We start from the raw sequence: 57,179 nt of genomic DNA on the forward strand, positions 1-57,179 counted from the left end.
GCCCCGCGGCGAGCACCAGCCCATAGGGCAGCGCGTCGGGCGCTGCGACGACGAGCGCCGCCAGCACGCCGACGCCGAGCAGGCTCTGCGGCCACAAGAGGCGCAGCGCGGTCGCAGCCGGCACGGCGTGGTCGTCGCGCGCCTGGGCGCCCCAACCGACCGCGCGGCCGAACGGCAGGCCGGCGAGGAAGATCGTGTGGGCGAGCCACATCACCGGCACCAGGAGCTGCATGAACGTCATCGCCGCGACCGCACCGATCAGCAGGGCCGGACGACCGCCGTACGGCGCCGCCCCCTGCGGCCGGGTGACGAGGTCGGCGAGCGTCGCGAGCTGCGGCGCAAACCACATCGGCAGCAGGATCCAGAACAGCGCGCGAGCCGCATGAGAATCGACGGCGCCGGCCGGCGAGGCGAGCGCCACCGCGGCGCCCAAAAGCATCAGGCCGATCCAGGCCGGCGAGCCGAAGAACATCAGGATGGCGAAGACGAGCTGATAGCGGCTGACCGGCGCGAGCTTCGGCAGGCCGAGGAAACGCCAGTACTGCATGTTGCCCTGGCACCAGCGCAGATCGCGGCGGACGAACTCGATCAGGGTCGGCGGGTTCTCCTCGAAGCCGAGGTTCTCCTCCGGCAGCACCCGCACCTCGTAGCCGGCGCGCCGCATCAGCACGGCCTCGATCTGGTCGTGGCTGAGCACATGGCCGCCGAGCGGACCGGTGCCGGGCAATGCGGAGAGCTCGCAATGCAGCCGGAACGGTTTCAGCCGCAGCACCGCGTTGTGGCCCCAATAGGGGCCGCAATCGGCCTGCCACCAGGCACTGCCGACCGTGTAGGAGCGCATGCCGAGCCGCATGCTGAACTGGAACAGGCGGGCGAAGGCGCTGGTCGCCGGCATGCCGACGACCAGGCCCTGCAGGATGCCGAGCTTAGGATCGACCTCGACGATCCGCACCATGCGCAGCACCGCCTCGGCCGGCACGATGCTGTCGGCATCGAGCGTGACGGCGTAGTCGTGCTGGTCGCCCCAGCGGTTGCAGAAATCGGCGATGTTGCCGGCCTTGAAGCCGGCGTTCTCGCTGCGCCGCCGATAGGTCAGGGCCAGCCGGTCGCGGAGCTCCTCGCCGAGTGCCGCGAAGCCTGCCTCCTCCGCGCTCGCCATGGCGGGATCATTGGTGTCGCTCAGCACATAGGCGTGGAAGCGCGCCGCGAAACCCGACTCGGCGAGGCCGGCGAGCAGCGGGCGAAGATTGCGGATGACCCGCTCGGGCACCTCGTTGCGCACGCACACCAGGATCGCGGTCGAGCCGGTGATCGCCGCATGCGGCGCGGCGCGCGCGGCGGCCGGCAACACGATGGCGACGGGATCGCGCGCGAAGCGCAGGATCAGAAAGCCGATGACGGCGTTCCAGAAGCCGATCACGGTCCACGGCAGCGTGACGGCGAACAATGCGGTGATGACCAGATCGACGACACCGAAGCCGCCGGGCGCCAGCACGCGCACCATCAGGACGACGAGGCCCGCGACCGTCGCAGCGACCAGCAGTGCGAACAGCCCCCGACGCGCGCCGATCGACAGGCCGCGTCCCGCCTCCGCGGGCCGCGCCACGGTCGCCCCTGCCGACATTCCGGATTCCCCCCTGCCCTTGAACGTCCCGCGCGGGTATATCGATAGGCCGGTCGACCGGTCCAATAACGGATTTGCGAGTGACCCGAGAGATCGTCGCACCTGACTCGGATTCCCCCTCCGCGGCGACGCTGTGGTATGTCGCACCCCACCGCGCCGAGGTTCAACAAGAGTTGATCGAACCGCCGGGACCGAACGATGTCCTGGTGCGGGCACTGTTCGGCGCGATCAGCCGCGGCACCGAGCGGCTGGTGTTCTCGGGCCGGGTGCCGGCGAGCGAGCACACGCGCATGCGCGGTCCCTTCATGGGCGGCGCCTTCCCGTTCCCGGTCAAGTACGGCTACGCCACGGTGGGGCGGGTCGAGACCGGGCCGGAGGCCCTGCGCGGTCGCACCGTGTTCGTGCTGCATCCGCACCAGACCCGCTTCGTCGTGCCGGCCGATGCCGTGGTGCCGGTGCCGGACGGCGTGCCGGCGTCGCGCGCCGTGCTGGCCGCCAACATGGAGACGGCCCTCAACGCCGTGTGGGACTCAGCACCCGGGCCGGCCGACCGCATCGCCGTGGTCGGGGCCGGCGTAGTGGGGCTTCTGGTCGCGCGTCTGTGCGCCGCGCTGCCGGGCGCCGACGTGACCGTGGTCGATGTCGCGCCGGCGCGCGACAAGATCGCGGCCGCGCTCGGCCTTCGTTTCGCCAAGCCAGAGGCAGCGCCGGACGACTGCGACCTCGTCGTGCATGCGAGCGCCAGCGCCGCGGGACTCGCGACCGCACTGCGGCTCGCCGGCGACGAGGCGACCGTGCTGGAGCTGAGCTGGTACGGCGAGACCAGCGTGGCGGCGCCGCTCGGCGGCGCCTTCCACAGCCGGCGCCTGACCCTGAGATCGAGCCAGGTCGGCAAGGTCGCGCCGTCGCACCGTCCGCGCTGGACGCATCGCCGCCGGCTCGAGGCAGCGCTCGCGCTGCTCGCCGACGATCGGCTCGACGCCCTGCTGGCACCGGCGGTCCGGTTCGCGGCCTTGCCTGAAAAGCTCGGCGCCATCCTGGCACCGGACGGCGATGGGCTGTGCCCACTGATCGACTACGGGGCGGAGTAGCGACCTGCGGCGCCGATGCCGGAGCGGCATCGACGCCGTGGACGTTCAGGCCGGCGCGAGCGCCGTGCCCGTCACTGCGGCCGCATCACCGGCGGCGGCGTCGGCAGCGGCGAGCCGACCACCACATAGATGGTTCGGTTGCCGTCGAATTGCGGCTCGTACCAGGTGCCGCCGCACTGCGCGTAGGCCGAGCCGTTGAACTCGATGGTCTCGCACCCGTCCGGCAGCGCGCTGACGATCGAGCCGATCGCGATCGTCGCTCCGACCGCTGCGCCGACCGCCGGGGCGACCCAAGCGCCCGTCCGGTAGTCCGGGTAGTACGGCGCCGGATAATAGCCGGGGTGGTAGCCGTACGGCGGAGGCGGTGGTGGTGGCAGCGGCCTGGGCGGCAGCGGGCCGGGAGGCAGCGGACCAGGAGGCAGCGGATGCGGCCCGGGAGGCAGCGGTCCCGGGGGCAATGGGCCGGGGGGCAATGGGCCGGGGGGCAATGGGCCGGGGGGCAATGGGCCGGGGGGCAATGGTCCCGGCGGGTGCGGGCCTGGGCCAGGACCGGGGCCAGGGCCAGGGCCGGGACCAGGGCCGGGACCAGGATGGGGTCCAGGCTCGGGACCGGGACCAGGATGCGGGCCGGGCTCGGGGCCAGGGCCGGGACGAGGCCCGGGACCGGGCGGCTCCGGTCGCAACTGCGTCGGCTTGACGTCCGGCATCCGGGCCGGCGCGTTGAAATGCGGCCCGAGATTCATGGGCGCGCCGTGGAACGCCCGGTCACCGCGGTCGGGCCGGTCGGCCCGGAAGCCACCGCGGAAATCGCCGCCGCCGCGGTCGAAGTCGCGGGCCATCACGCCTTGCGGCGCCAGCACCAGGCCGAGCACGGAGGCGCCGAGCAGAACAGTGCGGAGGGACCCGCGGCGCGGGACGACGAACATCGCGCCCATGTCACTTGCTCCCCTGGGTCTTGCCGATGCGCAGGATGCCGATCGGCTTCTGGTCCGGCGCCGGCGAGAAGACGAAATCGGCATCGGGGATATCGCTGCGATCCCACCAGACGAACGTCACGGTGTAGCGGGGGTGGGACGGCTGGTCGCGATCGACCAGCGTGAACTTCAGCGGCACCGGCTTGTCGCCGGAGCGGATCCACACCTCCCAGTCGCGGTCCTTGCTGCGGAACGCGTAGTGGTCGGCGGCGACACCGCCAATCGTCGCGGTGCCGACCCGGAACGCGCCGGTCGCGTGCTTCGACGCGGCGGCCGGGGTGCCGAGGTCGAACAGATCGGCGGCCGGAATCTCGATGGCGTGCTCGGCGGCCGCACCGGCGAGCATCTCCCGGATGGTCGGCCGGGCCGCGATGCGGGCGTAGTATTTCTCGTCCGGCGAGGCGATCACCAGGGTCTTGCCGTCGTAGACATAGGTCCGGGCGAACAGGTCGTTCTTCACCGTAGCGACGAGCTTGTCGGGACGGCGGACGAGATAGTGCCCGGTGCCGTCGACCGTGACGGTCTGGCCGTTCTTGGCCACCACGTCGAACGAATACGTCGTCGCCAGCTCGAACGAGCGCAGGCCCGCCACATACTCGCTCATGCGGTCGAAGGCCGCGACGACGGCCGGATCGATCGACGCCACGGGAGGGGGCACGCTCTTGGCGCGCGGCGCGGCATCGAGAGGCGCGACGGCGCCTGCGATCAGCAGGGCTGCGGCCAAAGCCGTGAGCTTGGGAACCAAGCCTCTGATTTTCGGAACCATGAGCTTACGTCCGGACTGAGTGACCTCGGGGGGTGCGGCCATTCAGACTCCGACGCGTGAAGAAATTGCTTATCTCTCGGAAATACTTAGTAACACTGCACCGCAACCTGGGACCGCCGGCCATGGGCGCCGCGCCGGGCGTCGGCGCGGCAGGGCGACGTCGTGCGACGGCACGATGGTCGACGGACGTCGAGCCGACGGCCCGACGGATGCGCGTCCGGGCCGGGCCGGACGCGTCGGCGCGCGAGCCGTCAGGCCGCCTTGATGCGGGCGACGAACTCCTCCACCTGGACCTTCAGAGTGCGGGCCTGCTCCGACAGGCCGGAGGCCGACATCACCACCACCTCGGAGGACGAGCTGGTGTCGTCGGCAGCCTTGAGGAGCTGGCCGAGGCTCGCCGACAGCGACGCGGTCTCGCCTGCCGTCTGGCCGATCGAGCGCGAGATCTCGGCCGTCACGGCGGCCTGCTCCTGCACGGCGGACGCGATGGTCGCGGCGATCTCGTTGATGCGGCCGATGGTGGTATCGACGCTGTGGATGGCGGCGACCGCATGACCGGTGGCGTCGACCACGGCGGTAATGCGGCTGGAGATCTCCTCGGTCGCCTTGGCGGTCTGGCCGGCCAGCGCCTTGACCTCCTGGGCGACGACCGCGAAGCCCTTGCCGGCCTCGCCGGCGCGCGCCGCCTCGATGGTGGCATTGAGGGCCAGCAGGTTGGTCTGCCCGGCGATCGCCTGGATGAGCGACACCACCTTGCCGATCTCGGCGGAGGCATCGGAGAGCGTGCGCACGATGCGGTCGGCCTCGCGGGCCTGCGCCACCGCGTCGCCGGCGATGCGGGCCGACTCGTTGACGTGGCCGCCGATCTCGCCGATGGCGTGGTCGAGCTGGCCAGTGGCGCCGCCGACATCGGTGACGTGATCGGAGGCGACCTTGCTGACCTCGGAGGCGGAGCCCGCCTCGCGCCGCGCCGCCGCCGACACGCCCTGCATCGAGCGGGCCGTGTCGACCAGCTCGCGGGCGGCGCGCTCGACCTGGTCGGCGACCGCATTGACCTTTTCGTCGAGCGACTGGGCGAGCCCGCCCAGAAGCTCGCGGCGCTCGCGCTCGGCGCGCTCCTGTGCCTCGTCCTGCTGGCGCCCGAGCAGCTTCGTGCGCACCGCCTCGCGCACACCGACGACGGCGCGTGCGATGGTCCCGAACTCGTCGCGCCGGTCGGCGCCCGCCACTTCGGCCTCGATGTCGCCGGAGGCGAGGCGGTCGAGCGAGCCGGTGAGCCGCTTGAGCGGACCGACGATCGATCGCGTCACCCAGACCGTGCCGGCGAGCAGCACCAGGCCGACAACGGCGAGCGCGATCAGCACGTTGCGCAGCGTCGCCGCGTGGATCGCCTCGATGTCCTCCATCACCACGCCGGTCGCCACCATCCATTCCCACGGGGCGTAGCCGGACGCGTAGGAGATCTTGTAGGCGCGGTCCTGGCTCTGCGGGAGCTGGTACTGATAGATCACGTGGCCGCCGCCGCGCTTGGCGCTCTCGATGAACTCGCGGACGTAATAGACGCCCTGCGGGTCGCGCTCGCCGATGCGGCTGGTGCCGATCACCTCGGGCTTGAGCGGCTGTACCAGATTGACGCCGCGGAAGTCGTAGACGAACACGTAGTCGTTGTTGCCGTAGCGGATCGCCGTCAGCGCCTTCTTGGCCTCGGCCTGCGCCTGCGCCTGGCTCATCTCGCCGGTCTCGGCTCGCTTCGCATAGCCCTTGACGATGGCGACGGCGCCTTCGACCACGTGCTTGATGTCGGCCTTCTTCTGCTCGAACAGGTTGCTCCGGCTCTCCTGGATGACGAACAGGCCGAACAGACCGAGAGCGACGAGTGCGAGCAGCGACAAAGCGAGAATACGCGTGAAGACGCGGTCGAAAGCTTTGAGCATGGCTGGGTCACCTGTGGACGGCGGGTGACCCAGGCTACGCATATGGGCTTAATACCAGCTTACCGGTTTCGGATCGCGCAGCCGCCCCGACCCCTGATTCGGCAGTTTCAGCCCGCAACTTCCGAGGATCTGATCCGCGCGTCGCGCATCCCGACGCGCATCGCGGCCCGCATCCCGACGCCGGCCCGGGGGATGGCACCGGACAAAAGGCCCTGAACGACAACGGCCGCCCCGAGGCGGCCGCGTCGACAAACGAAACCGGAGCGCCGCCGGCGCGACGCCGATCGGTCAGGTCTTCTGGCGCTCGATCATCAGCTTCTTGAGCTCGGCGATCGCCTTGGCCGGGTTGAGGCTCTTCGGGCACGCCTTCGAGCAGTTCATGATGGTGACGCAGCGATACAGGCGGAACGGATCCTCGAGCAGGTCGAGCCGCTCGCCGGACGCCTCATCGCGCGAGTCGATCACCCAGCGATAGGCGTGCAGCAGCGCGGCCGGGCCGAGATAGCGGTCCGGGTTCCACCAGTATTCGGGGCACGAGGTCGAGCAGCAGGCGCACAGGATGCACTCGTAGAGGCCATCGAGCTTCTCGCGGTCCTCGCGGCTCTGCGTCCACTCCTTCTCGGGCGCCACCGTGTCGGTCTGCAGCCAGGGCTGCACCAGCGCGTGCTGGGCGAAGAAGTTGGTGAGGTCCGGCACCAGATCCTTGACGACCGGCTGGTGCGGCAGCGGATTGACCTTCACCGGCCCCTTGATCTCGCCGAGATCCTTGGTGCAGGCGAGCGTGTTGACGCCGTCGATGTTCATGGCGCAGGAGCCGCAGATGCCCTCGCGGCACGAGCGCCGGAACGTCAGGGTCGGATCGATCTTGTTCTTGATCCACAGCAGCGCGTCGAGAACCATCGGGCCGCAGTCGTCGAGATCGACCGTGAAGGTGTCGACGTGCGGATTCTTGCCGTCGTCCGGGTTCCAGCGATAGACGCGGAACTCTCGCGTATTGGCCGCCCCCACCGGGGCCGGCCACACCTTGCCGTCGGTGACCCGCGAGTTCTTGGGCAGGGTGAATTCGACCATGTTCAGTAAACCCTCGCCTTGGGCTCGATGTACGAGATCTCGTTCGTCATCGTGTAGGTGTGCACCGGCCGGTAGTCGATCGTGACCTTGCGAGTCTCGGGGTCGAGCCACGCCTGCGTGTGCTTCATCCACTGCTTGTCGTCGCGGTCCGGGAAGTCCTCGCGGGCGTGCGCGCCGCGGCTCTCGGTGCGGTTGGCGGCGGAGTTCATGGTCACCACCGCCTGGGCGATGAGATTGTCGAACTCCAACGTCTCGACCAGGTCGGTGTTCCAGATCAGCGAGCGATCCGACACCTTCACGTCGGCGGCGCTGGCCAGAACCTCGTCGATCAGCTTGACGCCCTCGGACAGAACCTCGCCGGTGCGGAACACCGCGCAGTTGTTCTGCATGACCCGCTGCATGTTGGTGCGCAGCTCGGACGTCGGCGTCGAGCCCGAGGCGTTGCGGAAGCGGTCGAGACGCGCCAGCGCGAAGTCGCCGGCGTCCTTCGCCAGGGTCGGCTGGTTGGCGCCAGCCTCGAGAACGTCGGCGCAGCGCAGCGCCGCGGCGCGGCCGAACACCACGAGGTCGATCAGCGAGTTGGAGCCTAGCCGGTTGGCACCGTGCACCGACACGCAGGCCGCCTCGCCGAGCGCCATCAGCCCGGGCACCACGTGGTCGGGGTTGCCATCCTTCTTGACCAGCACCTCGCCGTGATAGTTCGTGGCGATGCCGCCCATGTTGTAGTGGACGGTCGGCAGCACCGGGATCGGCTCCTTGGTGACGTCGACGCCGGCGAAGATCTTGGCGCTCTCCGAGATGCCCGGCAGACGCTCGGCCAGGATCTTGGGATCGAGATGATCGAGGTGCAGGAAGATGTGGTCCTTGCTCTTGCCGACGCCGCGGCCCTCGCGAATCTCGATCGTCATGGCGCGGGAGACGACGTCGCGCGAGGCGAGATCCTTGGCGGACGGCGCATAGCGCTCCATGAAGCGCTCGCCCTCGGAATTGACCAGATAGCCACCCTCGCCGCGCGATCCTTCGGTGATCAAGCAGCCCGAGCCGTAGATGCCGGTCGGGTGGAACTGGACGAACTCCATGTCCTGCAGCGGCAGGCCGGCGCGCAGCACCATGGCGTTGCCGTCGCCCGTCTGGGTGTGGGCGCCCGTGCACGAATAATAGGCACGCCCGTATCCGCCGGTCGCCAGGATGGTCATCTGCGAGCGGAAGCGGTGCAGCGTGCCGTCGTCGAGATTGAGGGCGACGACGCCGCGGCAGGCGCCCTCGCTGTCCATGATCAGGTCGAGCACGAAATACTCGACATAGAACTCGGCCGAGTGCTTCAGCGCCGCCCCGTAGAGCGTGTGCAGCATGGCGTGGCCGGTGCGGTCGGCGGCCGCGCAGGTGCGCTGGGCGATGCCCTGGCCGTAATTCGTCGTCATGCCGCCGAACGGCCGCTGGTAGATCTTGCCTTCCTCGGTGCGCGAGAACGGCACGCCCCAATGCTCGAGCTCGTAGACGGCGGCCGGGGCGTTGCGGCACAGATACTCGATGGCGTCCTGGTCGCCGAGCCAGTCCGACCCCTTGACGGTGTCGTACATGTGCCAGCGCCAGTCGTCCGGGCCCATATTGCCGAGCGCCGCCGAGATACCGCCCTGCGCCGCCACCGTGTGGGAGCGGGTCGGGAACACCTTGGTCAGGCAGACGGTGCGCAGGCCGGCCTCGCTGCAGCCGACGACGGCACGCAGGCCGGCGCCGCCGGCGCCCACCACGACGACGTCGCAGGTGTGGTCTTCGAGCGGATAGGCACGGCCGTTCACCGCCGGCACTGCGCCGTTTCCGGAACCGTTAGCGGCCATCGGTCAGACTCCGAACGAGAGCTTGAGGATCGCGTAGGTGCAGGCGAGCCAGAGCACGATGGTGAGGAACGTGTTGGCGATCAGCAGGGCCGTCTTCATGGCCTTGCCGTGCACATAGTCCTCGATCACCGACTGCAGGCCGAGTCGCATGTGCAGCGTGGTGCTGTAGATGAACAGCAGCATGATGATGGCGACCAGCGGCGATCCGAGGATCTGCGCCACGGCCGCGTGATTGCGGCCGATCAGCGAGATCACGATCACGACAGCGGCGAATGTCAGCGGCACCAGCGCGATCGCGGTGAGCCGCATCTCCCACCAGTGCTCGGTGCCCGACTTGGCCGAGCCGAGACCGCGGACCTTGGCGAGCGGGGTGCGGATGCTGGTCACCTTCATCGCAGGCCTCCCATGACGAAGCCGCCGATGATCCAGGCGAGCAGGGTCAGCGAGATCGACCCGATCAGGGTCGACCGGGCCAGCCATTCGCGCTCGTTCGGCTCGAAGCCCCGGCCGGTGTCCCAGATCAGGTGGCGGACGCCGCCGAGCGAGTGGTGGATCAGCCCCCAGCTAAAGCCGAGCAGCACCAGCCGCCCGATCCAGGTGCTCATGAACCACTGCACCCAGGCATAGGCGTTGGGGCCGGAGGCGGCGGCGAGCAGCCACCACACCACCAGCAGGAAGCCGACATAGAGAACGATCCCGGTGACCCGGTGGAACCCGGACATCAGGAACGAGAAGGTGAGACGATAGACTTGGAGGTGCGGCGACAGCGGCCGCTCGACGCGCGCCGGGCGTTCAGCCATGGAATTACTCCAATTAAGGCCAGTTCCTTGAAGCAGAAGCGCGTCTCTTGTGCAATGCCCAATCTGCGCTTGCGGGCGGATGCCCGGGATCACATGCTTGCATGACCGACCCGCCGCGACATGGGATCACGGCGGCCCGGTCAACGCGGCACGAGAGCCCAGTAGTCGAGGTCGAGGATGACGCCCGGCTCGTAGTCGTGGCCGACCCGCAGCGGGTGCTCCTCGCAGGTGCGGTCCTTGGTCGCGACCAGGCGCAGCCGCAGCGCCCCGACATCGTCGCGGCCCGGCAAGGCGGCGCGGTCGAGCACCTCGGACCAGGCGAACACGGTGTCGGCAGCGAACAGCGGCGAGACATGGGCGCCACTGTTGATGCCGGCGATGTGGAACACGTTGGCGAGCCCGTTGTAGGAGAGCCCGCGGGCGAGCGAGATGACGTGGCCGCCATAGATCAGCCGCCGGCCGATCCGGGTGCGCACCTGCAGGAACTGGTTGAAGTGCACGCGGGCCGTGTTCTGGTAGAGCCGGGTGGCGAGCTGGTGCTCGGCCTCCTGCACGGTCATGCCGTCGACATGGTCGATCTTCTCGCCGACCGCGTAGTCGTCGAAGCGGTACGGCGCCCCGGCGAGGCCGAAATCCCAGGCGGCGACGTCGATCGGCGGGCATGCGGCGCCGAGATCGGCGGGGTCGAGAGAGGTCTTGAGCTCCGGCACCAGCTCGGTATGCGGCTTGGCCGCCTCGTCCCGCTTGTTGACCATCACCCAGCGGACGTAGTCGAGGACCTTCTCGCCGTCCTGCCGCCAGCCGGTGGAGCGCACATAGACGACACCGGTCCGGCGGCTCGAATTTTCCTTGAGGCCGATGACCTCGGAGGTCGCCGTCAGGGTGTCGCCCGGATAGACGGCCTTCAGGAAGCGGCCCTCGGCGTAGCCGAGATTGGCCACGGCGTTGAGCGAGATGTCCGGCACGGTCTTGCCGAACACCACATGGAAGACGAGGAGATCGTCGACGGGCGACTGTGCATAGCCGACCGCGCGCGCGAAGGCGTCCGAGCTCTGGACGGCGAAGCGTGACCCGTACAGTGCCGTGTACAGCGCGACATCGCCCGTCGTGACGGTCCTCGGCACCGCGTGCCGGATGACGTCACCGATACGGAAGTCTTCGAAGTAGCGCCCCGAACTGGTCTTGGCCATCGTGCTGACAGGTGGGGGTCGGTGGCTGGGACGCTCGAAACGTACCGCGCCGGCCGGGCGCTTGGCAATCGGTCAAATGACGTGGTCGGGGGCGCGGAGCCGTCATTCCCGGGCGCGGGACGGCTTTCTTCCGCTCGTCCCCGCGAAAGCGGGGACCCAAGGGCCTGGATCAAGAACTGGATTCCCGCTTGCGCGAGAATGAGCGGAATGCGGTGAATTCGCGGGACGACTGACGCGTCGGTTCCCGGAGCCAGAGCCCCGCCGGAGACCTCGCAGCGAGGCAACCTCACGCCGGCCAGGCGAAAGCGATCTTGTCGAGCGTCTTGGCGCCGAAGGTCTCGGACGAGCGCGCCACCGGACGACCGCCGAGCGCGCGGTAGAAGTCGAGCGCCGGCCCGTTGTCGGACAGCGCCCACACCACGATGCTCTTCATGCCGTTCTGGGCGAGGTCGCGCCGCGCCGCCGTGAACAGCCGCCGGCCGAAGCCGAGGCCCTGGAACTCCGGCCGCATGTACAGCTCGTAGATCTCGCCCTCGTAGGGCAGGCTGCGGGCGCGGTTGCGGCCGTAGTTCGAGTAGCCCGCGATGGTGTCGCCGAAGACGAACAGCGAGACGCGGCTGCCCTTGCGGATGGCGCCGTCCCACCAGGCCGGGCCGCGCCGCGTCACCAGCTTCTCGAGCTCGGGGCCCGGAATGATGCCGCGATAGGCGGTCCGCCAAGCCTCGTCGTGCGCCGCCGCGACCGATGTCGCATCGGACGCTTTGGCACGGCGAATCTCGATCAGGACGGTGCTCATGACTCAATTAGAGCCAACGCACCGACCCGCATCAAGAGGTCTTGGATACTTATCCTGCAGGGCTTCTTCGACTGTTGCGCCATGGACACATTTGGTCTACCGCGACTGACATGCGCGCGTCGTGTCGCGATGCGCCTGCGTCGAGCGTTCATCGCAGCGCGAGATGTGGCCTGAGAATGGCCTTCGCCGGCCTGTTCGACCCCCGAAACGATCGCTCGATCGTCCCGGCGAATCGTCGTGATCGCAGTACGCTCCGCCGCGGAGACCGCGATGTCCTCACCCACGCTTTCAGCCACGGCCCGTATCGGCCGCACGGTTCTCGACATCGTGATCGCCGACATCACGACGCTGACCGTGGACGCGATCGTCAACGCGGCCAACCGCGCGCTCGCCGGCGGCGGCGGCGTCGACGGCGCCATCCACCGCGCCGCCGGACCGGAGCTCGTCGCCGCCTGCCGCACGCTCGGCGGCTGCGACACCGGATCGGCCAAGATCACGCCCGGCTTCCGGCTGCCGGCAAAATACGTGATCCACGCGGTCGGCCCGGTGTGGTCGGACGGCGGCCGCGGCGAGGATGGGTTGCTGGCGGGCTGCTATCGAACGGCGATCGAGCTGGCGCGCCAGCACGGCCTCGCTTCACTCGCCTATTCGGCGATCTCGACCGGCATCTACGGCTTTCCGCCCGAGCGCGCGGCGCACATCGCGGTCGGCACCGTCGCGGCGGAGATCGGAGACACGCCGGCGTCGATCGAGCGCGTCTTGTTCTGCTGCTTCGGCGAGGCGTCGGCCGCGCATCACGTCGCGGCGTTCAGGGCGCGCGGCCTGGCGTGAGCGCGACGCCGCCGGCGGCGGCGGGCGCGGGCGCGGGCGAAAACTCGCGCCGCACCCGCTCGGTGTGCTCCCCGAGCGCCGGCACCGGTCCATACGCCTCTTGGCAGCCCCGCGGCGGCGCCGGATAGGGCACGGGTCCGTGCGGCGTGTCGACCGTGATGCGCCGCAGATGCGGATGCTCGGCCAGCGCCGCCATGTCGTTGACGCGCGCGAAGGCGATCTGGGCGGCCGCGAGCTTGTCGATCAGCACGCCGGTGGCGAGTGCGCCGAAGGCGGCCTGCACGCGGCCGTCGGTCTCGCTGCGCCGGGCCATACGCAAAATATTGGTGGCGAAGCGCGGGTCGTCGGCGAGCGCCGGATCGCCCAGCACGTCGCGGGCGAGAATGCGCCACTCGCGGTCGTTCTGGATCGAGATCAGCACCTCGGCGCCGTCGCGGCTCGTGAACACGCCGTAGGGCGCAATGCCCGGATGGGCGAGGCCGATGCGCTGCGGGGTCCTGCCGCCCTCGTGCTGCAGCAGCGGCACCGTCATCCATTCGGCGACCGCGTCGAACAGCGAGATCGACAGCAGCGCGCCCTCGCCGGTGCGGCCGCGGGCGATCAGCGCCTCCAGCACGGCCTCGTAGGCGGCGAGCCCGGCCGCGATGTCGGCGACCGAGCAGCCGGCCCGCGCCGGCTCGCTCGGCCCGCCGGTGAGCGAGGCGAGGCCGGCCTCGGCCTGGATCAGCAGGTCGTAGGCTTTTCGCCGCGCATAGGGGCCGGTCTCGCCGTAGCCCGAGATCGAGCAGACGATCAGGCGCGGGTGCTTTTCACGCAGCGCCGCCGGGTCGAAGCCGAGCTTTTTCAGCGCTCCGGGCTTGAGGTTCTGGACCAGGACGTCGGCCTGCGCGAGCAGCGCGGCGAGCAGCGCCTTGTCGTCGTCGCGCAAGAGATCGAGGACGACCGACTCCTTGCCGCGATTGAGCCAGACGAAGTGGATGCTCTCGCCTTTCGCCAGCGCATCGTAGCCGCGGGCGAAATCGCCCTCCGGCCGCTCGATCTTGATCACCCGCGCGCCCGCATCGGCGAGCCGGCAGGTGGCAAGCGGCGCCGCCACGGCCTGCTCGAGCGAGACGACCAGGAGGCCGGACAGGGGAAGCATTGGCGGGATCCGTGCGCGGAGGGGACTTCGACCTCAGATATCGCGCCACCCGGAAAGCGCAAGGCGCCCGCAGGTCGCGACGGGTCTCTGAAATCGTGGGCAAAGCGCCGGCTCTCCTTCTCCCCGCGTGCGGGGAGAAGGTCGGGATGAGGGGGCGTTTCGTGGATACGGAGGCGCCCCCTCACCCGGATCGCTGCGCGATCCGACCTCTCCCCGCACGCGGGGAGAGGTGACGGGCGGCTCCGCTGCGGCGTGTGGCCGGTTCGCCTTCAGCCCCACACCTCGCGAGAAATGTCGACGATCATGGCGAGCTTCGCCCACTGCTCCTCCTCGGCGAGCAGATTGCCCTCCTCGGTGGAGGCGAAGCCGCATTGCGGGCTGAGCGCGAGCTGATCGAGCGGAACGAACTTCGACGCCTCCTCGATGCGCCGCTTGACCGCATCGGCGCTTTCCAGCGTCCCGCTCTTGGAGGTGACGAGGCCGAGCACGACGATCTTCTTGCCCTTGGGCAGGAAGCGCAGCGGCTCGAAGCCGCCGGCCCGCTCGGTGTCGTATTCGAGGAAATAGCCGTCGTAGTCGATGCCGGCGAGCAGGCGCTCGGCGACCGGCTCGTAGCCGCCCTCGCTGACCCAGGTGGAGCGGAAATTGCCGCGGCAGACATGGGTGGTGATGACCATGTCGTGCGGCCGGTCGGCGATCGCGTAATTGATCACGTCGGCATAGATGCGCGGCAGCTTCTCCACCTCCTCGCCGCGGTCGCGGGCGAGCTGGAGCTGCTCCTTGGAGCACAGATAGGCCCACACCGTATCGTCGAACTGCAGGTAGCGGCAGCCGGCGTCGTAGAAGGCCTTGACGACCTTCTTGTAGGTGCGGGCGAGATCGTCGAAGAAACCGTCGAGCTGCGGGTAGACGGCGGTGCTGATCTCCTTGCGGCCGCCGCGGAAGTGCAGCACCGAAGGCGACGGGATGGTCATCTTCGCCGTCGCCTTGGTGTTGGCCTTGAGGAACTTGAAATGCTCCAGCATCGGGTGGCCCGAGAAGCCGATCCGGCCGGTCACCCGCACGCCCTCGGCGCGGGTCTGCACGCCGTGGAACTGGATGCCGGCCTGCGCCTCGAAGCCCTCGACGCCGTCGAGCCCCTTGAGGAAATCGAAATGCCACCAGGAGCGGCGGAACTCGCCGTCGGTGACCGACTGCAGGCCGATCTCCTCCTGCTTGCGGATGATGCGGCGGATCTCCTGGTCCTCGACGCGGTGCAGCTCGTCGACGGTCTCGGTGCCGGCATGCAGGCGCGCCCGCGCCTCCTTGATGACGGCGGGACGCAGCAGGCTGCCGACCTGGTCGGCACGGAACGGCGGTCGCGAGCGGGACATCGGATTCTCCTGAACCACGCGGCGAAGCGCCGCGGTCAATGGGTTGTGACGGCGGCCGCGCCACGTCGCGGCCCGCCGTGACTCACGCCGAGAAACGCCTCGAGCACCGCGCGGTCGGCCTTGAGGGCGGCGCTGTCGCCCGTGTGGACGACGCTGCCGCGCTCCAGCACGACGGCACGATCGGTGACGCCCAGCACCTTGTGGGCGTTCTGCTCGACCAGGATGGCCGACAGGCCCTCCTGGCGGGTGATTCGCGACAGCGCCGCGATGAGCTCCTCCACGATGATGGGCGCCAGACCTTCGAGCGGCTCGTCGAGCAGGACGAGCCGCGGATTGAGCACCAGGGCACGGCCGATCGCCAGCATCTGCTGCTCGCCGCCGGAGAGCTGGTTGCCCAGATTGCCGCGACGCTCGGCCAGCCGGGGAAACAGACCATACACCTTGGCCGGCGTCCATGTCCCTGGTCGCGCCACCGCGGTGAGGTTCTCGTGGACGGTGAGCGACTTGAAGATGTTGCGCTCCTGCGGCACCCAGCCGATGCCGGCTGTCGCCCGCTGGTCCGGCCGCAGCCGGGTGATGTCGCGGCCGGCGAGCCTGATGGTGCCGCCGAGCCTTCGGGTGACGCCGACGATCGAGTTGACCAGGGTGGTCTTGCCCATGCCGTTGCGGCCGAGCAGCGCCAGCGACTGCCCCTCGGCGAGCGTCAGCGAGACGTCGGTGAGCACCACGGCCTCGCCATAGCCGGCGGAGAGCCGCTCGATCTCCAGCAGGTCAGGCATCGAGCGATTCCCCGAGATAGACGGCCTTTACGCGCGGATCCCTGGCGACCTCGTCGGGCGTGCCCTCGACGAAGACCTGGCCGTTGACCAGCACCGAGATGCGGTCCGCGAACGTGAACACGATGTCCATGTCGTGCTCGATCAGCAGCACGGTGACATCGGCCGGCAGGCCGGCGACGGCGGCGAGAATCTCGTGGCGCTCGGCGTCCGGCACGCCGGCGGCCGGCTCGTCGAGCAGCAGCACGCGCGGCTGGCAGGCGAAGGCGAGCGCGATCTCCAGGAGCCGCTGCTTGCCGTAGGGCAGCACGGCGGTGCGCTCGTTCATCACCTCGGTCAGGCGAAACCGCTCCAGGAGCGCGGCGATCTCGGCGACGACCTCCGGGCGGCTGCCCGGCACCCGCCACCAATGGGTGCCGGTGCCGAGCCGCTCGGAGATGGCGAGCCCGAGGGTCTCGACAGGCGTCAGGTCGGCGAAGAGCTGGTTGATCTGGAACGTGCGGGCCATGCCGAGCCGCACCCGCCGGTGCGGCTCCAGTGTCGTGATGTCCTGCCCGTCGAGCAGGATCTCGCCGCTCGACGGCTTCAGCACGCCGGTGAGCAGGTTGATCAGCGTGGTCTTGCCGGCGCCGTTGGGGCCGATCAGGGCGTGGCGGGCGCCGCGGGCGATCGACATCGACACCTGGTTGGAGGCGACGATGCCGCCGAACCGCTTCTCCAGGCTGCGGGTCTCCAGCGCCGGCGGTACGCTCGCGGGGTTCATGGTGCGCCTCCCTGGCCCGGCAGGACCGTCGGCCGCGTTTTCCCGGGCCGCCAGGCGCCGACGCGGTCGGCGAGCCGGCGCAGCGGCGTGAACCAGCCGCCGATGCGGTCGCGCCCGACCAGCACGATCAGCACCAGGAACAGGCCGATCCAGAACTGCCAGTATTGCGGCGTCGCGGTGGCGATCCAGTCCTGGGCGAAGCGGAACACCACGGCGCCGATCAGGCCGCCATAGAGATGACCGGTGCCGCCGATGATCAGCACCAGCAGGCCGTCGGCCGAGCGGTCGAAGGAGAGCGATTCGAGCGACGTGAAGGCGGTGGTCTGCGTCAGCAGACCACCCGCGATGCCCGCATAGGCGGCGGCGAGCGTGTAGATGCCGATCAGCCGGCGGTCCGCGCCGATGCCGATCGCCGAGGCGCGCAGCGGGTTGCCCTTGATGGCGAGCAGCGCCAGGCCGAAGGGCGAGCCGACGATCCGGCGCGCCAGCAGGAACAGCACGAACAGCACGGCGAGGCTGTAGATGTAGGCGGTGTGGCCGTAGAGATCGAAGCGGAACAGGCCGAGCACCGGCTGCATGTCGATGCCCTGCAGGCCGTCGGCGCCGCCGGTGAGCCAGCCGAACCGGTTGGCGAGCTCGCGCACCAGGAGGGCGATGCCGAGCGTCACCATCAGCCTCGTGAGGTCGGTTCCGCGCAGCACCAGGAAGCTGGTGAGGAAGCCGAACACCGCCCCGGCGAGACCCGCCAGCAGCAGCGCCAGCACCGGCTCGCCGACCAGCGCGTGCTTGGCGAGCAGGCCGGCCGTGTAGGCGCCGATGCCGAAAAAGGCCGCATGGCCGAGCGAGATGATGCCGGCATAGCCGAGGATGAGGTCGAGCGAGAGGGCGAACAGCGCCCAGATGACGATCTCGGCGAGGATCAGGTGCTGGTCGGGCAGGAGCCAGATGGTGGAAAGCGCCACCAGCCAGAACAGGACCTCGAGCAGCGACCAGCGCGCCCGGTCGGTGAACTGGGCCGCGATGGCGGCAGCGAGCCGGCTGGAGGATGTCATCTCGGGGCTCCTCACCGCGCACCCCGCCGGACGAACAAGCCCTGCGGCCGCCAGATCAGCACGACGATCATGATGGTGTAGATGACGAAGGCGCCGAGCCGCGGCACGTAGTACTTGCCGGCGACGTCGCCGATGCCGAGCAGCAGCGAGGCGAGGAACGGCCCGGTGATCGACGAGGTGCCGCCCACCGTCACGACAATCAAAAAGTAGATCATGTATTTCAGCGGAAAGATCGGATCGAGCCCGAGGATCTCGGCGCCGAGCGCCCCGCCCAGCCCGGCGAGCCCGGAGCCGAGCGCGAACGTCATGGCGAACACGGCGCCCACATTGATGCCGAGCCCGCGGGCGACGCGCTGGTCGTCGACGGCGGCGCGCAGCCGGCTGCCGAAGCGGGTGCGGGTGAGGCCGAGCTGGAGGAGCAGCGTGAGCAGGCCGCAGATGACGATGATCATCAGCCGGTACTTGCTCATGTCGAGGCCGAGCACCGTCACCTGGCCCTGCAAGGCGGGCGGGATCAGGATGAACTGCTGCGACGAGCCCATCGTGTAGTCGACCACGGCGACCGACATGAAGACCAGCCCGATGGTGAACAGCACCTGGTCGAGATGGCTCTTGGCGTAGACATGGACGTAGAGGGTGCGTTCGAGCAGCGCGCCGAGCGCCGCCGAGAACAGGAACGCGCACACCAGCCCGAGCCCGAACGGCACGCCGAGCCGGTTGACCAGCACCAACGCCGCATAGCCGCCCGCCATGGCGAACGCGCCGTGCGCCAGGTTGACGAAATTCATCAGGCCGAGCGTCACCGACAGGCCGGCGGCGAGCACGAACAGGAGCATGCCGTAGGCGATGCCGTCGAACAAAATGGTGATCATTCGGCCTGCCGGGGGTGAACAGGGAATCGGGGGGTATGCGAACGCCCATTTCGACACTGGCGATCGCGTCTGCGCTTTTCACCTCTCCCCGCTTGCGGGGAGAGGTCGGACCGCGAAGCGGTCCGGGTGAGGGGGTGTGCCTCCGTATCCACGAAGCGCCACCTCACCCCGACCCTCTCCCCGCGTGCGGGGAGAGGGAGAATTCGCGCCTCGGCCACGAGTTCAACACGGGTGCCGCATCCTGTTTCCACCCTCCCCTGGAGGGGGAGGTGAAAACGGCTGGCGCTCACTTCTTCGCCTTGCCCGGATCCTTGACGGCGTCGAAGGTCTGGAACTCGACATTGTAGAGCTCGCCGTCCTTCTTCTCGACCTTGCGGATGTAGATGTTCTGGACGATGTCGCGGGTCTCCGGATCGATCGAGATCGGGCCGCGCGGGCTCTCCCAGGCCATCCCCTTCATGGCGGCCATCAGCTTGTCGCCGTCGGTGTCGCCGCCGGTCTTCTTCAGCGCCTCGTAGATCAGGTGCATGGCGTCGTAGCCGCCGACCGACATGAAGTTCGGGCGCAGCCCGTTGTTGGCCTTCTTGAAGGCCTCGACATAGGCCTTGTTGAGGGCGGACGGATGGTCGGCCGAGTACATGTGGGCCGTGACGGTGCCGATCACCTGCTCGCCCATGCCGTTCAAGAGGTCGTCGTCCGTGACGTCGCCGGGGCCGATGATTTTTATGCCGGCCTTGTCGAGCCCACGCTCGATGAACTGCTTGACGAAGGTGGCGCCCTGGCCGGACGGCACGAACACGAAGATGGCGTCCGGCGAGGCGTCGCGGGCGCGCTGCAGGAAGGGCGCGAAGTCGGGCGCCGCCAGCGGCACCTTGACGGCCTCGACGACCTGGCCGCCGCCTTTGGTGAAGGCCTCGGTGAAGCTCTTCTCGCCGTCGAGGCCGGGAGCGTAGTCGGACACGATGGTCACGACCTTCTTGATGCCGTTCTTGGCGGCCCATTCGCCGATGATGACGCTGGACTGCGGCAGCGTGAAGCTGGTGCGCAGGATGTAGGGCGAGCGCTCGGTGATGATCGAGGTGCCGGCATTGGCCACGATGGTCGGGACCTTCGCCTCGGTGGCGAGCGGCGCCACCGCGAGCGCGGTCGGCGTCACGGCGAAGCCGACCAGAAAGTTCACCTTGTCGCGAACGATCAGCTCCTGGGCGAGGCGCTTGGAGTTGTCGGCGACGGCGCCGTCGTCCTTGACGATCAGCTCGATCTTCTTGCCCGCGACCGTGTCGCCGTGCTGCGCCATGTAGAGCTTCATGGCGGCGAGCGTCTGGACGCCGGTCGACTGCTGCTGGCCGGTCATCGCCTCGAGGACGCCGATCTTGACGACGCCCTGCGCCGACGCGGGTCCGCCGGCCAAGAGGCCGAGCGTGACCGCCAGGGGTGTCAGCACGTGCTTGAGCATGGTCTTCTCTCCCACTGTTTCGCTTTTCGCGTTCGTTTTCTTCCGTCGTTCCGGGGCGGCGCGAAGCGCCGAGCCCGGAACCCGTACGCCCTGCCTTTCGAGAGCAATCGGCACCGGGGATATGGATTCCGGGCTCGCGGACCTTCGGTCCGCGCCCCGGAATGACCGGTCTCGTAGAGTTCTCGAATGCTCGAACACACGACGACACGATGTGTCGTCGTCGTCCCGGATCCTCAGATCTCGAAGAAAACCGTCTCGGCGTCGCCCTGCAGGCGGATGTCGAACGTGTAGACCGGATGGCCGTTCGTCACCGACTTGGCGGCGATCAGCGTGGCGCGGCGGTCGGCCGGCACCAGCGCCAGGATCGGATCGTCGGCATTGCCGGGCTCGTCGCCGAAATAGATCCGCGTGTAGCTCTGGCGCAGCATGCCGCGGGCGAACACCGCGACCAGGATGTGGGGCGCCTGCGGCTTGTCGTCGGGACCCGGCACCGAGCCGGGCTTGATGGTGTCGAAGACGAAGCGGCCGTCGCCGTCCGTGCCGGTGCGGCCGAACCCCTGGAAGGTGGAATTGCGGGGCCGCGGATCGGCCGGGTTGGCGTAGCGGCCCTGCGCGTCGGCCTGCCAGATCTCCAGCATGGAGTCGGTGACGGGCGCCCCGTCGGCGTCGAACACCTGGCCTTCGATGCGGATGCGCTCGCCGGCGGCGTCGGACGTGATCAGGTTGTTCCCGAACGTGTCCTTCCAGGCGTACTTGCCATTGGGGGTGAGGCCGTAGGCGAAATACGGCCCGACCGTCTGCGACGGCGTGATGCCCAACGTCATCTCAGCTCTCCATCGGGGTCTGGTTGCGGCCGCGCAGCACGATGTCGAACCGGTAGGCGAGCGCCCATTCCGGAACCGTGTTCTCCAGGTCGAACACCGAGATCATGCGGTTGCGGGCCGTCTCGTCGGTGACCGAGTTGAAGATCGGATCGAACGGGAACAGCGGATCGCCCGGGAAATACATCTGGGTGATCAGCCGCGACACGAAGGAGTGCCCGAACATGGAGAAATGGATGTGGGCAGGCCGCCAGGCGTTGGGGTGGTTGCCCCACGGATAGGCGCCCGGCTTCACCGTGACGAACTTGTAGTGGCCGTTCGCATCGGTCTTGCAGCGGCCGGATCCCGTGAAATTCGGATCGATCGGTGCCGGGTGCTGGTCGACCACGTGGATGTAGCGGCCGCAGGCGTTGGCCTGCCAGACCTCGACCAGCGCGTTGGGCACCGGCCGCCCATCCTCGTCGAGCACGCGGCCGTGCACGATGATGCGCTCGCCCAGCGGCTCTCCGGCGTGCTGGCGGGTGAGGTCGTCGTCGCCCGGCTGAACAGCGTCCTGCCCATAGACCGGGCCGGTCAGCTCGCTCAGCGTATGTTTCATCAGGATCAGCGGCTTGGACGGCGACCGCTTGGGCGTGCTCTTGTAGGCGGGCGACAGCCGCGGCGGAAAAGCAGACAGACTCTGGGTGGGGAAATAGAAGGTCATAGGGGTCCTTGGCGTTACACGGGGATCGCTTCTTCGAGCGCATTGCCGCTATTTCAACCGCAGCGGTATTTCGAATGCAAGCGCCGCGTGGTCGTTCTTTGGACGAATGTTCGGTTATCGCGCATAACGTCCCACTTCACGTCCGTCCCGCCGGGCGCGCCGATAGTCGCAGGGGCAGGCCTTCACCCTCCCCTGAAGGGGGAGGGTGAAGGCCCACGATGCCGCTCAACCCCCGACGCCGTGGGCCTGCCGGGTGCGGGTGTGAAGATCGCGCAGGGTCGCCAGCTCGAGCTCGGTCGGCATCGCGGTTTCGGCGACCGTGTCGGCGAACCGCACCGGCCAGCCGGTCGCGTCGCTGATCTCGGCGCGTTCGACGCCCGGATGGATCGACGTCACCGTCATCTCCTTGGTCTCGGGGTCGGGCTCGAACACGCAGAGATCCGTGATCAGCCGGGTCGGTCCCTTGGTGCGGATGCCGAGCCTTGCGCGGTGATCGCCGCCCTCGCCGTGGCCGAACGTGGTGACGAAGTCGAGCTTTTGCACGAAGCTGCGACGGCTCTGCTTCATCGTCACGAAGATCTCGCCGCAATGCGTCATGATCTCGGGCGCGCCGCCGCTGCCGGGCAGCCGCGTCGCCGGCGCGTCGTAGGGGCCGATCACCGTGGTGTTGAGATTGGCGAAGCGATCGATCTGGGCGCCGGGCAGGAAGCCGACCGTGATGCGGCCGCCCTGCAGCCAGTAGCGGAACATCTCCGGCACCGACACGGTGGTCAGCGCGGTGTCGCACAATTCGCCGTCGCCGATCGACAGCGGCAGCACGCTCGGCCGCGTGGCGATGGTGCCGGACTCGTAGATCAGCGTGATGTCCGGCGCGTGGGTGAGGCGGGCGAGATTGCAGGCCGCCGAGGGCAGCCCGATGCCGACGAAACACACGTCGGTGGAGCGCAGCGCACGCGCCGACACGACGGTCATCATCTCGGTGGCGGTCCAGGCGAGCGTCATGACGGCCTCATACTAAGCTCTTTATCGCCGTCATTCCGGGGTGCGGCGAAGCCGCGAACCCGGAATCCAGCGGCACACTTCGAATTCTCGGCTGGATTCGGGGTCCGGCGCTTTGCGCCGTCCCGGAATGACCAGCTAACGGATCACGCGGCGACGGCGAGACGGGCACGGTGTGCCGCAAACACCTCGGGCCCCTGCTCCAGCACGTTGGCCTTCATCCAGGCCAGGAAGGTGTCGCGGTCGCGGGCGATCTTGTCCCAGCCCAGATAGAAGGCGTTGTCGCGGGCGTAGTAGCCCTGCGCATAGGACGGATAGGCGCCGCCCGGCACCTCGGCGATGGCCGTCACGGTCCAGGTCGGCAGCACCACGGCATTGGGGCTGCGGGGACCGAGATCGTCGACCACCTCCTCGACCGTCACGAGCACGCGCTTTGCGGCCAGCACGGCCTCCTTCTGAACCCCCAGGATCCCCTCGATCAGCACATTGCCGTCGCGGTCGGCCCTGAGCGCATGGATGATCGTGACGTCGGGCCGCAGCGCCGGCACGGCGGCCAGCTCCTCGCCCGTGAACGGGCAGGCGACGCGGCGAATGTTCGGATTGACCTTGGGGAGATCCACCCCGAGATAGCCGCGGAACACCGCGAAGGGCAGGTTGGCGGCGCCGGCCGCATAGGCGTTGGCCATGGCGGCGTGGGCGTGCTCCTCGAGCTCCAGCCGATGCGGCCAGCCGTTCTCGATGGCGTCGCGGAAGCGATGCAGCGAGCCGACGCCCGGATTGCCGCCCCAGGAGAACACCAGCTTCCTGGCGCAACCCATGCCGATCATCTGGTCGTAGACGATGTCGGGCGTCATCCGCACCAGGGTCAGATCGCGGCGGCCCTGGCGGATCGCCTCGTGGGCGGCGGCATGCGGGATGAGATGGGTGAAACCCTCGATCGCCACGGTATCGCCGTCCTGCAGAACGGCGGCGACGGCAGCGCCGAGCGTCATGATATGCGCCATGAAATCCGGTCCTGAGGATGATCGGGCCAACGCCCGGTGGCGGCATCTTGGAGGCCCGCGACGGCTCCGGTCAAATACGTTCGGCCGCGCCCGCCTGCGGACGCCTCCGCGTTTCCAAAAACGCCGCCGGCCGTGTTTCGCTTTCCGAAGTTTTTCCAGGCCCCTGACGGCCGCTTCGGACGACAGGCGTCCATGCCGCCGGCGCACGTCTCGAGGGCTGGCGTGACGAAAGAATTCCGGCCATGGTCGCGGCGCTCTGCCCACCGGCCAGAAACCACCCGCCGAGGACCCCAAAAGAATGCGCATCGACGCCTACACGCATTTCATCCCGGCCGGGATTCTCGCCGCCATGGATCGCCTCGGCGCCGGCCAGCAAGGCATCGGCAAGCGCATGCGCGGCATCCCCTGCATCTACGATCTCGACGCCCGACTGCGCATGCTCGACGAATTCCCCGATTACGCGCAGATCATCGCCTATTCGAGCCCGCCCATGGAGGACGTGGCCGGGCCGGACAAGGTCGAGGAGCTTTGCCGCATCATCAACGACGGCCTCGTCGACATCGTGTCACGCCACCGCGACCGTTTTCCGGGCTTTGTGGCCCAGGTGTCGCTCGCCGATGTTCCCGGCGCGATCCGCGAGGCGACGCGCGCCATCATCGATCTCGATGCCTGCGGCGTGCAGATCTACACCAATGTCTGCGGCCAGCCGATCGACCTGCCGGAGTACGAGCCGTTCTGGGACGCGGTGGAAAAGCTCGACAAGCCGGTGTGGATCCACCCGGCGCGGCGCGCCGACTTCGCCGACTACAAGAGCGAGCAGAAGTCGCTCTACGAGATCTGGTGGACGTTCGGCTGGTCCTACGAGACCGCCGCCATGATGGCGCGGCTCGTTTTCTCCAAGGTCTTGGACCGCCACCCCGGGCTGAAGCCGATCGTGCACCATTTCGGCGGCATCGTGCCGATGCTGGACGGCCGCATCGGCCCCGGCTGGGACCAGATCGGCACCCGCACCTCGGACGCCGACTATGCGAGCCTGAAGCAGTCGCTGAAGAAGCGGCCACTCGACTATTTTCGCGAGAGCTTTTATCCGGACACCGCCGTGTTCTCGTCGACCATCGGCACGCAGGCCGGCCTCGCCTTCTATCCGAAGGAGAACATCCTGTTCGCCACCGACTGCCCATTCGATCCCGAGAAGGGCCCCGGCTTCATCCGCGACACCCAGAAAATCCTCGACTCGCTAGGGCTGCCGCAGGAGACGCTGGACCTGATCTATTTCAAGAACATCGAGCGCATCACCGGCAAGACACTGGTGAAGTGAGGGCCGCAGCGCACCTGGTCACCTCTCCCCGCCGCGCGGGGAGAGGTCGGATTTCGCGCGAATAGCGCGAAGTCCGGGTGAGGGGGCGCTTCCGTATCCACGAAACGCCCCCTCATCCCGACCTTCTCCCCGCGTGCGGGGAGAAGGAGCGCTGGTACGGTGCCATCTCTCCACAAGCCACACGCCCTGCCCGTTAGAATCCCCGGCCCGCTTCTGCTAGCGTGCGGCCGCCATGGATGCCGTGCACAAAGCTGCCCCCGACGAGACCGCAGACGCGCAAGAGCGCGCGGACACGCGTGTCCCGGACACCATTGTCCCTGACGCGCGCGTCGCCGATACGCGCGTCAGTCCCATGATGGAGCAGTATATCGAGATCAAGACCGCCAATCCGGACTGCCTGCTGTTCTACCGGATGGGCGACTTCTACGAGATGTTCTTCGCCGACGCCGAGACGGCGAGCCGGGCGCTCGGCATCGTGCTGACCAAACGCGGCAAGCACCAGGGCCTCGACATCCCGATGTGCGGCGTGCCGATCGAGCGCGCCGACGAATACCTGCACCGACTGATCGCGCTCGGCCACCGCGTCGCCGTCTGCGAGCAGATGGAGGATCCGGCCGAAGCCAAGAAGCGCGGCGGCAAGTCGGTGGTGAAGCGCGACGTGGTGCGGCTGGTCACGCCCGGTACGCTGACGGAGGATTCGCTGCTCGACTCCCGCCGCAACAATTTCTTGGCCGCCATCGTGCGGGCGAAGCCGTCGACCGGCCACGAGGAGAGCCGCTTCGCACTCGCCTGCCTCGACATCTCGACGGGCGAGTTCCGCCTCACCGAATGCGACCGCACGCGGCTCGCGGCCGAGATCGCGCGGGTGGAACCCGGCGAGGTGATCGTCTCGGACGCGCTGTGGGAGGATCCCGAGGTCGCGCCGTTCCTGCGCACGCTGCCGGCCGTGACTCCGCTCGGCCGCGACGTGTTCGACGGGGCGAGCGCCGAGCGCCGGCTGGCGTCGTATTTCGCGGTGGCGACCAGCGAGTCCTTCGGCACCTTCTCGCGGCTGGAGCTGACCGCGGCCGCGGCCTGCATCACCTATGTGGAGCGCACCCAGATCGGCCGGCGGCCGCCGTTGTCGCCGCCGACCCGCGAGGCACTCGGCGCCACGTTGCTGATCGACGCGGCGACGCGTGCCAATCTGGAGCTGATGCGCACGCTCGGCGGCGAACGCCGCGGCTCACTCTTGGCCGCCATCGACCGCACCGTCACGGTGGCGGGCTCGCGTCTTTTGGCGCAACGCATCGCCGCGCCGCTCACCGATCCGGCCGCGATCGCGCAGCGGCTCGACGCGGTCGAGTTTTTCACCCGCGACTCTGTCGTCCGCGGCGTCGTCAGAGAAAAGCTCGCGGCGGCGCCGGACCTGGCCCGCTCGCTCGCCCGCATCGTGCTGGCCCGCGGCGGCCCGCGCGATCTCGCCGCCATCCGCGACGGCCTTCTGGCCGCGGCCGATCTCGCCGCGCGGTTGTCAGGTGAGGGACTGCCGGCCGAGATCGCTGCCGCGGTCACCGAGCTGCGCGCCCCCGATCCGGCGCTGCAAAGCATGCTGGGCGCGGCGCTCGCCGACGAGCTGCCGCTGCAGAGGCGCGACGGCGGTTTCGTGCGGGCCGGCTGGGAGCCGGCGCTCGACGAGGCGCGCGCCTTGCGAGACGAATCGCGACGCGTGATCGCCGCGCTGCAGGCCCGCTACGCCGACGAGACCGGCATTCGCGCGTTGAAAATCCGGCACAACAATGTGCTCGGCTATTTCGTCGAGGTGACGGCGCAGCACGGCGAGCGGTTTCTGGCGCCGCCGCTCAACGCCACCTTCATCCACCGGCAGACGCTGGCGGGCCAGGTGCGCTTCACCTCGACCGAGCTCGGCGCCCTCGAAGCAAAGATCGCCAGCGCCGCCGACCGCGCGCTCGGGCTCGAGCTCGACACCTTCGAGCGTCTCGCCGCCGCCGTGATCGCCGCCGCCGACGCCGTCAAGGCCGCGGCGCGCGCGCTCGCCGTGATCGATGTTGCGGCGTCGCTCGCCGCGGTCGCGATCGAATGTCGCTTCGTGCGGCCCGAGGTCGACGACGGCCTCGCCTTCGCCATCGACGGCGGGCGCCATCCGGTGGTCGAGCAGGCGATCGCGGCCGAGGGCGGTTCGTTCGTCGCCAACGACAGCGACCTGTCACCGTCCGCCGAGAAGAGCGCCGGCCGCATCGCCGTCGTCACCGGCCCCAACATGGCGGGCAAGTCGACCTATCTTCGCCAGAACGCGCTGATCGTCGTCCTCGCACAGGCGGGCAGCTTCGTCCCGGCCTCGCGTGCAACAATTGGCGTGGTCGACCGGCTGTTCTCGCGCGTCGGTGCCGCCGACGATCTCGCCCGCGGGCGTTCGACCTTCATGGTCGAGATGGTGGAAACAGCCGCGATCCTGAACCAGGCGACCGAGCGCTCGCTGGTGATCCTCGACGAGATCGGCCGCGGCACCGCGACCTATGACGGCCTCTCGATCGCCTGGGCCGCGATCGAGCACCTGCACGACAGGAATCGCTGCCGCGCGCTGTTCGCCACCCATTTCCACGAGCTGACCGCGCTGGCGAAGAAGCTCGACCGGCTGTTCAACATCACGGTGCGGGTGAAGGAGTGGCACGGCGACGTGGTGTTTTTGCACGAGGTCGTGGCCGGCGCCGCCGACCGCTCCTACGGCATCCAGGTGGCCAAGCTCGCCGGCCTGCCGGCCGCCGTGATCGAACGCGCCAAGCACGTGCTCGGCGTGCTGGAGGCAGAGGACCGCACCTCGCCGGCCCGCAAGCTCGTCGACGACCTGCCCCTGTTCGCCGCCCGCCCGGCGCCGCCGCCGAAGGTCGCCGAGGCGGTGCTGAAGAAGCTGTCCGAGATCGACCCCGACGACATGTCGCCGCGCGAAGCGCTGGAAGCGCTCTACGCGCTGCGGCAGGCGGCGAAGGAGTGACTCCGATCTTCACCTCCCCCTGGAGGGGGGAGGTCGGCGAGCGGAGCTCGCCGGGAGGGGGTGACAGCGCCTCCGTCGGGTGGGGCTTCACCCCACCCCGAGCGCGTGCAAGCACGCGCCCGACCCTCCCCCTCCAGGGGAGGGTGAAGAAGACGACGCGCCGCGCCATCCTCACGCCGCCGTGGTCTCCCGCGGCCGCACCGTCTGCTTCACCTCGAAGCCTTCGAACTTCGGGTGCTCCAGATAGAGCGGGCCGGTGCCGCTGTTGTCGGCGCGCGCATGGGCGACGCGGAACTCGTCCGACGTCGTCCACGCCTCGAAATGCGCCTTGCTGGCCCACACGGTGTGCGACGAGTAGAGCGTGTGGTCCTCGGCCTCCGGGCCCTTCAGCAGATGAAACTCGACGAAGCCCGGCATGCGGTCGAGATAGGTCTCGCGCGAGAGCCAGACGGTCTCGAACGTCTCCTCGCTGCCCTTCTTCACGCGGAAGCGATTCATGGCGATATACATCGGGAGTCTCCTTCATGGCTCTGCCGACGCACACCGAGCCGGCTTCTCGAGACGAACGCGTTGCGCCAGGGCGGTGCCTAGCGCAGGAAGAAGCTGACCGGCACCGAGAAGCTCATCGACTGGCCGGTCGGCGGTGCCGGGAACGGCGAGGCGCGGCGCACCATCGCGGTGGTCTCCTGATCGAGGCTGGCGATGCCGGAGCCGCGGCCGAGCCGCACCGAGGTGACGCGGCCGGAGCCGTCGATGGTGAAGCTGACGCTGGTCGAGCCCTGGTGGCCGCCCGCCCGCGCCTCGGCCGGGAACTGCTTGTGGCGGGCGAGATGCGCCGCGACGATGCCGCGGTAATTGGTGCTGAGATCGGAGCGACCGACCCCGATGCCGCTGGCGCTGGTGGAGCGCGCAGCGGACGTGTTGGTCGGCCGGGCATCGTCGCTGGTCCGCTCGGCGGTGCGCGTGGCGGTGCGCGTCTTGGGCTCCGCCTTGGCCTTCGGCTTCGGCTTGGCAGCCGGCTTGGTCTCGGGCTTGATCTCAAGCTTGGGCTGCGGCTTCGGCGGCTCGGGCGGAATTGCGGCGACGCGCTCGGGTGCCTCGTCGACGATCTCGGGCCTGGGCTCCTCTTTGGGCGGTTCGTCCTTCGGCGGCTGCGGTGTCGTCTCGGACTCCAGCGCCTTCGCCTCCTCGACCGGCTTGGGCTCCTCGGTCTTTTCGGGCTCGGCCTTCGCAGGCTCGGTCTTCGGCTGCGCGGTCGCGGCGGCCTCGGACTCGCTCGGCGTCGCCGCGAGACCGGCGGGCGCATCGGCGCCGAGCACCATCTCGACCGACACCACCTCGAGCCCGATGCTGGCGACCGGCGCCGGCTCGCGCGCGAAGGCTGTGAGGATCGCCGCATGCAGCATCACGGATCCGGCCGTGACCAGCACGGACCGCCACGGGCCGTGGTGACGGGCCGGCGCCGGCCGGTCCTCCGGCGACGGCGCCGGCACGGCCGCATGCCCGCTCGCCGCATGTGCCCCCGCCGCATGGTCGCGCTCGGCCCGCACATAGGCGAGCGAGACGACATTGCTGTCGTCCCGGCCGCCTGCCTCGCCGGCGTCCTGCGGCTCGACGACACGCCGCAACTCCACGGGCGGCGCCGTCGAGACCTCGTCGGCGGCGGCACGGGCCGGCACGACCGTCAGCAGGCCGCGCTGCGTGTCGATGCGGGACCAGGAGACCTGCATCATCCGGTCAGGCTCCTCCGAAGCGGATCTTCATCGACCCCTTGAACGTGATGCCGGGCGCCGGAGAGGCCCACAGCGTGTCGTTCTGGGTGATCGGGTCGCCGCCGCTCGCCGTGCGCGGGATCGGATAGGGCCGGTAGAACTCGTTGAGGATGTTGTCGACCGAGAAGCCCATCAGCACGTCGGGCGTCGGCTGGTAGCCGACATAGACGTTGACCAGATTGTAGGCGTCGGCCGGGATGTAGTTCGCCGGGATGTTGGTGTTGGAGGCGTAGGCGGACCAGCGGATGGTCGCCGTGATCTTGCGGTCGAGGAAGCGCGCGCCGAGCGTGGTGACGATCTTGTCCGGCTGCACGTTCAGGAGGCCGACGCCGGTGTCGACGTTCCAGCCGCGCTGATGCTGGCCGGCGACCCCGACAAACCAGCCGCCGGCGTCGTACATGGTCTCGACCTCGACGCCCTCGATGCGGGCGTGCGGCAGGTTCTGGTACTGATAGTACTGGACCGACGCGGCCGTGCCGCCGAAGCCGACCAGCTCGATGTAGTCGTCGACGTCGTTGCGGAAGACGTTGACCTTGCCCCGGAACGTCGCGCCCGGCAGCAGCACGTTGTCGTATTTCAGATTGAGGCCGGCTTCCTTGTTCTTGCCGACCTCGGCGCGCAGGTTCGGGTTGGGCAGGAAGCAGAACAGGCCGACATTGCCGTCCGGACACAGGAAGCCGGGCTCGAACGAGCTGGCGCGGGCGTGCGACCCGTCGATGATGGCCTCGGTCAGCGACGGCGCACGGTAGCCTTCCGCATACGTGACATAGGGCGTGAAGCCCTGGAGCGGCGTGACGCCCACCGTGATCTTCGGCGAGACGCGGTCGCCCGACGTGGTGGTGCCGAGCCCTTCGAGCCGATAGGCGTCGTAGCGGGCCGCACCGATCACCTCGAGCCAGGTCGAGTAGTTGCTCTTGATCTGGGCGAAGGCGCCGCCGACCGTGCGCTCGCCGCTCGGCGTCGTCACGTTGGAATTGCCGTGCGGGTCGAATGTCGCGACCTTGTCGTTGAAGGCGTCGCCGCCGATCGTCACGGCGTGGCGCAGCCCGAACGCGTCGAACCGCGCCGTGTTGTTGGCGTCGAAGCCGACCGTGTCGAGCTGGTAGGAGCGCTGGTCGCCGACGCAGCCGCTGATCGCATTGCCGGACACGCCGGCCCCGCACAGCGCCGCATTGGCGCTGGTCGAGGTGTGGGCGATCTTCGTCTGATCGGACTCGGTCCGGTTCCAATAGACATTGGCGTCCCAGTCGATCAGGCGATCCTCCGGCCGCGCATAGCGCCAGCGGGCCGAGGTCGTGTAGTTGGTCACGTCGGTCGCGTAGATCGACACGCCGCTGAGGCCCGAGCGCGCCGGCTGGCCGAAATCGTAACGGAAGTCCTGGAACGTGCCGGAGAGCTTGACCTCGTGCCCCTCGGCCGGCCGGACCGTGAGCTTGGTGACGGCGCTGCCCACCTTGTTCCAGGAGTTCAGCACCTCGTTGCCGTTGCCGTCGTTGTAGTTGCTCTGGCTCTTGAAGCTGCCGCCGGCGAAGAAGTCGACGTTCGGGTTGACGTGCACGCCGCCGAACACCGAGCCGAGCCCGCTCGCGTGGTTGGTGCCGGCCTGGGTGTGGCCCTCGACGCCCCATGTCTCGCCCGGCCGCACCACGTCCTGGATGTCCTTGGTGCGGAACGAGACGACGCCGCCGATGGCGCCCGAGCCGTAGATGTTGGCGGTCGGTCCGCGCACGATGTCGACGCCGCCGACCAGCTCCGGATCGAGATAGAAGGCGCCGTTGGCGAAATGCCCGGTGCGCTGATAGTTCTGTCGCGCCCCGTCGACCACCACGGCAACGCGGCCGAAATCCTGCAGGCCGCGGATGTTGATCGCGGTCGACGGCTCGTCGCCGCGGTCCTGCACGGAGACGCCCGGCACGGCGATCAGCATGTCGGACAGCCGCTTCGGCAGGATCTGGTCGATCTGATCCATCCGCACCGTCGACACCGGCGCGAGCGCATCGATCGCCTTCTCTTCCGTCTTGGTCGCCACCACCGTGATCGCATCGAGCGTCTCGGCCGACTGCGCCTGCACGCTCGTGCCCGCCACTGTCAAAAGTGCGACCGCCGAAACCCCGAACAGGAGCGAATCTGCTCCCCGCATCCGTCCAGCCATGTGAGCCCCCACTCGCGTTGATCCGAAACATCGTCGCGGGCTGGCGGGCGAGCCGAGGGCGGCTGCTTGCTGGCTGACGGCGGCGGCCCCGTTCGGGTTCCGCCGGTTAAGACTTGCCTTTCGTAACCGACTGTATTACGGCAAGTCAAGGAAGACATATAGAGTTTAGAACGTCTCTAAGGATCGAGATATCAAGTCTATAACGACTCTAAACTGTCGTATTCAGGATGAATACAGTAGTATTCAATGGACAAGCGCCGAAGATGAGCCGCTCCGAGACCGATCGAGATTCTGCCGCCGTGCCGCCCGCGCCGGGCGAGGCCAGCCCCGAGCGCAGCGTCGCCGTGGTCGCGCACCGGATCGAAAGCCGCGATCTGTTCGTCGCGACGCGCGAGATCATCATCATGCACGGTGCCGACGCCTACCGGCTGCGTCTGACGGCGCAGAACAAGCTCATCCTGACCAAGTGAGGCGGCGATGACCGGAGTGTTCGGGACACGATGGCGCACCGCCACAGCCGCCGCACTGATCACGAGCACCGCACTGGTGCTCACACGCGTGCCCGCGAGCGCCGGCGACGTGACCGTGAAAGATGCCGGCGGCCGCAGCGTCACGATTGCCGACGCCCGCCGCATCGTCTCGATCGGCGGCGCCGTCACGGAGATTCTCTACGCGCTCGGCCTGGAGAGCCGCATCGTCGCGGTCGACACCACCAGCCTCCACCCGCCGCGCGCGCTCGCCGAAAAGCCGAATGTCGGCTACATGCGCCAGCTCTCGCCCGAGGGGATTCTGGCGATGTCGCCCTCGCTGGTGCTGGCGATCGAGGGCGCCGGCCCGCCCGAGGCCGTGAGCGTGCTGCAGGCCGCGCGCGTGCCCTTCGTCCAGGTGCCGGAGCGCTACACGGCGGACGGAATCCTCGACAAGATCCGTCTCGTGTCCGAGGTGGTCGGCGAGGCGGCGCGCGGCGTCTGCCTGATCGACGCGCTGAAGCGGGATTTTTCGACACTCGAGGGCGCACGAGCGCGCAGCGGCCGCGCCCCACGCGTCCTGTTCGTTCTCTCCTTCGTCAACGACCGCGCCATGGTGGCGGGCCGCGACACCGCGGCCGACGGCATCATCCGGATGGCGGGGGCCGAGAACGCCATGCCGGACCTCGCCGGCTACAAGCCGGTCGGCGACGAGGCCGTGATCGCGGCGCAGCCCGACGTGGTGCTGATGATGGACCGGCCGGGCCAGCCCGTCTCGGCCGAGACGGTGCTGGGCCGCCCGGCTTTCGCCATGACGCCCGCCGGCACCCGCAAGGCGCTCGTCGTGATGAACGGCCAGTATCTGCTCGGCTTCGGGCCACGCACCGCGCTCGCCGCCCGCGACCTCGCGGCAAGGCTTTTTACCGGGCCGCCCGTCACCGCAACGCAAGGGAGCGCGACACCGACAGGCGGGCCGCAAGCGGCCGCGCCCGCCGACACCATGACGGCACGGCACGACGCCGCGATCGGAGGCTGCGCGAAATGACCGAGGCCGCGGTCGAGCCGGCGACGATCGCCGAGCAGCACCGGCCGCCCGGGCTACGGGCGTTGCCGCGCTGGGCCGTGCTGGCCGGCCTCGCCGCGCTGCTGGTCGCCGCCGCGCTCGTCTCCGCGGCGATCGGCTCCGCCGGCATCCCGCCGGGCCGGCTCGCCGCCGCGCTCGGCCTGACGGGCGGCGACGGCGCTGCCGCCGAGGTGGCGCGCGACCGATTGATCCTCCTGTCGATCCGGCTGCCCCGCATCGTGCTCGCCGTCGCGGTCGGCGCCCTGCTCGCCACCTCCGGCACCATCATGCAGGGTCTGTTCCGCAACCCGCTCGCCGATCCCGGCCTGGTCGGCGTCTCGGCCGGCGCCGGCCTCGCGGCCGCCGCCACCATCGTGCTGGGAGACAAGATTCTGGGCGGTGCGCTCGGACCCGAGCTGCTGCCGGTGGCGGCCTTCCTCGGCGCCCTCGCCGTCACGGCGATGCTGTACCGGATCGCCACAAGCGAGGGCCGCACCTCGATCGCCACCCTGCTGCTCGCCGGCCTCGCGCTCGGTGCGCTGGCGGGCGCCGGCACCGGCCTCCTGGTGTTTCTCGCCGACGACCGGCAGCTCCGCGACATCACCTTCTGGACGCTCGGCTCGCTGGCCGGATCCACCTGGCCGAAGGTGTGGGCGATGGCGCCCTTCCTGTTCGGCGTGCTGGCGGCGTTGCCCGTGATCGCCCGCGGCCTCGACATGCTGGTGCTGGGCGAGGCCGAGGCGTTCCACATGGGCGTGCCGGTCGAAGGGCTCAAGCGCTTCGCCATCGTGCTGGTCGCGGCCGCCGCCGGCGCCGCTGTCGCGGCGAGCGGCGTCATCGGCTTCGTCGGCATCGTGGTGCCGCATCTGCTGCGCCTCGTCATCGGCCCCGGACACCGCACGCTGCTGCCGGCGGCCGTGCTGTTCGGCGGCGTCGTGCTGCTGGTCGCCGACAGCCTCGCCCGCACGCTCGCGGCCCCGGCCGAGCTGCCGGTCGGCATCGTCACGGCGATCCTCGGGGCGCCGTTCTTTCTTCTCTTGTTGCTGCGCCAACGCGCCGTGGTGGGCCTGTGAGCGTGATCCTGACCTCACCTTCGTCATTCCGGGACGGCGCAAAGCGCCGGACCCGGAATCCAGCGACACCGACGGCGGATTTGGCTGGATTCAGGGTTCGCGCCTGCGGCGCGCCCCGGAATGACGACAAAGAATCGCGGAACACCAAATGACCGCGATCGCCGCCGAGGCCGTGACGGTGCGGGCGGGGCGCGCGACGCTCCTGGACAATGTCGACCTCGCGGTCGGCGCCGGCGAGACGGTGGCGATCGTCGGCCCGAACGGCGCCGGCAAGTCGACGCTGCTGCGCGTCCTATCGGGCGAGCTGCGCCCGCAAGGCGGCCACGTGCGCCTGAAGAACGAGGCGCTCGGCGCCTATCCGCCGCGCACGCTGTCGGGCCATCGCGCCGTGCTGTCCCAAAACGTCGCGGTCGCGTTCCCGTTCACGGTGGAAGAGATCGTCCGCATGGGCGCCGGCGACCGGCACGGCCGCGCCGCCGATGCGCTGGTCGAGGCCGCGCTCGCCGAGGTCGACCTCCTCGGCTTCCGGCACCGGATCGTCACCACGCTGTCGGGCGGCGAGCAGCATCGGGCCCATTTCGCCCGGGTGCTGGTGCAACTCGCCCGCGGCGAGCAGGACCACGGCCCCGGCCTGCTGCTGCTCGACGAGCCCACCGCGGCGCTCGACCTGCGCCACCAGATCGACTTCGTCGCCTCGACGCGGGCGCGGGCCAAGGCCGGCACCGCCGTGATCGCGGTGCTGCACGATCTCAATCTCGCCGCCTCGTTCGCTGATCGCGTCGTCGCCATGCATCGCGGCCGGGTCGCCGCCGACGGGCCGCCCCGCACCGTGATCACGCCCGACATGCTGGCGCGGGTTTTCGATGTCGCGCTGGCGAGCTGCGGCCTGCCGGTCGGCGTGCCCTGCGTGCTGCCGCACATGATCGCGCCACGGACCCGCAACGCGCCGCCCGCAGCGACGCGATACCAATCCTGAGAACGCCGGAAGCAGCCAGATGCACGGATCAGCAAACACACGGGCAAGCGGCGCGGCTCATCCGCATGGCGCCGGCCATCCGGCCGGGGCGACGCTGCGCGACCATCCGGCGTCGGCGCCGCGGCCGCTCGACGCCTTCCTGGTGCCGGCGGGGCGCGATCCGCTCACCGAAGCCTTTGCGGGCCGCGAGTTCGCGCCGCCCTGGCGCGGCAGCACGCCGGTCGATCCGACCGAGGCGGACGGTGTGCTCGAACGAGTCTTCTCCACGCCGCGCGAGGAATCGGCGATCGCCTATGTGCATGTGCCGTACTGCCAAAACCACTGCCTGTTCTGCGGCTTTTTCCAGAACGTCTGGAAACCCGAGGTCGCCGAGGGCTTCGTCGACGACGTGGTGGCCGAGGTCGTAGCGCGCGCCGCGACGCCGCTGGTCGCCTCGGCCCCGGTCGCCGCCGTCTATATCGGCGGCGGCACGCCGACGGCGCTGCCCGCCGCGGCCCTCGCCCGGCTGGTCGAGGGACTGCGGACCCATCTGCCGCTCGCGGAAGACTGCGAGATCACGCTGGAGGGTCGCACCTTCGACTTCGGCCTGTCCAAGGCGGCGGCCGCGCTCGGCGCCGGGGTCAACCGCATCTCGCTCGGCGTGCAGAGCTTCGACACCGGCATCCGCCGCCGCCTCGGCCGCAAGCTGTCGGGCGAGGACGTGCGCGCGGCGCTGGCCGAGCTGGTCGAGCTGTCTCGCGCCCGGATCGTCTGCGACCTGATCTACGGCCTGCCCGGCCAGGACGAGGCGGCTTTTCTGCGCGATGTCGACATGGTCGCCGATCTCGGCCTCGACGGGGCGACGCTCTATGCGCTGAACGTCTGGCGCGGCGGCCCGCTGTTTCGCGCCATCGAGGCCGGCAAGCTGCCGCCCGCCGGCCCGCTCGCCCGCCAGGCGCAGGCCTATGCGGCCGGCGTCGCCCGGCTGACCACGCAAGGCTGGCGGCAGGCCTCGCAGTCGCATCTGGTCCGCTCGGCGAGCGAGCGCAACGTCTACAATTCCGGCATCAAGCGCGGCATGCCGTGCCTGCCCTTCGGCCCCGGCGCCGGCGGCCAGGCCCACGGCATCCGCTGGCGCAACGTCATCGAGATCGAACGGCGGCGCGAGCTGGTGGCGCAGGGCCGCGCCCCCGTCGAAGGCCTGTCCCGCATGCCGCCGCGCTATGCCGCCCAGGCCATCGTCACGGCCGGACTCGAATCAGGCGCGCTCGACCTTGCAACTGTCGAGACGCTGGCGCCGGGCTTCGCCACGGCGGCGGCGCCCCTGCTCGCCAACTGGAGCGAGACCGGCCTGATCGTGTCCGACGACGGCCACCTGCGCACCACCACGGCCGGTGCCTTCTGGATCACCAATCTCACCAGCGGCCTGTTCGCGGCCCTCGACCGCATCGAAGGGCCGCCCACGCCATCCACGGAGAAGACCGCATGACCGACCTTTCCCTCGACACCACGCCGGATGCGCGCGAAAAGCTCGCCGCCCGCCTGGCGGAAAATCCCGACGGCGTCCTCGAAGTTTTGGCGCGCGAGCACGGCGTCTCGACGCTCGACGCGACCAAGATGCTGCCGGCCGAAAACTGCCGCTTCGCGCCGGCCGAAAAGTTCGCCGACGTGATGGGCGACCTGACCGGGTGGGGCGACGTGCTGTTCATCGTCCACACGCCGAGCATCGTGCTGGAGTGCCAGGGCACGGTGCCGCCCGGAGAATTCGGCCGCGGCTACTTCAACCTGCATGGGGAGAGCCCGATCGGCGGCCACATCAAGGCCGACCGCTGCACCGCGATTGCCTTCGTGTGGCGGCCCTTCATGGGCCGCGAGAGCTGCTCGATCCAGTTCTTCGACCAGGACGGCGAGACGATGTTCAAAATCTTCGTGCGCCGCCTCGAGGACCGCAGCATGGACCCGGCGCAGGTTGCCCGCTTCGAGGACCTGAAGGCGCAGCTCGCCGGCTGAACGCCACCACGTCGCACCGTACGGCCTGATGCGGGACGCTCTGACTGGAGCGCCCCGCTCTCTTTACACGACACCGCAGCCCATCCTCGCGCCAGCGCGCCGGCGCACCTCACTTCTGCATATTTTTTAAGCCGCCTGGCCATCGTTGTATGCAAGCGTGGCTGCACCCGAGCAGTCGCCCAGCCCTGCCGCCCGCACCCGCACGTTCGAATTACCGTCTCCGAATCAAGCCCTTCGTCCGACCCGCCAAGGCCCGGCCGAAAATTGGCACGCGGCTTGCCGGACATCCTCGGTCCGCCGACCCCCGACTTGCCCATCGGAGACCGAGAATGAAGCGTCGCGACGTCCTCAAATCCATGTCGGCCCTCGCCGCCGGCAGCCTGTTCCCCGCGCCGGCAATCTGGTCGGAGGCGAAGGCGCAAAGCCGCCAGGAGACGCTGCTCGCCGTCTCCGAGAGCGGCCCGAACAATCTCGACATCCATGGGGTCGGCACCAACCGTCCCGGCTACGAGGTGTCGTGGAACACCTACGACCGGCTGATCTCGCACGGCACCAAGACGCTGCCGAACGGCGTCGCCTCCTACGACCGCGACAAGTATGTGCCCGAGCTGGCCGAGGACTGGACCATCACGGACACGTCGGCGACGTTCCGGCTGCGCAAGGACGCGACCTTCCACGACGGCGCGCCGGTGAGGGCCAAGGACGTCAAGTGGTCGTTCGACCGCGCCGTCACGGTCGGCGGCTTCCCGACCTTCCAGATGAAGGCCGGTTCGCTGGAGAAGCCCGAGCAGTTCGTCGCCGTCGACGACCACACCTTCCGGGTCGACTTCATCCGCAAGGACAAGCTGACGATTCCCGACATCGCCGTCGTCGTGCCGGCGGTGTTCAACTCGGAGCTGATGAAGAAAAACGCCACCGAGAAGGACCCGTGGGCGATGGACTACGCCAAGGCCAACACGGCCGGCGGCGGCGCCTACAAGGTGGCGAAGTGGACGCCCGGCACCGAGGTGGTCTACGAGCGCAACGACAATTGGAAAGGCGGCCCGCTGCCGAAGATCAAGCGCATCATCTGGCGCATGGTGCCGTCCGCCGGCAACCGGCGCGCCTTGATCGAGCGCGGCGACGCCGACATCTCGTTCGACCTGCCCAACAAGGATTTCGTCGAGCTGAAGCAGGCCGGCAAGGTCGACGTGGTGTCGAGCCCGATCGGCAACGGCATCCAGTATATCGGCATGAACGTCACCAAGCCGCCCTTCGACAAGCTCGAGGTGCGCCAGGCCGTCGCCTACGCGATCCCGTATCAGAAGATCATGGACGCCGTGATGTTCGGCCTCGCCAAGCCGATGTACGGCGCCCCCGAAGGCGCGCCGATCGGCATCGACTGGCCGCAGCCGCACGGCTACGTCACCGACATCGCCAAGGCGAAAGCGCTGCTCGCCAAGGCCGGCCTGCCGAACGGCTTCGAGACGACGCTGTCCTTCGACCTCGGCGCCGCCGCCGTCAACGAGCCCTTGTGCGTGCTGGTGCAGGAGAGCCTCGCCCAGATCGGCATCAGGACGACGATCAACAAGGTGCCGGGCGCCAACTGGCGCTCCGAGATGACCAAGAAGGAAATGCCGCTGATCGCCAACTTCTTCTCGGGCTGGCTCGACTATCCCGAGTACTTCTTCTTCTGGTGCTATCACGGCCAGAACTCGCTGTTCAACACCATGAGCTACCAGAACAAGGAGATGGACGCGCTGATCGACGCCGCCCGCAAGGCCGCGGCCGAGAACGATCAGCCGCTCTACGAAGCGAGCGTGAAGGGCTTCGTCAAGAAGGCCTTCGACGACGTGCCGCGCATCCCGCTCTTCCAGCCCTATCTGAACGCCGCGATGCAGAAGAACGTCTCCGGCTACCGCTACTGGTTCCACCGCCAGCTCGACTACCGCACCCTCGCCAAGGCGTGAGGCTGCGACGGCGGATCGACACGACGTGTGCTCTCCCTCTCCCCGCGCGCGGGGAGAGGTGACGTCGGCGAGGCTCAGGCGAGGCGGACCGCACCATGCTGACACTGATGCTCAAGCGTCTGGCGATGACCATCCCGAGCCTGATCGGCGTGGTGATCGTGACGTTCCTGCTCACCCGCGCGCTGCCCGGCGATCCCGCCGCCTATTTCGCCGGACCGGCCGCGAGCCCCGAGGCGATCGAGCAGATCCGCGCCAGCCTCGGCCTCGACCAGCCGCTGCCGGTGCAGTTCGTGCACTACGTGATCGACCTCGCGCACGGCGATCTCGGCAGCTCGCTCACCACCGGGCAGCCGGTCGCCGCCGAGATCGCGGCCCGGCTGCCGGCCTCCGCCGAGCTGACGCTGCTCGGCCTGATCGTCTCGATGGCGATCGCCGTGCCGCTCGGCATTCTCGCCGCCACCCGCCCGGGGTCCGCGATCGACCATGCCTGCCGCATCGTGACGACGGCCGGCGTGTCGCTGCCGGTGTTCTTCACCGGCCTGATCCTGGTCTATGTCTTCTACTATCTGCTCGGCTGGGCGCCGGCGCCGCTCGGGCGGCTCGGCATCTTCGACAGCCCGCCGCCGACCATCACGGGCTTCTATCTGATCGACAGTCTGCTGACCGGCGACGGCACCACCTTCATGGCGAGCCTCAAGCAGCTCGCGCTGCCGGCCATCACGCTCGGCCTGTTCGCGCTGGCGCCGATCGCCCGCATGACCCGCGCCTCGATGCTGGCCGTGCTGTCGTCCGACTTCGTCCGCACCGCGCGGGCCTGCGGGCTGGCGTCCTACACCGTGGTCGTCACCTACGCGTTCCGCAACGCCATGCTGCCGGTGATCACCACGCTCGGCATGGTGTTCTCCTTCCTGCTCGGCGCCAATGTGCTGGTCGAGAAAGTGTTCGCCTGGCCCGGCATCGGCTCGTTCGCCGTGGAGGCGCTGATCGCCTCGGACTTCGCGCCCGTGCAGGGCTTCGTCCTCACCATGGCGGTGCTGTACGTCGCCCTGAACCTCGCCATCGACATGCTCTACGGCCTGATCGACCCGCGCACCAGGATGGATGCATGAGGAACACAAGACCACCCGCGAGGTCATTCCTCGGTCGTTCCGGGGCGGCGCGGAGCGCCGAGCCCGGAACCCATAACCCCTGTCTCGCGACGACCCCAAACACCGGGACTATGGATTCCGGGCCCGCGCGCTTTCGCGCGCGTCCCGGAATGACGGGCACGGAGGCTTGCCAATGACCGCGCTTGCCGCAACGGCCCGCCACGCCCGCTATGTCATCTCGGAAAACCCGGTCACCGGGCTCGCCTTCGGCCTGTTCGTCCTGATCGTGCTGGCCGCGCTGTTCGGTCCGGCCCTGGTGCCGATCGATCCGCTCGCCAGCGACACCGCGATGGCGCTGAAGCCGCCTTCGGCGCGGCACTGGTTCGGCACCGACCAGCTCGGCCGCGACATCTTCAGCCGGGTGATCGCGGCGACCCGGCTCGACTTCGGCATCGCGGTCGCCTCGGTCGTGCTGGTGTTCGCCATGGGCGGGCTCGCCGGCGTCGCCGCCGGCTTCTTCGGCGGCTGGACCGACCGCATCGTCGGCCGCATCGCCGACACCATCATGGCGTTTCCGCTGTTCGTGCTGGCCATGGGCATCGTCGCGGCGCTCGGCAACTCGGTGCAGAACATCGTCATCGCCACCGCGATCGTCAATTTCCCCCTGTACGCCCGCGTCGCCCGCGCCGAGGCGAACGTGCGCCGCGAGTCCGGCTTCGTCGAGGCGGCACGCCTCTCCGGCAACGGCGAGTGGCGCATCCTGGTGTTTCAGATTCTCCCCAATGTGATCCCCATCCTGGTGGTGCAGATGTCGCTCACCATGGGCTACGCCATCCTCAACGCCGCCGGCCTGTCCTTCATCGGGCTGGGCGTGCGGCCGCCGATGCCGGAGTGGGGCATCATGGTGGCCGAGGGCGCCGCCTTCATCGTCTCGGGCGAATGGTGGATCGCCTTCTTCCCCGGCCTCGCGCTGATGATCGCGGTGTTCTGCTTCAACCTCCTGGGCGACGGCATGCGCGACATCGTCGATCCGCGGAGGCGCACATGAGGCACGGCATGTTCCTGTCATTCCGGGGCGCCGCGCAGCGGCGAGCCCGGAATCCATACTCACAGACAGGGGCTATGGGTTCCGGGCTCGCGGCCTGCCGGCCGCGCCCCGGAACGACGGAAGAGCGGAGGCGCACATGACGGCCGCACCCGCTCTGCTGGTCGAGGATCTCTCGGTCGCGTTCCGCACCCGCGGCGGCGTAGTGCAGGCGCTGGAGCACGTCAGCTTCGCCGTGCAGAAGGGCGAGACGCTGGCGATCGTCGGCGAATCGGGCTCGGGAAAGTCGGTGACGGCCTATGCCGTGATGGGCATTCTCGACCCGGCCGGCCGCGTCACCGCGGGCCGGGCTATGCTGGGCGGACTCGATCTGCTCGCTGCCAGCGCCGACCAGGTCGCCGCGGTGCGCGGGCGCGAGATCGCCATGATCTTCCAGAATCCGCGCACGGCGCTCAACCCGATCCGCACGGTCGGCAAGCAGATCGCCGACGTGCTGCTGCGCCACGCCAACGTGCCGCGCCGCGAGGCCCCTGGCCGCGCCGTCGATCTTTTACGCGCGGTGGGGATCACGGATCCGGCGCGCCGCGCCGACGCCTATCCGTTCGAGATGTCGGGCGGCATGTGCCAACGCGTGATGATCGCCATCGCGCTCGCGGCCCGCCCATCGGTGCTGATCGCCGACGAGCCGACCACCGGGCTCGACGTCACCACCCAGGCCGTCATCATGGACCTGATCGGCGATCTCGCCCGCGACATCGGCATGGCGACGATCTTCATCACCCACGATCTGGCGCTCGCCGCACAGCGCGCCGACCGCATCGTGGTGATGCATGCCGGCCACGTGGTCGAGACCGCGCCGACCGCGGAGCTGTTCGCACGCCCGCGCCACCCCTACACGGCCGAGCTGATCGCGGCGACGCCGGACGCCGCCGCGAATCTGTCCGAGCTCGCCTCGATCCCGGGCGCGCTCCCCGATCTGCGCCGCAGCGACCTGCCGCCCTGCCGCTATGCCGAGCGCTGCCCACGGCGCCAGACCGATTGCGACGTCGCGCTGCCGGCGGCGCCGGCGATTCCCGAGCACGTCGTCGCCTGCTGGAACCCGCTGTCATGACCAGGACCCTCGACTCCATGAGCAGCGCCATCGTGCATGCGGCTCCGCCGCCCGACCCGCCGCTGCTCGACGTCGCCGAGCTGAAAAAGCGATTTCCGGTGAGCGGCACCATCGGACCGCTCGCCCGGCTGCGCCGCCGCATGAAGGGCGGCCCCGTGCATCTGCCGATGGTGCACGCCGTCGACGATGTCAGCTTCACCATTCGCAAGGGCGAGACGGTCGGCCTGGTCGGCGAATCGGGCTGTGGAAAATCGACGCTCGTGCGCGTGCTGACACGGCTGCTCGATCCGACCGACGGCATCGTCCGGCTCGGTGGGCGCGAGCTCTCCTTGACTCCGGCCAAGCGCTTCGCCCGCGATCCCGATCGCGGCCGCATCCAGATGGTGTTCCAGGACGCCGGCGACAGCATCAATCCTCGCTTCACCGCCTTCGCGGCCATCGCGGATCCGCTGCGGCGGCTGCGCGGTCTGAGCGGCGCCGCGCTCACCGCTAAGGTCGAGCAGGCGGCCGACCAGTGCGGCCTGCCGCGCGCCCTCCTGTCGCGCTTTCCGCACCAGCTCTCCGGCGGCCAGCGGGCCCGCGTCGGCATCGCCCGCGCCGTCGCGGTCGAGCCGGCGCTGCTGGTACTCGACGAGCCGACCGCGGCGCTCGACGTCTCGGTGCAGGTGGTGATCCTGCAGCTCCTCGAGCGGCTGAAGACCGAGCTCGGCATGAGCTATCTGTTCGTGTCGCATGATCTCGGCGTCGTGCGGCTCCTGTGCGACCGCGTGCTGGTGATGTATCTCGGCAAGATCGTCGAGGCCGGCCCGGCCCAGGAGGTCTTTTCACGGCCTCTGCATCCCTATACGCGCGCCCTGGTCGACGCGGCGCCACGCCTGCATGGCCACGGGCCGGCCGCGGTGCGTCTCGACGGCGAGCCGCGCAGCCCGATCGATCCCGACCCCGATGTCTGCCGCTTCTACGGCCGCTGTCCGCGTGGCGTCGATCGTTGCAGGACCGCCATGCCGGACTTGCGCCGGCTCGGTGACCGCGAGGTCGCCTGCCACTTCGCCGAGGAGACGCCCGCCTGATGAGCCAGACCGATACCGGGCGGCGCACGCTCGCCGAGGATCTGCGCCTGCAGCTCGCCGACGAGATCGTGCGCGGCACGCTCCAGCCCGGCACGCCGCTCGACGAGAGCGAGTTGGCGCGACGCTACCGGGTGTCGCGCACGCCGGTGCGCGAGGCGATCCGCCAGCTCGCGGCGAGCGGTCTGGTCGAGACGCGGCCGCATCGCGGCGCCGTGGTGGCGCGGCCGAGCGACGCCCAGGTGGTCGGCATGTTCGAGGTGATGGCGGAGCTCGAGGCGCTGTGCGCCGGGCTCGCCGCCGAGCGCATGACCGGCGCCGAGCGGCGCGACCTCGAAGCCGTACACGACGAGCTGCGCGCGCTCGTCCAGGTCGGCGATCCGCAGCGCTTCCACGAAGGCAACGAGGCGTTCCATGGCGCCATCTATGCGGGCGCCCATAACGCGTACCTCACCGAGATCACCGTGGCGACGCGAGCGCGGCTGCAGCCGTTCCGCCGCGCCCAGTTCCGCAATATCGGCCGGCTGGCCAAGTCGCATGGCGAGCACGAGCGCGTCGTCGTCGCCATCGTGCGCGGCGACCGCGACGGCGCCGTCTCCGCCATGCAGGCCCACATCATGACGGTGTGCGAGGAGTACGGCCTCTACGCCGACGGCCGCGGCACGCTCACGCCGGACGCCATTCAGTTATATCCTGGTCATTCCGGGACGGTGCAACGCACCGGACCCGGAATCCAGCCACATGCTCGGAGGCCGTCGCTGGGTTCCGGGTTCGCGACGGAGCCTGCGCCCGGACGGCGCGAAGCGCCGATCCGGGTGGCGCGCCCTGGAATGACCGAGAGTTGATCACCCGCCCTTCGCCAGGAACGAACGCCATCCGCCTGTCGCCGTGATGTCGCGGGCGCCGGCGACGGCCTCGGCCTCGACCAGAAATCCCTTCACGGTGCGGCCGTCGCCGAGCACGACGGTGCCGATCGACAGCGGCGGCGGCACGGCGGCGACGAAGCGCCCGAACGCCTCGGTCTTCAGCGCCCACAGCTCCAGCTCGATCGGCCCACCGGTGCCGGCGGCGACGCGCAGGAGTCCGGGCTTGGGCGGAACCGTGCCGGCGAGCGCGAAAAACCGATAGTCGGGCGCCGTGGTCGTGGTTTCCAGATAGCGCGCGCCGAGGCTGGTCAGCTCGTGATTGAGCGGCAGCCCGGTGAGATGGGCGCCGACCGCGGCCAGCACCACCTCGCCCTCGACCGCCGCCGGCGCGAGTGGCCGCAGCGGCGGCTGCGCGACGCCGAGCGCGCCGAGCGGCAGGTCGGTGTCGGCATGGAGGACACGGCCGAGACTTGCGAGCGCGCCGTCACGGCCGGCCGGCGCCAGCAGCGTGACGCCGAACGGCGTGCCGTCGGGCGCGATCGCGGCCGGCACGGCGAGCCCCGCCATGTCGAGCAGATTGACGAAGTTGGTGTAGGTGCCGAGCTGGCTGTTGAGCCGAATCGGATCGGCCTCGACGGCCGCGATCGTGTAGGCGGCCGGCGCGGTCGGCACCATCAGCACGTCGAAGCGCCCGAGCGTTTCGCGCGCCTTTGCGCGCAGCGCGGCCAACCGGTAGAGCGCCTGGAAGGTGTCGACGGCGGACGGCTTGCTGCCGCCCAAAATGATCTCGCGCGTCACCGGATGCGCAGCGTCGGGATTGCGTGCGATGAACGCACCGACCGCGGCGAACCGCTCGGCCACCCACGGGCCCTCGTAGAGCAGACGCGCCGTCTCGTAGAACGGCGCCATGTCGATCTCGACCACGCTGGCGGCAAGCGTGGTGACGATCCGCAGCGCGGCCTCGAAGGCGGCCTGCGCGCGCGTATCCCCGAAGTACAGCCGGTCTTTTCCGCATGGCACTGCGATCCGCAACCCGGCTTGGAGCGGCCCGGGCACCGACCACGGCAGCGAGCGGGAGAACGGATCGGCCGGGTCGGGTCCGGCCATGGCGGCAAGCGCGAGGTGCGCGTCGTCGGTCGTCAGCGCGAACACCGAGACGGTGTCGAGCGAGCGGCAGGCCGGCACCACGCCGGTCATCGGCACCAGGCCGAGGCTCGGCTTCAGCCCGACGATGTTGTTCAAGCCCGCCGGCACCCGGCCGGAGCCCGCCGTGTCGGTGCCGAGCGCCAGCGGCACGATGCCGGCCGCCACGGCGACCGCCGAGCCCGACGAGGACCCGCCCGGCACGAGCGCCGGATCGTGCGGATTGCGCGGCACGCCATAGGGCGAGCGCACGCCGACCAGGCCGGTGGCGAACTGGTCGAGATTGGTCTTGCCGATCACGATCGCGCCGGCGGCGCGCAGCCGCGCCACCGCGGTGGCGTCGACGGTCGGCACATAGGCGAAGGCCGGGCAGGCCGCCGTGGTCGGCAGGCCGGCGACGTCGATATTGTCCTTGACGGCGACCGGCACGCCGAAAAGCGGCTTGCCGGCACCGCCCATCGCCGCGATCGCCCGCGCCTCGGCGATGGCCTCGGCCTCGTCGCGCAGCGTGATGAACAGCGCCGGATCGCCATACGCCCGCGCCTGGGCATAGGCACGCGCCACCGTCTCGGCCGGGTCCAGGGTCCCGGCCTGATGCGCCTTCACGATGTCGACGACCGTCTCCGTCACGCGCTCCCCCTTGCCGTCGGCCGGCATGGCACCAAAAGTCCCGTTGTGCATTGTTCGCCTGCAAGTGCAATGCCATCTGACCGCACGCCATGGGCTTCGTCCGGCCCAGATTGGCAGCGATACTTCGGCCGGGACGCTGACGGAACCGGAATGCTGCAGAACTGGCTCACGCGCATCGACAAAGGCCGGCTGCGCGCCGCGTCGCAGACGCTTCGCGCCACGGCAGGCGCCTGGCACGCTGCGGTGCGAGGCAGGATCGCGCGTGCGAAAGACCGCGGCGTGCCGCTGATCGTCGTGCTCGCCTCGCGCAACCTGTTCCAGGACCGTGTCCGCCTGATCACCACGGTGATCGGCATCGTCTTCTCGGTCATCCTGGTGAGCGTGCAGATCGGGCTCTATCTCGGCTTCGAGCGCATGGTGACGACCATGATCGACCATGCCGAAGCAGACCTGTGGATCGTGCCGCGCGGCACCCGCAACTTCGAGGACCCCTCGCTGCTCGACGACCGCCAGCGCTTTCGCGCCCTGTCGATCGCCGGCGTCGCCGCGGTGGCGCCGCTGGTGCTCGGCTTCGCCGAATGGCGGCGGCCGGACGGCGGCGCCACGCCCGTGTTCGTCGTCGGCTCCGATCCGCGCAGCGGCGCGCTGACGCCGTGGAATCTGGTCGAGGGCAGCATCGACGCGCTCGCGGCGCCGTCCACCGTGGCGGTCGACCGCTCCTATTTCGCCCGGCTCGGCGTGAAGGGCCTCGGCGACGCCGGCGAGATGCGCGACCAGAAGGCCCGCATCGTCGCGGTGACGGCCGGCATCCGCTCCTTCACCACGACGCCCTATGTGTTCGCCTCCTTCGACCGCGCCCGCGGCTACATGGGCGCGCCGGCCGACCGCGCCACCTATTTTCTGGTGCGCCTCGCCCCGGACGCCGACACAAGTGCCGTGCGCGATCGCATCGCCCAAAACATCGCCGACGCCGAGGTGCTGACCACGGCGGAGTTCCGCGCCCGCAGCCGCTCGTTCTGGCTGTTCGGCACCGGCGCCGGCGCGGCACTGTTCGGCGGCGCCCTGCTGGGCATCGTGGTCGGCACCGTGATCGTCGCGCAGACGCTCTATTCGAGCACCAAGGACCACATCGCCGAGTTCGCCACCCTGCGGGCGATCGGCTCGTCGACCCGCTACATCGTCGAGGTGATTCTCTGGCAGGCGCTGCTCAGCGCCGTGGTCGGGTTTTTCCTCGCGATGCTGGTCGGGCTCGTCATCGTGACGGTGACGGCCGATTCGGTGCTGCCCGTGGTGATGACGCCCGGCCTGGTGCTCGGCCTGCTCCTGCTCACCGTGCTGATGTGCGCCGTCTCGGCGGTCGCCGCGATCCGCGAGGTGGTGCGCATCGATCCGGCCACGGTGCTGAGCCGATGAGCGCCGCCATCATCGAGGCCGTGGACATCGAGAAGACGCTCGGCGAGGGCGTCGCCCAGGTGAAGGCGCTCAGGGGCGTGTCGCTGACGTTGAAGGGTGGCGAGCTGACCTTGCTGATGGGCCCGTCCGGCAGCGGCAAGACGACGCTGCTGTCGATCCTCGGCTGCATGCTGGCGCCATCGAGCGGCACCGTGCGGTTGCACGGCGAGTCGACCGCGAGCGCCGGGCCGGAGGAGCTGGCGCGGTTGCGCCGCAACCATGTCGGCTTCGTGTTTCAGTCCTATCACCTGTTCCCGACCCTGACCGCGATCGAGAACGTGCGGCTGGTGCTCGACGTGCGCGGCGAGCATGGCGCAGACACCCGAACGCGGGCCGCGGACGCGCTGGCGACCGTCGGGCTGGCGCACAAGCATCACGCGTTTCCGCGCGAGCTTTCCGGCGGCGAGCAGCAGCGCGTCGCCATCGCCCGCGCCATCGTCGGCAAGGCCAGCGCGATCCTGGCCGACGAGCCGACCGCCTCGCTCGACCGCGAGAACGGACAGGCCATCATGACGGTGCTGGCCGAGATCGCCAGGAACCCGGAGCGCGCCGTGCTGGTCGTCAGCCACGATCCGCGCATCCTGCCCTTCGCCGACCGCATCGTCCGCATCGAGGACGGCCGCATCGTCTCCGAGGAGACGGGCTTGCGCGACGCCGTCATCAGCAAAGAGCCCGAGGTCACGTCGCATGTCCCGTAGCGTGTTCACTATCGCCGCCGCGGCCCTCCTCGCGCTGGCGCTCACCGGCCCGGTGCCGGCGCAGCGCGCCGACGAGACGGGCGACCGCAATGTCCAGAAGCAGTGGGCCGCCGTCGCGCTCGGCCGGGTCGAGCCGCGCTCGCGCGAGATCCGCCTCGCCGCCGCGACGGCCGGGCGGATCATCGAGGTGCTGGTGAAGCCGAACGACACGGTGTTCGCCGGCGAGATCTTGGTGCGGCTCGACGACGTGGAGGCGCACGCCCGGGTCGTGATGGCCGCGGCGCAGGCGGGCGCGCGGGAGCGGGTGCGCGACGACCAGTCGGCGCCGCGCGGCTCCGGCGAGCGGCGCCGCGCCGAGGACGCCTTCGCCGAGGCCGAGCAGGGATACGTCACGGCGCGCGACGTGCTCGACGCCGCCGTGACGGCGCGACGCGCCGACACCGGGACCGACGAGGCGATACTCACCACGGCGCGCGAACAATACGCGCAGGCCCACGAACGACTGCGGCGGGCGCAGGGCGACCTCTCCCGCATCAGGGCCGGCGCCAGCACGCCGCTGCCGAACCGCACCGAGGCCGACTGGCTCGCCGGGCGCGCCGAGCTGACGATCGCCGATGCCGGCCTGGAGCGGACCCGCATCCGTGCCCCGATCGACGGCACCGTGCTGCAGGTCGCGGCGCGAGCCGGCGAGATGGCGACGCCGACGGCGGAGCGTCCGCTGGTGGTGCTCGGCGATCTCTCGGGCCTGCGGGTGCGCGCCGAGCTCGACGAGCGCGACATCGGCCAGGTGCGGGCCGGCCAGGCCGTGACGGTGCGGGCAAACGCCTTTCCGGGACGCGACTTCCAGGGCAGCGTCGCGGCGATCGCCCAGACGGTCGGGCCCGGCGGCATGACGTCGCGCGGGCCGCGCCGCCAGTCGGACATCGACGTGCTCGAGGTGACGGTCGACCTCGCCGACCCCGGCCCGCTCAAGGTCGGCATGCAGGTCGACGTCTATTTCAGCCGCGACGCCGACACGCCGAGGTGACCTTTTCACGCGATCCTTTTCACCTCTTTCCGGCGGAGGGCTTTGCGGAAATCATTCCAGTCGTCCCGGGGCGGCGCGAAGCGCCGAGCCCGGGACCCATAACCCCTGCATTTCGAGAGCAATCAGAACCGGGGCTATGGATTCCGGGCTCGCGAGCCTCCGGTTCGCGCCCCGGAATGACGAGTCCTGCAAAGCCTCCGGGGAGGGCGACGACGCACCGCCTCACGCCTTGTCGGTGCGCCGGCGGCGGATGTCCTCGATGATGGCGCTGTTGTCCCAGTCGCCCTCGCCGGCTGCGATGCAGCCGGCCATCGCCTCGGCATAGGCGGTGGCGAAGGGCAGTGCCTGGCCATGCTGGTGCGCGGTCGCCAGGATCAGGCTGAAATCCTTGGCCGACTGCGAGATCTTGCCGGCGGTCGCGTAGTCGCGCGCGATCATCTTGACGCCCTTGATATCCATCGCGGCCGAGTACGCCGCCGAGTTGCGCGCCGCCTCGAAGAAAGCGTCGAGCGGCAGGCCGATGCGCTCGGCATAGACGAGGCCCTCGGCCATCGCGGCGCGGTTGAGCCCGAGGATCAGGTTGGTGGCGAGCTTGGCCTTGGCGCCGTTGCCGACCGGCCCCATGAAATACGACTTGGCGCACACCGCCTGGACGATGTCCTGCGCGGCATCGAGGGCGGCGCGGTCGCCGCCGACGAGGCACACGGCCTCGCCGCGCGCGACCTGGTCGCTCGCGCCCGACAGCGGCGTCTCCAGGAAGGCGAGGCCGCGCGCTTCGGTGCGCGCCGCGAGTGCCACCATGCGGTCGGGATCGCAGGTGGCGAAATTGAGCACCTGCCTGGTTTTTCGCGCGGCGTCGTCGGACGCCAAAAGGCCGCCCTCGCCCTCGATGACGCTCTCGACCTGGTCGCTGTTGAAGACGGCGATCAGCACGCGCGGACAGTTTTCAGCGATCTCGGCGATGGTGTCGACCGGGGTGCCGCCGATCCCGGCGAGGCGGGCGCGTGCCTCGGCGGCGACGTCGTAGCCCGTGACGGCGAAGCCGGCCGCGATCAGGCGGCGCGCCAGCGCGGTGCCGATGAGGCCGAGGCCGATCAGGCCGAGCGGCGAACGCGTGTCCTGCATGATGAACGTCCTGATCCAGACGGGGGCGGTGCGGGATGGCGACGAGGAATGGCGCGAGAGCGACGAGACGATGCGGCGACATGCGGCCGGACCGTGAACGGCGCCGCGCGCCGTTCAGAACAGATACAGCAAGCCGGATCGTTTGCGAAGCGCGCGTCGCGCAGGCCGGGCAGCCCGCGCATGCCGTCGCGCCGCGTCTCGGATACCGAAAACCAGGCGGCGCGGGATCAGCCGCGGCTGCGCTCGCCGTTCTCGCGGCGCGAGAAGTCGACCTGGTCGGCCGGCTGCGGACGGCTGAACAGATAGCCCTGCGCCTGGCTGCAGCCCGCCGCCTGGATCAGCCGGAACTGCTCCCAGGTCTCGACGCCCTCGGCCGTGGTCTTCATGTCGAGCGCATGGGCGAGGCCCGTGACGGCGCTGACGATGGTGGCGCAATCGGTGCGCTGCGTCATCTCGCCGACGAAGCCGCGGTCGATCTTGATCTTGGAGAACGGGAACATTCGCAGATAGCTCAGCGACGAGTAGCCGACGCCGAAATCGTCGAGCACGATGTTGATCCCGAGCGCACTCAGCTCGTGCAGCATGTCGATGATGGCGGTGTGCTTCTGCAGCAGCACCAGCTCGGTGATCTCGAGCTCCAGCCGATGCGGCGACAGCCCGGCGGCGCCGAGAATGTCGCGGACCGTCGGCACCAGCATCGGATTGCGGAACTGGACCGGCGACAGGTTGACGGCGATCTTGATGTGCTCCGGCCAGCCCGCCGCGTCCGCGCAGGCGCGCCGGAGAATCCACTCTCCGAGCGCCACGATCATGCCGGTGTCCTCGGCGATCGGGATGAAGCGGTCGGGCGACAGCTCGCCGAACACCGGGTGGCGCCAGCGCACCAGCGCCTCGACGCCGCAGGGCAACCGGCTCGCGACGTCGACGATGGTCTGGTAGTGGACATCGAGCTCGCCGCGCGCCAGCGCGTTGCGCAGGTCGATCTCCAGCACGTGCTGCATGCGGGCCTGCGCGTCCATCTCGATCTCGAAGAACCGATAGCAATGGCGGCCCGCCGCCTTGGCCCGGTACAGCGCCAGATCGGTGTTCTTCAGGATCGTCGAGGTGTCGTCGCCGTCCTCGGGGGCGAGCGCGATGCCGATGCTGATGCCGATGCCGATCCGGCTGCCGTCGACGTCGTAGGGCGTTCCGATCACGTCGAGCAGCATCTCGGCGAGGGTCGCGGCGGCGGCACGGCGGTCGGCGCCGCCCGGCATCAGGATGGCGAACTCGTCGCCGCCGATCCGTCCGACCGTGCAGGCCTCGGGCACGCAACCGCGCAGCCGCTCGGCGACCGCCCTGAGCAGCGCATCGCCGACCGGATGGCCGAGCGAATCGTTCACCGCCTTGAACAGATCGAGATCGAAGATGAACAAGGCGAAGCCTTCGTCCTCGGCGCGCAGCCGCGCGAAGGCCTCGTCCATGCGCTCGCTGAACAGCATCCGGTTGGCGAGATCGGTGAGCGAGTCGTGGCGCGCCATGTGGGCGATGCGCCAGGCGGCGCGCTGGCGCTCGGTGACGTCCTCGTGGGTGGCGACCCAGCCGCCGTCCGGCATCGGCTGGTTGAGCACCGCGACGATGCGGCCGTCCGGGAGCTCGGTCTGGACGTAGATACGGTTGCCGTGCACGAGCTGGTCGCGCAGCCGGGCCCGATACTCGACCGAATCTCCCATGAAGCTGCCGGCGGCGACGCGTCGCGCCAGAAGCTGCTCCAGCGTCGTGCCCGACTGGGCGTCCCGCGGGGTCAATCCGTACATGCGCAGATAGCGTTCGTTGCACAGCACGAGCCGCTCGTCGCGGTCGAACATGCACAGGCCCTGCGACATGTTGTTGAGCGCGGCGTCGAGCCGCACATTGGCGCGCTGGAGCTCGTGCGAGGTCGCCGCGACCGAGGCCTCCGAGCGCGACAGGCTGCGGAACTGGACGATCAGGGCACGCAGCAGCATCACGGCGGCGGCGAGCGCCAGCAGCGTGGCGAAGCCGATCAGCACGGCGCGGCGCCGCCACGCCTCGAGCGCCAGATCCTCCGAGATGGCGATGTCGACCACCAGCGGATAGCGGCGCAGTGGCGTGACGGCGACCCAGCGCACCTCCGCATCGAAATAGCCGCTGCCGCGGAACGAGCCGCCCCCCTGCGCAACCACCCGGAACCACGGCGAATCGGCCGGCAGCCTGTCGCCGGCGCGGCGCTTGGGATCGGGGAAGCGGACCAGGATCGTACCGTCGGAGCGCGACAGCAGGAAGGTGCGACCTTTGAGGTCGACGACCGACCGCCACACCCGCTCGAAATAGGAGACCTCGAAGCCGGCCGTGACGATCCCGAGATACTCGCCGCGGTCGCTGACGATGCGCTTGCTGAACAGCAGCGTCGTCTCGCCGGTGATGCGACTCGCGACCGGCTCGCTGACGAACACGTCCGGCGAGTCGACCTCGCGGAAATGCCGCGAATAGTCACGATCCGCGAAATTGACCGTGTAGGGCGGCCAGGCCCGCGTGAAGTTGACGATGTCGCCGTTGCGGTCCGTGATGGTGATCAGGGCGCTGGACGGCAACTTGGCGAGGCGGTCGTTGAGAAGCTGGAACACCGCCTCGCTGCCGAAACGACGTCGGAACTCCTCCGTCCCGTCGATGCGCACCGCGGCGGCACGCTCACGGATCTCGTCGAGAATGTCGACCAGCGGCTCGACCGAGCGCGAGATCTGATCGGCGAGCAGCACGCCGATGTTCTCGGAGTCGCGCACGGACAGGCGGATCGCGTCGGACCGCAGGCCCCAAACGGTCAGCCCGATCGCCAGCAGGCCGAGCCCGATCAGGGCACCGGCCACCGCGATCAGAGCGTGGAACGGCAGAGCGAGCCGCCTGGCCTTCATCGCATGCCCCGAATGTCGATGGCGTCAGCGTGCACGCGGTGCGTAAATAAACTGATACAACCAAAGGTATTTCGGCGTCGGCCGTTACCGGGGAGTTAATCCACTCGGGTGATGAGGTGACGTCAAGAGACTCAGCGTCCCAGCGTGCGGGAATGTCATGCGGGACTTGCGGGTGCCGTGACGGAGCGGCCGGACAAAATCGTCAACGAACCGGGAAATCCCACACGCGCAGCGGCGGCGTCGCGCCCGTGTAGTCGAAGTGCCACCACTCGACCGGATAGTTCCGGAAGCCCTCGGCGGCGAGTGCGCGCACCAGCCGGTCGCGATTCTCGCGCGCCGCCGGCGCGACCCGGGCCGCGGTGGCGCTCGCCGGCGCCGAGCAGTCATAGGCGGTGCCGAGGTCGAGGCTCGACTCCCGCGCCCGCGTCGCGAACGGCCCGTCGCATGGCCCGGCGTCGGTCGGGGTCGGCAAGTCCGGCTCGCCGGCCCGCACTAGGCCGACATCGACCGCGGTGCCGAGCGAATGGCGCGAGCGCTTGGCGATGTAGCCGAGCGCGAACTGCTGCGCCTTGCCGATCGCCGGCGAGAAGATGGGGGCCATCCGATCGGGCTCGGGACTCCGGGCCCAGTCGATGAAGGAACGGACGGCGCGCTCCGGCCGATAGCAATCGTAGACCTTCAGATGGTAGCCGGCCGCGGCGAGCCGTGCCTGAGCACGGGCGAGCGCGTCGGCGACCGGGCGGAGCAGAATGCACTCGGCCGCGAGATAGCCGGGCACTCGGCGCCCGGTGAAGTTGAACGGCCCGGCATAGCGGATGTCCTGGCGGATCGACGGATCGCGCTCGCGCAGCCGCACGAAGCCGTCGGGCAGAGCGGCCGGCTGAGCCACCGCGACGGACGGCAGCAGCGCCGCCGTGAGCAGCACGACGGCGAGGCAGGCCGCGGCGGCGAGGCCGCGTCTCATTCACCCACCGGCAGCGCGACGATGTCGTAGGCATGCATGATCCGCCGTTCGCGCTGCGGATCGAAGAGCTCGAACTTGAACCGCGACGACGGCCGGATGCCGCCGCGCGCCGCGAAGGTGCCGCAGAACATCGCGGTGCCGTCCGGCAGGTCGTCGCGCCCGGCGAAGCTCGTCATCAGATCGGCGGGCGGCAGGATCGCCGCCACGGTCCCCTCCTGATACAGGGTCAGGTCACCGTCCTCGATGATCCAGGAGCGCAGCACCAGCGAATCCCAGTGGTCGGCCACGTCGTCGAAGGCCCACAGGTCCGGCGCTATCGGCTTGTCGCACATCTGCTTGGCGACATGGACATCGGTGCGCTCGACGCGGCGGTCGGTGTGGTCGGAGCCGACCCCGACCCACAGGCCGCGGCCGTCGCGCACCAGCACGACCTCGACCTCGCCGCTCGACTCCGGCCCGATCACCTCGATGCGGTCGGCGGTCGTCAGCCGATGGGTCGCGACGTGGCGGAACTGCGGCGTCTTGCTCGGCCGCGGGATGCCGAGCGCCCCCATCTCGGCGACCCGCAAGTCGCGTCCGCTCGTGTCGCGGCTGGTCCACACGGCGATCACCACGGCCCGCACGATGATGGGCCGGCTTTCGATGGTACTGCCGTTGAGGGTCCGGAAGAGAAGGGATTCGGCAGGCATGGCGCTCCTGTCCTGGGACGTTGTCGTCCTCGCTCCTGGCCGGGGCGGTGTCCGGACAGAGGCGCTCCAGCAGGGGGAGTCACCGCGTCCTGCCGGGCGACGCCCGTGGCTGCGGGCCCTATCCCATCATGGACCATAAACGCATCGCAGAAGACCCCACAACTCCGGTACGTTCCGGGTCGGCGGCTGGCCGGGCGCGAATTTTTCCCGGCGCGGCGTCGTGCGCCGCTTGGACCTGGAGGCGTCGTTCGACTACGGTCCGCCGGCGCCGTCTCGGCGATTCGGTCTCGTCATGCCGCTCCGTCTCGTCTTCATGGGCACGCCGGATTTCGCCGTGCCGACCTTCCTCGAAATCGTCGGCCGCGGCCACGAGGTCGCCGCCGTCTATACGCGCGCCCCGAAGCCGGCCGGCCGCGGCATGGCCCTGCAGCCGAGCCCGATCGAATGCGAGGCGCGCCGCTTCGGCCTGCCGGTGCTGACGCCGAAGACGTTGCGCGGCGAGGAGGCTCAGGCGGTGTTCCGGGCCCACGGAGCCGACGCCGCCGTGGTGGTCGCCTACGGCCTGATCCTGCCGAAGCCGGTGCTCGATGCACCGGCGCGCGGCTGCTTCAACCTGCATGCCTCGGCGCTGCCGCGCTGGCGCGGCGCCGCGCCGATCAACCGCGCCGTGATGGCGGGCGATGCCGAGACCGCCGTCATGGTGATGCGGATGGAGGAAGGGCTCGACACCGGCCCGGTCGCCATGGCCGAGCGGCTCGCCATCGGGCCCGACATGACGGCCGGCGATCTGCACGACGCGCTCGCCCGACTCGGCGCCGACCTGATGGCCCGGGCACTGGCCGCGCTCGAGCGCGACACCCTGGTGGTGACGCCGCAGGCCGAAGAGGGCGTCACCTACGCGGCCAAGATCGACAAGGCGGAGACCCGCATCGACTGGACCAAGCCGTGGACCGCCGTGCACGACCACGCCCGCGGCCTGTCGCCTTTTCCGGGTGCCTGGTTCGAGCTGCCTGAAAACAAGGGGCTCGCCCGTATCAAGGTGCTGCGCTCGACTCGCGGAGAGGGATCGGGCCCGCCCGGCACCGTGCTGGACCCGCGGCTCACCATCGCCTGCGGCGAGGGCGCGGTGCGTATTCTGCAGCTCCAGCGTGCCGGCCGCCAACCGATGACGGCCGACGAGTTTCTGCGCGGGACGTCGGTCGAACCCGGCACCGTGCTTTCCTGAGGTCCCGCAATGCCCCGCTACAAGCTCACCATCGAGTACGACGGCGCGCCGTTCGTCGGCTGGCAGATCCAGCAGAACGGTCTCTCCGTGCAGGGCGTGCTGGAGACCGCCTTCGCGGCTTTCGCGGGAGAGGCCGTGGCCGTCAAGGGCGCCGGCCGCACCGACGCCGGCGTGCATGCGCTCGGCCAGGTCGCCCATGTCGACGTTTCGCGCGACATCGACACCGACACCATCCGGGACGCCGCCAACGCGCATCTGCGGCCGCATCCGGTGGCGGTGATCTCGGCCGAGCCGGCCGCCGACGATTTCGACGCGCGCTTCTCGGCGAAGCGCCGCCACTACATCTACCGCATCGTCAATCGCCGCGCGCCCTTGGCGCTCGACGAGGGCCGCGCCTGGCGAGTGGCGCGACCGCTCGACGTGCCGGCCATGCATGCGGCGGCGCAGCGCCTGCTGGGAAAGCACGACTTCACCACGTTCCGGGCCGCGGAGTGCCAGGCGGCGTCGCCCGAGA

At 69.6% G+C, this 57,179-nt stretch carries 49 protein-coding genes and 1 pseudogene (1 of these 50 running past the window's edge); 21 read left to right on the forward strand and 29 right to left on the reverse strand.

What is annotated here, in order from left to right; all coding sequences use genetic code 11:
- A partial coding sequence (mdoH, locus tag HXX10_RS15120) for a glucans biosynthesis glucosyltransferase MdoH (protein ID WP_296523466.1) occupies positions 1-1,624 on the reverse strand: 1,624 nt, incomplete at its 3' end.
- Between the two features lie 206 nt (positions 1,625-1,830).
- On the opposite strand from mdoH, the gene HXX10_RS15125 reads away from it, so the two are divergent.
- The gene (locus HXX10_RS15125) at positions 1,831-2,715 is read left to right on the forward strand and encodes a zinc-binding alcohol dehydrogenase (protein WP_296523469.1); all 885 of its coding nucleotides are present in this window, start codon (positions 1,831-1,833) and stop codon (positions 2,713-2,715) included.
- Positions 2,716-2,786: 71 nt separating this feature from the next.
- Here the strand turns inward: HXX10_RS15125 and HXX10_RS15130 are convergent, their stop codons facing one another.
- From HXX10_RS15130 to HXX10_RS15170, 9 genes are all read right to left on the reverse strand, one after another.
- The gene (locus HXX10_RS15130) at positions 2,787-3,173 is read right to left on the reverse strand and encodes a DUF6515 family protein (protein ID WP_296523471.1); all 387 of its coding nucleotides are present in this window, start codon (positions 3,171-3,173) and stop codon (positions 2,787-2,789) included.
- Positions 3,174-3,651: 478 nt separating this feature from the next.
- A complete protein-coding gene (locus HXX10_RS15135) occupies positions 3,652-4,455 on the reverse strand; it encodes a DUF2092 domain-containing protein (RefSeq protein ID WP_296523472.1) in 804 nt (267 codons plus the stop codon).
- A 251-nt stretch (positions 4,456-4,706) separates the two neighbouring features.
- The gene (locus tag HXX10_RS15140) at positions 4,707-6,389 is read right to left on the reverse strand and encodes a methyl-accepting chemotaxis protein (RefSeq protein WP_296523474.1); all 1,683 of its coding nucleotides are present in this window, start codon (positions 6,387-6,389) and stop codon (positions 4,707-4,709) included.
- Between the two features lie 288 nt (positions 6,390-6,677).
- Positions 6,678-7,460: a succinate dehydrogenase iron-sulfur subunit gene (locus HXX10_RS15145; protein ID WP_296523476.1), complete on the reverse strand. Its 783-nt coding sequence runs from the start codon at positions 7,458-7,460 to the stop codon at positions 6,678-6,680.
- Positions 7,461-7,462: 2 nt separating this feature from the next.
- Positions 7,463-9,298: a succinate dehydrogenase flavoprotein subunit gene (gene sdhA / locus HXX10_RS15150; protein WP_296523478.1), complete on the reverse strand. Its 1,836-nt coding sequence runs from the start codon at positions 9,296-9,298 to the stop codon at positions 7,463-7,465.
- 3 nt (positions 9,299-9,301) lie between these two features.
- Positions 9,302-9,691, reverse strand: a complete 390-nt coding sequence (gene sdhD / locus HXX10_RS15155; RefSeq protein WP_296523479.1) for a succinate dehydrogenase, hydrophobic membrane anchor protein — start codon at positions 9,689-9,691, stop codon at positions 9,302-9,304.
- Positions 9,688-10,098, reverse strand: a complete 411-nt coding sequence (gene sdhC, locus HXX10_RS15160) for a succinate dehydrogenase, cytochrome b556 subunit (RefSeq protein ID WP_296523481.1) — start codon at positions 10,096-10,098, stop codon at positions 9,688-9,690. Before sdhC ends, sdhD begins: the two co-directional genes overlap by 4 nt.
- A 140-nt stretch (positions 10,099-10,238) precedes the next feature.
- The gene (locus HXX10_RS15165; RefSeq protein WP_296523483.1) at positions 10,239-11,288 is read right to left on the reverse strand and encodes a MaoC family dehydratase; all 1,050 of its coding nucleotides are present in this window, start codon (positions 11,286-11,288) and stop codon (positions 10,239-10,241) included.
- Between the two features lie 286 nt (positions 11,289-11,574).
- A complete protein-coding gene (locus tag HXX10_RS15170) occupies positions 11,575-12,084 on the reverse strand; it encodes a GNAT family N-acetyltransferase (RefSeq protein WP_296523485.1) in 510 nt (169 codons plus the stop codon).
- A gap of 270 nt (positions 12,085-12,354) precedes the next feature.
- On the opposite strand from HXX10_RS15170, the gene HXX10_RS15175 reads away from it, so the two are divergent.
- Positions 12,355-12,915, forward strand: coding sequence for an O-acetyl-ADP-ribose deacetylase (locus tag HXX10_RS15175; RefSeq protein WP_296523487.1), 561 nt, complete (start codon positions 12,355-12,357; stop codon positions 12,913-12,915).
- Here HXX10_RS15175 and HXX10_RS15180 read toward each other — a convergent pair.
- The 11 genes from HXX10_RS15180 to HXX10_RS15230 all read right to left on the reverse strand — a co-directional run bounded on the left by HXX10_RS15180 (position 12,893) and on the right by HXX10_RS15230 (position 23,875).
- Positions 12,893-14,056: a CaiB/BaiF CoA-transferase family protein gene (locus tag HXX10_RS15180; RefSeq protein WP_296523489.1), complete on the reverse strand. Its 1,164-nt coding sequence runs from the start codon at positions 14,054-14,056 to the stop codon at positions 12,893-12,895. The genes HXX10_RS15175 and HXX10_RS15180 overlap by 23 nt on opposite strands.
- 269 nt (positions 14,057-14,325) lie before the next feature.
- On the reverse strand, positions 14,326-15,429 hold the full coding sequence (locus HXX10_RS15185; RefSeq protein WP_296523491.1) for a cobalamin-independent methionine synthase II family protein: 1,104 nt from the start codon (positions 15,427-15,429) through the stop codon (positions 14,326-14,328).
- Between the two features lie 35 nt (positions 15,430-15,464).
- A complete protein-coding gene (locus HXX10_RS15190; protein WP_296523493.1) occupies positions 15,465-16,208 on the reverse strand; it encodes an ABC transporter ATP-binding protein in 744 nt (247 codons plus the stop codon).
- Positions 16,201-16,968 (reverse strand): ABC transporter ATP-binding protein, encoded by a 768-nt coding sequence (locus tag HXX10_RS15195; protein ID WP_296523495.1) that lies wholly within the window; start codon positions 16,966-16,968, stop codon positions 16,201-16,203. The genes HXX10_RS15190 and HXX10_RS15195 overlap by 8 nt, the downstream gene beginning before the upstream one ends.
- On the reverse strand, positions 16,965-18,020 hold the full coding sequence (locus tag HXX10_RS15200; RefSeq protein WP_296523496.1) for a branched-chain amino acid ABC transporter permease: 1,056 nt from the start codon (positions 18,018-18,020) through the stop codon (positions 16,965-16,967). The genes HXX10_RS15195 and HXX10_RS15200 overlap by 4 nt, the downstream gene beginning before the upstream one ends.
- 11 nt (positions 18,021-18,031) lie before the next feature.
- Positions 18,032-18,892 (reverse strand): branched-chain amino acid ABC transporter permease, encoded by an 861-nt coding sequence (locus tag HXX10_RS15205; RefSeq protein WP_296523498.1) that lies wholly within the window; start codon positions 18,890-18,892, stop codon positions 18,032-18,034.
- A 286-nt stretch (positions 18,893-19,178) separates the two neighbouring features.
- Positions 19,179-20,348 carry an ABC transporter substrate-binding protein gene (locus tag HXX10_RS15210; protein WP_296523499.1) on the reverse strand — a complete coding sequence of 390 codons (1,170 nt, stop codon included), beginning with the start codon at positions 20,346-20,348 and terminating at the stop codon, positions 19,179-19,181.
- 233 nt (positions 20,349-20,581) lie between these two features.
- A complete protein-coding gene (gene pcaG, locus HXX10_RS15215) occupies positions 20,582-21,172 on the reverse strand; it encodes a protocatechuate 3,4-dioxygenase subunit alpha (RefSeq protein WP_296523501.1) in 591 nt (196 codons plus the stop codon).
- Between the two features lies 1 nt (position 21,173).
- Entirely contained in the window at positions 21,174-21,872 is a 699-nt protein-coding gene (gene pcaH, locus HXX10_RS15220; protein WP_296523503.1) for a protocatechuate 3,4-dioxygenase subunit beta, read from the reverse strand.
- A gap of 225 nt (positions 21,873-22,097) precedes the next feature.
- Entirely contained in the window at positions 22,098-22,874 is a 777-nt protein-coding gene (locus HXX10_RS15225; RefSeq protein WP_296523505.1) for a CoA-transferase subunit beta, read from the reverse strand.
- 143 nt (positions 22,875-23,017) lie between these two features.
- Positions 23,018-23,875, reverse strand: a complete 858-nt coding sequence (locus tag HXX10_RS15230; RefSeq protein WP_296523507.1) for a CoA transferase subunit A — start codon at positions 23,873-23,875, stop codon at positions 23,018-23,020.
- A gap of 298 nt (positions 23,876-24,173) precedes the next feature.
- On the opposite strand from HXX10_RS15230, the gene HXX10_RS15235 reads away from it, so the two are divergent.
- Together HXX10_RS15235 and mutS are read left to right on the forward strand one after the other, a co-directional pair.
- Positions 24,174-25,193 (forward strand): amidohydrolase family protein, encoded by a 1,020-nt coding sequence (locus HXX10_RS15235; RefSeq protein ID WP_296523509.1) that lies wholly within the window; start codon positions 24,174-24,176, stop codon positions 25,191-25,193.
- Between the two features lie 232 nt (positions 25,194-25,425).
- Entirely contained in the window at positions 25,426-28,185 is a 2,760-nt protein-coding gene (gene mutS, locus HXX10_RS15240; RefSeq protein ID WP_296523511.1) for a DNA mismatch repair protein MutS, read from the forward strand.
- A 171-nt stretch (positions 28,186-28,356) separates the two neighbouring features.
- Here mutS and HXX10_RS15245 read toward each other — a convergent pair whose 3' ends face one another.
- From HXX10_RS15245 to HXX10_RS15255, 3 genes are all read right to left on the reverse strand, one after another.
- A complete protein-coding gene (locus tag HXX10_RS15245; protein WP_296523512.1) occupies positions 28,357-28,695 on the reverse strand; it encodes an antibiotic biosynthesis monooxygenase in 339 nt (112 codons plus the stop codon).
- A gap of 77 nt (positions 28,696-28,772) precedes the next feature.
- A complete protein-coding gene (locus HXX10_RS15250) occupies positions 28,773-29,918 on the reverse strand; it encodes an energy transducer TonB (RefSeq protein ID WP_296523515.1) in 1,146 nt (381 codons plus the stop codon).
- Positions 29,919-29,922: 4 nt separating this feature from the next.
- Positions 29,923-32,109 carry a TonB-dependent hemoglobin/transferrin/lactoferrin family receptor gene (locus tag HXX10_RS15255; protein ID WP_296523517.1) on the reverse strand — a complete coding sequence of 729 codons (2,187 nt, stop codon included), beginning with the start codon at positions 32,107-32,109 and terminating at the stop codon, positions 29,923-29,925.
- A gap of 263 nt (positions 32,110-32,372) precedes the next feature.
- On the opposite strand from HXX10_RS15255, the gene HXX10_RS15260 reads away from it, so the two are divergent.
- The 12 genes and pseudogenes from HXX10_RS15260 to HXX10_RS15315 all read left to right on the forward strand — a co-directional run.
- Positions 32,373-32,579, forward strand: coding sequence for a hemin uptake protein HemP (locus HXX10_RS15260; protein ID WP_296523519.1), 207 nt, complete (start codon positions 32,373-32,375; stop codon positions 32,577-32,579).
- Positions 32,580-32,586: 7 nt separating this feature from the next.
- Complete coding sequence (locus tag HXX10_RS15265; protein WP_296523521.1) at positions 32,587-33,621, forward strand: hemin ABC transporter substrate-binding protein; 1,035 nt, start codon at positions 32,587-32,589, stop codon at positions 33,619-33,621.
- Positions 33,618-34,712: an iron ABC transporter permease gene (locus HXX10_RS15270; RefSeq protein ID WP_296523522.1), complete on the forward strand. Its 1,095-nt coding sequence runs from the start codon at positions 33,618-33,620 to the stop codon at positions 34,710-34,712. The genes HXX10_RS15265 and HXX10_RS15270 overlap by 4 nt, the downstream gene beginning before the upstream one ends.
- Positions 34,713-34,860: 148 nt before the next feature.
- On the forward strand, positions 34,861-35,688 hold the full coding sequence (locus HXX10_RS15275) for a heme ABC transporter ATP-binding protein (RefSeq protein ID WP_296523524.1): 828 nt from the start codon (positions 34,861-34,863) through the stop codon (positions 35,686-35,688).
- A gap of 19 nt (positions 35,689-35,707) precedes the next feature.
- Positions 35,708-37,156: a heme anaerobic degradation radical SAM methyltransferase ChuW/HutW gene (gene hutW / locus HXX10_RS15280; RefSeq protein ID WP_296523526.1), complete on the forward strand. Its 1,449-nt coding sequence runs from the start codon at positions 35,708-35,710 to the stop codon at positions 37,154-37,156.
- On the forward strand, positions 37,153-37,677 hold the full coding sequence (hutX, locus tag HXX10_RS15285) for a heme utilization cystosolic carrier protein HutX (RefSeq protein ID WP_296523528.1): 525 nt from the start codon (positions 37,153-37,155) through the stop codon (positions 37,675-37,677). The genes hutW and hutX overlap by 4 nt, the downstream gene beginning before the upstream one ends.
- Before the next feature lie 329 nt (positions 37,678-38,006).
- Positions 38,007-39,626 (forward strand): ABC transporter substrate-binding protein, encoded by a 1,620-nt coding sequence (locus tag HXX10_RS15290; protein ID WP_296523529.1) that lies wholly within the window; start codon positions 38,007-38,009, stop codon positions 39,624-39,626.
- Between the two features lie 95 nt (positions 39,627-39,721).
- Positions 39,722-40,735 carry an ABC transporter permease gene (locus HXX10_RS15295; protein ID WP_296523531.1) on the forward strand — a complete coding sequence of 338 codons (1,014 nt, stop codon included), beginning with the start codon at positions 39,722-39,724 and terminating at the stop codon, positions 40,733-40,735.
- 172 nt (positions 40,736-40,907) lie between these two features.
- Complete coding sequence (locus HXX10_RS15300) at positions 40,908-41,762, forward strand: ABC transporter permease (protein ID WP_296523533.1); 855 nt, start codon at positions 40,908-40,910, stop codon at positions 41,760-41,762.
- A gap of 136 nt (positions 41,763-41,898) precedes the next feature.
- Entirely contained in the window at positions 41,899-42,870 is a 972-nt protein-coding gene (locus HXX10_RS15305; RefSeq protein WP_296523535.1) for an ABC transporter ATP-binding protein, read from the forward strand.
- Positions 42,867-43,940 (forward strand): ABC transporter ATP-binding protein, encoded by a 1,074-nt coding sequence (locus HXX10_RS15310; RefSeq protein WP_296523537.1) that lies wholly within the window; start codon positions 42,867-42,869, stop codon positions 43,938-43,940. The genes HXX10_RS15305 and HXX10_RS15310 overlap by 4 nt, the downstream gene beginning before the upstream one ends.
- Positions 43,940-44,587 (forward strand): annotated as a pseudogene (locus HXX10_RS15315) (GntR family transcriptional regulator); the annotation flags it as partial. The gene HXX10_RS15310 and the pseudogene HXX10_RS15315, both read left to right, overlap by 1 nt.
- Positions 44,588-44,782: 195 nt before the next feature.
- On the opposite strand, the gene atzF reads toward HXX10_RS15315, so the two are convergent.
- The gene (gene atzF, locus HXX10_RS15320; protein ID WP_296523539.1) at positions 44,783-46,576 is read right to left on the reverse strand and encodes an allophanate hydrolase; all 1,794 of its coding nucleotides are present in this window, start codon (positions 46,574-46,576) and stop codon (positions 44,783-44,785) included.
- Positions 46,577-46,726: 150 nt separating this feature from the next.
- On the opposite strand from atzF, the gene HXX10_RS15325 reads away from it, so the two are divergent.
- Genes HXX10_RS15325 through HXX10_RS15335 form a run of 3 tightly spaced genes read left to right on the forward strand, consistent with a single transcriptional unit; the run spans position 46,727 to position 49,753 of the window.
- Entirely contained in the window at positions 46,727-47,989 is a 1,263-nt protein-coding gene (locus tag HXX10_RS15325) for an ABC transporter permease (RefSeq protein ID WP_296523540.1), read from the forward strand.
- Positions 47,986-48,726: an ABC transporter ATP-binding protein gene (locus HXX10_RS15330; protein ID WP_296523542.1), complete on the forward strand. Its 741-nt coding sequence runs from the start codon at positions 47,986-47,988 to the stop codon at positions 48,724-48,726. Before HXX10_RS15325 ends, HXX10_RS15330 begins: the two co-directional genes overlap by 4 nt.
- Entirely contained in the window at positions 48,716-49,753 is a 1,038-nt protein-coding gene (locus HXX10_RS15335; RefSeq protein WP_296523543.1) for an efflux RND transporter periplasmic adaptor subunit, read from the forward strand. Before HXX10_RS15330 ends, HXX10_RS15335 begins: the two co-directional genes overlap by 11 nt.
- A 222-nt stretch (positions 49,754-49,975) precedes the next feature.
- On the opposite strand, the gene HXX10_RS15340 is transcribed toward HXX10_RS15335, so the two are convergent.
- From HXX10_RS15340 to HXX10_RS15355, 4 genes are all read right to left on the reverse strand, one after another.
- Positions 49,976-50,878: an NAD(P)-dependent oxidoreductase gene (locus HXX10_RS15340; protein WP_296523544.1), complete on the reverse strand. Its 903-nt coding sequence runs from the start codon at positions 50,876-50,878 to the stop codon at positions 49,976-49,978.
- 227 nt (positions 50,879-51,105) lie between these two features.
- The gene (locus HXX10_RS15345) at positions 51,106-53,787 is read right to left on the reverse strand and encodes an EAL domain-containing protein (protein WP_296523546.1); all 2,682 of its coding nucleotides are present in this window, start codon (positions 53,785-53,787) and stop codon (positions 51,106-51,108) included.
- Between the two features lie 202 nt (positions 53,788-53,989).
- The gene (locus HXX10_RS15350) at positions 53,990-54,751 is read right to left on the reverse strand and encodes a M15 family metallopeptidase (protein WP_296523548.1); all 762 of its coding nucleotides are present in this window, start codon (positions 54,749-54,751) and stop codon (positions 53,990-53,992) included.
- Positions 54,748-55,440: a DUF2848 domain-containing protein gene (locus HXX10_RS15355; protein ID WP_296523550.1), complete on the reverse strand. Its 693-nt coding sequence runs from the start codon at positions 55,438-55,440 to the stop codon at positions 54,748-54,750. Before HXX10_RS15355 ends, HXX10_RS15350 begins: the two co-directional genes overlap by 4 nt.
- A 292-nt stretch (positions 55,441-55,732) precedes the next feature.
- On the opposite strand from HXX10_RS15355, the gene fmt reads away from it, so the two are divergent.
- Positions 55,733-56,665: a methionyl-tRNA formyltransferase gene (gene fmt / locus HXX10_RS15360; protein WP_296523552.1), complete on the forward strand. Its 933-nt coding sequence runs from the start codon at positions 55,733-55,735 to the stop codon at positions 56,663-56,665.
- A gap of 9 nt (positions 56,666-56,674) precedes the next feature.
- Positions 56,675-57,179, forward strand: partial view of a tRNA pseudouridine(38-40) synthase TruA gene (gene truA / locus HXX10_RS15365; RefSeq protein WP_296523554.1) — the 5' portion only. It continues 233 nt past the right edge of the window; the window shows 505 of its 738 coding nt (coding positions 1-505); its start codon is at positions 56,675-56,677; the stop codon falls past the right edge of the window.

It is taken from the genome of Rhodoplanes sp., from assembly GCF_013377085.1.
GTDB lineage: Bacteria > Pseudomonadota > Alphaproteobacteria > Rhizobiales > Xanthobacteraceae > Rhodoplanes.

Coding starts and splice junctions, on each gene's coding strand:
- HXX10_RS15135 (WP_296523472.1), bottom strand. CDS start 4,455: ATGGTTCCGAAAATCAGAGGCTTGGTTCCCAAGCTCACGGCTTTGGCC.
- HXX10_RS15140 (WP_296523474.1), bottom strand. CDS start 6,389: ATGCTCAAAGCTTTCGACCGCGTCTTCACGCGTATTCTCGCTTTGTCG.
- HXX10_RS15145 (WP_296523476.1), bottom strand. CDS start 7,460: ATGGTCGAATTCACCCTGCCCAAGAACTCGCGGGTCACCGACGGCAAG.
- sdhA (WP_296523478.1), bottom strand. CDS start 9,298: ATGGCCGCTAACGGTTCCGGAAACGGCGCAGTGCCGGCGGTGAACGGC.
- sdhD (WP_296523479.1), bottom strand. CDS start 9,691: ATGAAGGTGACCAGCATCCGCACCCCGCTCGCCAAGGTCCGCGGTCTC.
- sdhC (WP_296523481.1), bottom strand. CDS start 10,098: ATGGCTGAACGCCCGGCGCGCGTCGAGCGGCCGCTGTCGCCGCACCTC.
- HXX10_RS15165 (WP_296523483.1), bottom strand. CDS start 11,288: ATGGCCAAGACCAGTTCGGGGCGCTACTTCGAAGACTTCCGTATCGGT.
- HXX10_RS15170 (WP_296523485.1), bottom strand. CDS start 12,084: ATGAGCACCGTCCTGATCGAGATTCGCCGTGCCAAAGCGTCCGATGCG.
- HXX10_RS15175 (WP_296523487.1), top strand. CDS start 12,355: ATGTCCTCACCCACGCTTTCAGCCACGGCCCGTATCGGCCGCACGGTT.
- HXX10_RS15180 (WP_296523489.1), bottom strand. CDS start 14,056: ATGCTTCCCCTGTCCGGCCTCCTGGTCGTCTCGCTCGAGCAGGCCGTG.
- HXX10_RS15185 (WP_296523491.1), bottom strand. CDS start 15,429: ATGTCCCGCTCGCGACCGCCGTTCCGTGCCGACCAGGTCGGCAGCCTG.
- HXX10_RS15190 (WP_296523493.1), bottom strand. CDS start 16,208: ATGCCTGACCTGCTGGAGATCGAGCGGCTCTCCGCCGGCTATGGCGAG.
- HXX10_RS15195 (WP_296523495.1), bottom strand. CDS start 16,968: ATGAACCCCGCGAGCGTACCGCCGGCGCTGGAGACCCGCAGCCTGGAG.
- HXX10_RS15200 (WP_296523496.1), bottom strand. CDS start 18,020: ATGACATCCTCCAGCCGGCTCGCTGCCGCCATCGCGGCCCAGTTCACC.
- HXX10_RS15205 (WP_296523498.1), bottom strand. CDS start 18,892: ATGATCACCATTTTGTTCGACGGCATCGCCTACGGCATGCTCCTGTTC.
- HXX10_RS15210 (WP_296523499.1), bottom strand. CDS start 20,348: ATGCTCAAGCACGTGCTGACACCCCTGGCGGTCACGCTCGGCCTCTTG.
- pcaG (WP_296523501.1), bottom strand. CDS start 21,172: ATGACGTTGGGCATCACGCCGTCGCAGACGGTCGGGCCGTATTTCGCC.
- pcaH (WP_296523503.1), bottom strand. CDS start 21,872: ATGACCTTCTATTTCCCCACCCAGAGTCTGTCTGCTTTTCCGCCGCGG.
- HXX10_RS15225 (WP_296523505.1), bottom strand. CDS start 22,874: ATGACGCTCGCCTGGACCGCCACCGAGATGATGACCGTCGTGTCGGCG.
- HXX10_RS15230 (WP_296523507.1), bottom strand. CDS start 23,875: ATGGCGCATATCATGACGCTCGGCGCTGCCGTCGCCGCCGTTCTGCAG.
- HXX10_RS15235 (WP_296523509.1), top strand. CDS start 24,174: ATGCGCATCGACGCCTACACGCATTTCATCCCGGCCGGGATTCTCGCC.
- mutS (WP_296523511.1), top strand. CDS start 25,426: ATGGATGCCGTGCACAAAGCTGCCCCCGACGAGACCGCAGACGCGCAA.
- HXX10_RS15245 (WP_296523512.1), bottom strand. CDS start 28,695: ATGTATATCGCCATGAATCGCTTCCGCGTGAAGAAGGGCAGCGAGGAG.
- HXX10_RS15250 (WP_296523515.1), bottom strand. CDS start 29,918: ATGATGCAGGTCTCCTGGTCCCGCATCGACACGCAGCGCGGCCTGCTG.
- HXX10_RS15255 (WP_296523517.1), bottom strand. CDS start 32,109: ATGGCTGGACGGATGCGGGGAGCAGATTCGCTCCTGTTCGGGGTTTCG.
- HXX10_RS15260 (WP_296523519.1), top strand. CDS start 32,373: ATGAGCCGCTCCGAGACCGATCGAGATTCTGCCGCCGTGCCGCCCGCG.
- HXX10_RS15265 (WP_296523521.1), top strand. CDS start 32,587: ATGACCGGAGTGTTCGGGACACGATGGCGCACCGCCACAGCCGCCGCA.
- HXX10_RS15270 (WP_296523522.1), top strand. CDS start 33,618: ATGACCGAGGCCGCGGTCGAGCCGGCGACGATCGCCGAGCAGCACCGG.
- HXX10_RS15275 (WP_296523524.1), top strand. CDS start 34,861: ATGACCGCGATCGCCGCCGAGGCCGTGACGGTGCGGGCGGGGCGCGCG.
- hutW (WP_296523526.1), top strand. CDS start 35,708: ATGCACGGATCAGCAAACACACGGGCAAGCGGCGCGGCTCATCCGCAT.
- hutX (WP_296523528.1), top strand. CDS start 37,153: ATGACCGACCTTTCCCTCGACACCACGCCGGATGCGCGCGAAAAGCTC.
- HXX10_RS15290 (WP_296523529.1), top strand. CDS start 38,007: ATGAAGCGTCGCGACGTCCTCAAATCCATGTCGGCCCTCGCCGCCGGC.
- HXX10_RS15295 (WP_296523531.1), top strand. CDS start 39,722: ATGCTGACACTGATGCTCAAGCGTCTGGCGATGACCATCCCGAGCCTG.
- HXX10_RS15300 (WP_296523533.1), top strand. CDS start 40,908: ATGACCGCGCTTGCCGCAACGGCCCGCCACGCCCGCTATGTCATCTCG.
- HXX10_RS15305 (WP_296523535.1), top strand. CDS start 41,899: ATGACGGCCGCACCCGCTCTGCTGGTCGAGGATCTCTCGGTCGCGTTC.
- HXX10_RS15310 (WP_296523537.1), top strand. CDS start 42,867: ATGACCAGGACCCTCGACTCCATGAGCAGCGCCATCGTGCATGCGGCT.
- HXX10_RS15325 (WP_296523540.1), top strand. CDS start 46,727: ATGCTGCAGAACTGGCTCACGCGCATCGACAAAGGCCGGCTGCGCGCC.
- HXX10_RS15330 (WP_296523542.1), top strand. CDS start 47,986: ATGAGCGCCGCCATCATCGAGGCCGTGGACATCGAGAAGACGCTCGGC.
- HXX10_RS15335 (WP_296523543.1), top strand. CDS start 48,716: ATGTCCCGTAGCGTGTTCACTATCGCCGCCGCGGCCCTCCTCGCGCTG.
- HXX10_RS15340 (WP_296523544.1), bottom strand. CDS start 50,878: ATGCAGGACACGCGTTCGCCGCTCGGCCTGATCGGCCTCGGCCTCATC.
- HXX10_RS15345 (WP_296523546.1), bottom strand. CDS start 53,787: ATGAAGGCCAGGCGGCTCGCTCTGCCGTTCCACGCTCTGATCGCGGTG.
- HXX10_RS15350 (WP_296523548.1), bottom strand. CDS start 54,751: ATGAGACGCGGCCTCGCCGCCGCGGCCTGCCTCGCCGTCGTGCTGCTC.
- HXX10_RS15355 (WP_296523550.1), bottom strand. CDS start 55,440: ATGCCTGCCGAATCCCTTCTCTTCCGGACCCTCAACGGCAGTACCATC.
- fmt (WP_296523552.1), top strand. CDS start 55,733: ATGCCGCTCCGTCTCGTCTTCATGGGCACGCCGGATTTCGCCGTGCCG.